This window comes from Kribbella sp. NPDC050124, assembly GCF_044460355.1.
Classification (GTDB): Bacteria; Actinomycetota; Actinomycetes; order Propionibacteriales; family Kribbellaceae; genus Kribbella.
This window is the reverse complement of record NZ_JBITJU010000011.1, coordinates 112729-166482: the sequence shown is the minus strand read 5'-3', so window position 1 is coordinate 166482 and position 53754 is coordinate 112729. Positions and strand designations below refer to the sequence as shown.

The following is a 53754-nucleotide window of genomic DNA, read 5'->3' as shown; positions in this document are numbered from 1 at the left end:
CAGGTCAGCGAGTGTCTCGGCTGCATCCTGAGCGAGGAGTGGGAGCACCGCATGTACGCCGAGCGCGATCTCGCCGTACTGGAGAAATCTGTGAACTGAAAATGTCGAGTCCGGCCCAAGCGGTTCGACGCGTAGGCGAGAACGCACCTACGAGCTTGGGAGAAAGCCATGGAACTCAGCGTCCACACCTTCGTCAGCCTGGACGGCGTCATGCAGGGACCGGGTGGTCCGGACGAGGACCGCAGCAACGGGTTCGAGTACGGCGGGTGGCTGGTGCCGCACGCCGGTGAGGGCCAGCTGGATCCGGTCGACGGGTGGTTCCGGGAGGCGGACGCGATCCTGCTCGGGCGGTCGACTTTCGAGATGATGCGTACTTTCTGGTCGCAGGTCGACGTGGAGGACAACATCGTCGCCGCCGCGCTCAACACCTGGAAGAAGTACGTCGTCAGCAACACGCTGTCGGACGAGGACGCGGCGTGGGGCGACACGACCGTGCTGCGCGGTGACGACATCGCGGAGCAAGTGCGGCGGCTGAAGGAACAGCCGGGGCGTGAGCTGCAGGTCCACGGGAGCTGGCAGCTGGTCCGGACTCTGCACGACGCCGGTCTGGTCGACGTCTACCGGCTGATCCAGTTTCCAGTGGTGGTCGGGACGGGGAAGCGGTTGTTCGAGGATGGCGCCGTACCGTCGACCTACAAGATCACTGCGGCCGAGGTTCGGGAGGGTGGCTCGGGTGCGGTGTCGCTGACGCTGCGGCGGGAGGGCTTCGGCTCGATCGGGACCGGCGACATCGTGGTCGAGGACGGGAAGGAAGTCCTGATCTGAGGTTCGGTCGGTGGGTGTCCTAGCCTTTCCCGTGATTGGGGGAAGGTATGGACATGCTGACGACGCAGGCGATCCTGGACGCCGGGCTGGACGACTGGCGGAAGCTCGCGCAGGCCCTGCATGCACGGTTTCTGATCGATTCCTTCGCCGACGGCCTTCGGTTTGTGGAGGCAGTCGGCGAGGAGTGCGCGGAGGTCAGGATCGGGGACGGGTTCGTCGATCTGCAGCTGATCAGCAAGGACGCCGTCTACACCGACGACTCAGGTGCCTCGCAGGTCTTTCCTGGGGTGACTGAGCGGGATGTGGAGTTGGCTCGGCGGATCAGCTCGGTGGCGCGGTCGATGGGGCTGGGGGCGGATCCGTCGGCGGTGACGCAGTTCGAGCTTGCGTTGGACACGGCCGATGTCGCGGCGATCGGGCCGTTCTGGGCCGCCGTACTCACGGGGAGCACGGAGTCGCTGACGACCGATGTCGTTGATCCGACCGGTCGGGTCCCGAACATGTGGTTCCAGGGCACGGACGCGCACGAGACGCCGCGGCAACGCTTCCACGTGGACGTGTGGGTGGCGCACGACGAGGCCGAGCGCCGGATCGCGGCCGGTCTCGCGGCAGGCGGCCGCATCGTCTACGACAAGGAAGCCCCGTCGTTCACCGTCCTCGCCGACCCGCAAGGCAATAACGCCTGCATCTGCACCTGCCTCGCCCGCTGACCGCGTACCGCTGGACAGGAGGTAGTGGGCGGCCGGCGCCGCGGGGACGCCTAGGCCCGCGGCGCCAGCCGGCCCTGGGGCGAGGACCTCCTGTCGCGCGGTCCCGGGCTCAGAGGTCGTAGCCGCCGGTGGCTTCGATGGTTTGGGCGGTGAGCCAGGCGGCGTCGGGGGAGAGGAGGAAGGCGATCACCTTGCCGATGTCGTCGGGCTCGCCGATGCGGCCGAGGGCGGTGCGGGCGGCGAGCGGCGGGATCAGTTCGGGGTACTTCGCGAACGCGTCGTCGCCCAGGCGGGTGCGGGTGACGCCGGGCGCGACCGCGTTCACCCGGATGCCGCGGGAGCTGAACTCCTTCGCCAGGTACCGGGTCAGCACGAGTTGGGCGCCCTTCATGCTGGCGTAGACGGAGTAGCCCGGTTCGGGCCGGGTGTTGTCGAGTGCGGAGCTGCTGCTCGTGTTGACGATCGCGCCGCCGTCGGCGAGCAGCGGCAGGAGGGTCTGGGTGAGGAAGTACGGGCCCTTGAGGTGGATCCGGAGCATCTGGTCGAACAGCTCCTCGGTGGTCTCCTCGAACGGGACCGGGTGCTGCCCGATCCCGGCGTTGTTGACCAGGAAGTCGAACGACGTCCGGTCCCACCGCTCGGCCAGGGCCTGCTCGACCTTCGCCTTGAACTCGGCGAACGTGTCGCTGCGACCCACGTCCAGTGGCAGCGCGACCGCCGTACCGCCGTCCTTCTCAATGCGGTCGGCCGTCTCCAGGCCGCCGGCCGGGTTGCCGTTGTAGGTGAGGATCACCCCAGTACCGCGCTTTGCCAGCTCGAAGGCCGCGCCTTGCCCGATACCGGAACTTCCGCCGGTGACCACAGCTACCTGCATGATCGTGCAATCTCCCTACTACGTCGTGAATGGCTACACGACTAGTACACGCCGCCAGCCGGGAGATTCCGTAGACCATTGCTGGCGGCGGCTTGCACGATCCTCTCAACCTAGGGTGCGATGGTGAGTCGAGTGATGAGGTTGTCCTCGAGGGTGAAGGTGTACTGGAGGTCGATGGTGCCACCGGGGAAGTTCCCCTCGAGGTGGTTGACCGCGACCCAGGTGTTCGCGTCGATCCGGCGGGTGGCGACGAGTTCGGTGGTGTAGGTGTACTCACTCGCCGCCGTCACCAGCCAGGACGCGATCTCGGAGCGACCGCGGTAGGTCTTGCCGTCGTCGGTGACGACCGCGTCGTCGGCGTAGAGGGACAGTGCGGGCTGGGCGAGGTAGGTGGTGATCGTCGAAGGCAACATGGCTCCGACTCTGCGGTCTCCCGCGGGGAGAGGGTCAAGCAGGTTGACTCTCTCCCGGGGAGAGGGTGCACAGTGGCCTGATGCGGGGCGGGCTGACGATCGGCGAGTTCGCGCAGCTCACCCATCTGAGCGTGCGGACCCTTCGCCGCTACCACGAGAGCGGGCTGCTCGAGCCGGCCACGGTCGATCCGTCGACCGGGTACCGGTACTACAGCACCGGCCAGATCCCGTCGGCCCAGGTGATCCACCGGCTGCGCGAGCTCGACGTACCGCTGGCCGAGGTCGGCAAGATCCTCGCGACCGACGATCCGGGGGTCCGCGCCGAGCTGATCGCCGGCCACCTGGATCGGCTGCAGACGTCGCTGGACCGGACCCGCGTGGCGGTCAACTCACTGCAGCGGCTGCTGCGCCCCGAGCCCGGCGAGCTCCCGGTGTCGGTCCGCTCCGAGCCTTCCCGGGTCGTTGCCGCGATCACCGATGTGGTTGAGCTCGGCAACGTTCTGGAGTGGTACGACGACGCGATGGACGAGCTCGACGCGGTCGGCGGGACGGCGCTGGGGCCACCGGGTGGGCACTACGACAACGAGCTCTTCGCGGCCGGCCAGGGAAGGGTCCTGGTGTACCGGGTGATCGCCGACCCGCCGTCGTACGGGCGGGTCCGGCGGGTCCAGCTGCCGGCGGTGGAGCTCGCCGCGACCGTCCATCGCGGGGCGCATGACGACATCGACGTGACGTACGGGCGGCTCGGTGCGTGGGTGGTCGACCATGCGCTCGCCGTCAACGGTCCGGTCCACGAGACGTACGTTGTCGGTCCGCGAGACGACCCGGATCCGGCGACCTGGCGAACTGAGATCGGCTGGCCCGTCTTCAGGGTCGGCTAGTACGGCGCCACTCCTGCGGCGTCATCCCATGCGCCTTGCGGAACCGACGGGTGAAGTGACCCGGGTCGAGGAAACCCCAGTCGGCCGCGATCGCCGCGATGGACCGGTGCCGGTACGCCGGATCCGCGAGCTGCCGGGCGGCGCCCTTGAGCCGCTCGGTGATCAGCCATTGCTCGAGGCTGAGGTGCTGCTCGGCGAACAGCTTGTAGAGGTAGCGAACCGAGATGTTGTGCTCCGTCGCGATCCGGGCCGGTGTCAGATCCGGGTCCGCCAGGTGCTGCCGCGCGTACCAGGTGATGCGCGTGAACAGTACGTCGGCCATCGCCGGCGGCTGCTGTACGTCGTCCGCCGCCGACGTCAGCAATGCGCGGACCAGCTGGGTCGTCGCAGTACCGACCATCTCGGCCGAGGCCGTGCCTTGGAGTGAGTCGATGATCCCGGGCAGCAACGTCAGGTGGTGCAGCATCAGCTCGTACAGCGGGCTGCTCGGCAACCGGTGCGCGGCCGCGCGGACCGTCTCGACGCTCAGCCCGAGGTCGGCGTAGTCGATCTGGAACGCCTGCGACGCGCCCTGACCACTCCAGGCGAAGTCGTACGGCGCGGTCAGGTCGACCAGCATCAATTCGCCGGTCCGCACCCGCTGGTCGGCGCCGCCCTGGCTGAACACCCCGGATCCGGTCACCTGCACCGCCAGCGCGAGCCGCTCCGGACCGCCGATTCGCACGTGCTTCGGAGTTCGAACCAGCCGGATCCCGGACCCCTCGTTGCGGAACAGGTCCGGCGTCCCGAGCCGCCAGAAGTCCATCCGCGCGTGCACGTCACCGCCCGGGTCCTCGTGCTCGACCCGCGATGGGACGCTCGCCGACATCATCGCCGCGTAGAACGCCTCCAGCCGGTCCTGCCGCGGCAGGACGGCGGTATCGAGCAGCACGGCCATCCCCCAACCCCCTCCACCCCTGGAATCTGGGGGGCGAACTGTGCACACACAGCCCAGATCCGTGCAGGCACATCCTACGAAGGACGGCGTACCGGCAGCTACGTTTCCGGCAAACCTCCCGGACGGAAGGACGCACGACCATGCCTGCAGACACCATCGTGCTGGTGCACGGCTTCTGGGTGACACCGCGGAGCTGGGAGAACTACATCAGCCACTACGAGGCGCGCGGCTTCCGGGTCCTGGCGCCGGGGTACCCCGGGTTCGAGGTCGAGGTGGAGTCGCTGAACGCCGACCCGACCCCGATCCTGAAGCTGACCGTGCCGGCCATCATCGAGCACCTGGAGTCGGTCATCCGCGAGCTCGACCAGCCGCCGATCATCATCGGGCACTCGGCCGGCGGCGCGTTCACCCAGATCCTGCTCGACCACGGCTTCGGCGCGGCCGGGGTGGCGATGTGCTCGGCGCCGACCGAGGGCGTCCGCGTCGTACCGATCTCGCAGGTCAAGTCGACGTTCCCGGTGCTGAAGTCGCCGGCCAACCGGCACAAGGCGATCCCGCTCAACTTCGAGCAGTGGAACTACGCCTTCACCAACACCTTCCCCGAGGAGGAGGCGCGCCAGGCGTACGAGCGGTACGCGATCCCGGCGAACGGCGGGATCCTGTGGGGCAGCGTGCTGGCGAACTTCCAGCCCGGTCACCAGGACACCTGGGTCGACTACCACAACGACTCCCGCGCGCCGCTGCTGTTCGTGTCCGCGTCCGAGGACCACATCATGCCGCCGGAGGTCCAGCGCTCGAACGCCAAGCACTACAAGTCCAAGTCCCTGACCGTGACCCGAGAGTACGACGGCTTCGCGCACCTCGTCCCGGCCCAGCAAGGCTGGGAGCGCATCGCCGACGAGTCCCTCGACTGGGCCCTGGAACACGCCAAAGGCTGACACGACCGGCCGCCTGGATCAGCCGAGCGTCCTACGGGAGCTCGGCTGACCGGTTGTGGGCGACGTACGCGGTCTTGGCGCTCCCGTCGAAGCCGCAGGACTTGTAGAAGGCGTGGGTGGATTCGCGGCGGGATCCGGTCATCAGCATGACCTTGTAGCAGCCGGCGTCCCAGGCGGTCCGCAGGGTGGCGGCCATGATCTGCTTGCCGAGACCGGTGCCCCGGAGGTCGGCGTCGACGACGACGTTCTCGATCACCGCGTACGGCGCGGCCGCGCGGGTGAGGTTCGGGATCAGGTTGAGGTACGTCGTTGCTGCGACCCGACCGTCGACCTCGAGGACGAACAACCGCAGCCCGGGCGTCTTGAGGATCTCGGCGAACACGCCGGCGTCGCGGCCGTCGCGCCGTACCGGATCATCAGGATGCAGCTGGCGGTAGAGCCGCATGACACCGTCGAAGTCGTCGACACCGGCCTCGCGAAACATGGCAGGAGCCTACGGGGTCACCAGGGGACGGTGCCCTCCTCGGCCTGGAACGTGGCGGTCGGGCCGTCGGGGGTGAGGGTGGCGAGATGGACCAGGGCGGTGGCGCCTTCGGCGATCGTCTGGAAGCCGGTGTGGTTGTTGCTGTCGGTGTCGACGAAGCCGGGGGCGGCGGCGTTGACGAGGATGCCGTCCTTGCGGAGCTCGTTGGCGTACTGAACGGTCACCGCGGACAGCGCAGTCTTCGACGGAATGTACGCCGCGGACGGCAGCAGAGCCGCGAATGGGCCGTCCGGGTCGCTGGTCAGAGCCAGCGACGCACCGTGGCTGCTGACGTTGACGATGCGCGGCGCCGATGACCGCCGGAGCAGCGGCAGCATCGCGTTCGTCACCGCGATCACCCCGAACACGTTGGTCTCGAACACCTCCCGCACCATGTCCAGGTCGACGGTGCTCGGCACCTGGTCGAACGCATCCTGCGGCGAGACCTGCCCGGAGCCGGTGATGCCCGCGTTGTTGATCAGTACGTCGAGCCGCCCGAACCGCTCGTCGATCCACCGAGCCGCGTCCCGGATCGTGCCCGCGTCGGTCACATCCAACGTCACCGCATGCACATCTCCACCCGCCGCCCGCAACGCCGCCGCAGCCTCCTCACCTCGCTGCGGATCCCGAGCCCCGATCACCACCGTCATCCCCAACTGAGCCAACTGCTCAGCCGCCCCACGCCCGATCCCTTTGTTGGCCCCAGTAACCAACGCAACAGTCATTTTCAGTCCCTCATCCAGTAGCCATCGAACAGCCACAAGACGCCGCCACCCTCCACGCTGTGACGCCGGAGATCAGGGGTGGCCGACGAGGAGGCAGAAGGGGTGGCCGGCGGGGTCGGCCAGGACGTAGAGGGGTTCGCCCTCGTCGGCGGTGCGGTCGAGGAGGAGCTCGGCGCCTAGGGATTCGGCACGGCGGCGGTGGTGATGGAGGTCGTCGAGGGTCGGTACGGCGTAGTCGATATGGAGTTGCATCGGTACGTCGTGGGACGGCCAGGTGGACCGGGGCAGGGTGTCGACCTGCTGGAAGGCGAGTTGACGCTGGCCGTTGTCGTCGACGAGAACCAGCCAGTCTGCCTCGTCCACGGCGCCCTCGGCAGGCGGCTCGTCACCGGGCCGGTAGCTCCAGCCGAACAGCTCCCGGTAGAACTCCGCCAGCCCACGGACATCCGTCGTGTCCAGCACCGTATGCATCCGTCGCGGATAACCGTGCACAGTTGCCTCCTCGTCCGCAGCTCACCCTATGACCGAGCAGGCCATCGCCGGGCGAGCCAGAAGACACCCACGATGGCGGCGAGTTGCAGGGACAGGCCCACGAAGGCGACCGCTGACGCATCCCCGGCGAGCCGGACGATCGAGACGATCGGGCAGAGCAGCCACAGGCAGCCGAGAAACACGAAGAGCCTGGGCCCGAGCGTGCCGTCGCGCGCGATCCGGAGACTGTCGTGCTGTGGCGCGATCCGATGGAACAGGGCGAGCGCGACGAGCATGGCGACGCCGGCCGTCACGGTTGCCGGTCCGGTTTCCAGGAGCGGTGTTTGCACGGTGAGCGACCGCCCCAGCGTCGCCGGCGCCGCGAACGCCAGCACGATCGCGACAACACCCAGCCCATCGCCCTGCGTCCAACCCCTCGTCACGGGGCAAACCGTAACCGCGTGCAGAGTCTGAGCCGAAATCCGGTCGTGCCCGGCGGGGACAGTCGGGCAGGATCGGGGGGGTGGACGGTCGGGGGTTGGCTCGCGGGTACTACGACGACGTGGTCGGACCATTGCTCGCGGCGAAGTGGCCCGGGCTGCCGCACGCGGCCGGTCGGCTCGGCGGCGGGTCCGACGTACTCGGGCTGGACGACACCACCTCGAAGGACCACGACTGGGGTCTGCGCCTGACCCTCCTGGTCGACGAAAACAGGCGCCAGGAGATCGACGACTACCTGGCCGCGGAGCTCCCCGAGACGTACGCCGGACTGCCGACGAGGTTCCCGTTCAGCGGCCGGACCGACAGTGTGCACCACGTCGAGGTCGAGTCGGTCGAAGGCTTCGTCACGCACCGGCTCGGGTTCGACCCGCGTGATGGATTGTCGACAATCGACTGGCTGTCGTTGACCGGTCAGGCGGTCCTCGAGGTGGTCGGCGGGCCGGTGTTCGCCGACCACGCCGGCGGCCTCACCGCCATCCGCGACCGCCTGCAGTGGTACCCGGACGACGTCTGGCGGTACGTCGTCGCCTGCGACTGGATCCGGCTGTCGGAGGAGATGCCGCTGATGAGCCGGGCCGGCGACCGCGGCGACGACCTGGGCTCACGTGTGATCGCGTCCCGGCTGGCCGACGTGGCGATGCATCTCGCGTTCATGATCGAGCGACGGTGGCCGCCGTACCCGAAATGGTGCGGGACCCTGTTCGCGCAACTGCCCTGCGCCCGCGAGGTCGGCGACGCGCTCCGCAAGGCGCTGAAGGCCGACCACTGGCGCTACCGGCAGCAGCAACTGGGCCACGCCCTCGACCACCTGCTGAACCGGCAGCGAGCGATCGGCCTCCCGGCGCCCGCCCCCGCGACCGTCGACTTCTGGGACCGCCCCTACCTGCACCCGAACGAGCAGATCATCACCGCACTCCTCGCCGACGCGCCCGACCTGCCCACGGGCCTTGGCAGCGTCGAGCAGCACTCGGACAACGTCAAGTTGCTCGCCAATGCCACAGCTCGCCGTCAGTCAGCGCTGGTACTGCGGAACGCCCGCCGGTAACTGTCCGGCGGTACCGCCACAACCCGCTTGAACTGCCGCCGCAACGTGGTCGCCGTACCCATGCCAGTGGCGACCGCGATCGACTCCACACTCTGGTCCGTCTTCTCCAGCATCTCCTGTGCACGCCGCACCCGCTGCATCAGCAACCACTGCAACGGCGTCTGCCCGGTCACCGCCCGGAACTGCCGGCCAAGATGCCGAGGACTCGTGTTCACCCGCCGAGCCATGTCCGTCACGGTCAACGGCTGGTCCAGCCGCTCGAGCACCCACGACTGCAACTGCGCCAGCCTGTTGTCCCCGCTCACCTCCAGCGGCGTCGCCACGAACTGCGCCTGACCACCAGACCGGTGCGGCGGTACGACGAGACGCCGAGCAACACTGTTCGCGATATTCGCGCCGTGGTCGAGGTGGATCAGATGCAGACTGAGGTCCACAGCGGCCGCCTTACCGGCTGACGTGAGCACACTGCCGTTGTCGGTGTAGAGCACATCCGGATCGACCTCAGCCAGCGGATAGCGCGCACTCAGCTCGTCAGTGTGCGCCCAGTGCGTCGTCGCCCGCCGACCGTCGAGCAGCCCCGCCGCGCCGAGTACGAACGCACCTGTGCACAGCGACGCGATCCGCGCCCCCGCCTCATGCGCCGCGCGTACGGCGTCGATCAGCTCAGTCGGCGGCGGTTCGTCGACGTCAGCACAGGCCGGCACGATCACGGTGTCGGCGCTGATGAGGTGGTCCAGGCCGTGGTCGGGCTCGACAGCGAACGGGCCGACCTTCACCGATCCCGGTCCGCAGAGCTGGACGTCGTACCAGTTCTCGAGCGCTTCCCGCGGCGGGTTGCCGAAGATCTCGTAGGCGACGCCGAGCTCGAAGTGCAGGAGGTGACCGGCGGTCGCCAGTGCGACGGTGTGCATGTCCGAAAGTGTACGCATGGTGTCGTTCCGGACTCTCACACCGGTGGTCGCCGGACCGCGAGACTTGCTGTCGAACCCACCACCGGAGGAACGAAATCATGACTGCAGTCGCCGTCTACGGAGCCACCGGCCACACCGGCCGGTTCGTCGTCGCCGAGCTCGCCGCCCGCGGCTACACACCGATCGGATCCGGCCGCCGGGCCGAGGCCGGACGCCAGGCGAGCGTGGACGACCCGGACGCGCTCGACCGCGCCCTCGACGGCGCCGAGGCGGTCATCAACGCCGCCGGACCGTTCGCCACCACGGCCGGCCCGCTGGTCGAAGCGGCGCGGCGGGCCGGGATCCCGTACGTCGACGTCGCGGCCGAGATCGAGGCGAACGTGTCGACCTTCGCCGACCACACCAACGCCGAGACCCCGGTCGTGCCGGCGATGGCGTTCTTCGGCGGGCTCGGCGACCTGCTCGTAACCGCGGCGATGGGGGAGCGGACCGCGGCCGACGAGGTGCACGTGGCCTACGGGCTGTCCAGCTGGCGTCCCACCGAGGGCACGCGGATCGCCGGCCAGGTGTCGCACGACCGGCGCGCCGGTCGCCGGGTCCGCTTCCGCAACTCCGCGCTGGAGTACCACGAGGACCAGCCGGTCCGGCAGGACTGGGACTTCCCCGAGCCGCTCGGCCGCCGTGAGGTGATCGCCGAGTTCAGCATGGCCGACATCGTCACGGTGCCCAGCCACTTCGCCGTACGCGACGTGCGCACCTACATGGCCGTCGAGGCCGCGAACGACCTGTTCGCCGCGGACACCCCGGCGCGCGACGACGCTGATCCCGACCAGAGCTTCGTCGTCGATGTCGTCGTCCGAGCCGATGGGGTCGAGCGGCGCGCCGTCGCGCGTGGCAAGGACATCTACGCCGTGACCGCGCCGCTGGCGGTCGAGGCGGTGCAGCGGCTGCTGAAGGGGCAGACGCGGACGACCGGCGTGGCCTCGGCCGGGGCGATGTTCGACGCGGCCGATTTCCTCCGGGCGCTGACGCCGTACATCGAGGTCGAGCTGCCATAACCCGCTGGCTGCGAGAAGATGTGAGCCTCCCTGCAGCACGTACCGCCCACGTCCAGCTGGAGGCCGCCCCATGCAGCTCACTCGTCGCGACTTTCTCAAGGTGAGCGGCGGTGTCGTCGCCGCGTCTGCCCTCTCCACCGCTCCGGCGTTCGCTGCCGCAGACATCGACTACGCCGCCCGTACGACGTTCGACGACTGGGACCGGCTGTTCCAGCAGGGCGGACCGGGTCAGCCGGACCAGCCGAACGACAACACCAACGCCGACGGCCGGTCCGGCATGCTCGCGTGGAGCCAGTCGTACGTGCTGCTCGGGCTGGTCCGGATGTACGAGACGTACCGCGACACCTATTACCTGGACCGGCTGATCGACAACGTCGACCAGGTCCTCTCGGTGCGCGACAGCCAGCGAGGTGTCACCGACTACCGCGGCCTGTCGCTACCGGCGTGGCGTGCGGACCACCCGTACACCACCGGCTACACGACACTTGCCGATAGCAACGGGCATGCGGTGCTCGAGCTACGGCAGGCACTTCCGTACGCCGAGGACACCAGAGTCACCGTGACCGCGGGATCCCGGCCGGAGACCTTCACCGTCAAGCTGGTCAACAGCCAGGTCAATCGGACGGTGACGCACACCGATCTGTCGATGGACCCTGCGAGCCCGGACTATGCGGTCAGCCGGATCTACGCGGCCGCGCCGGGGCCGTTGCAGCTGACCGCGCGGGCCGTGTCCCAGGGCGTGCCTGTGCCGGGGGAGTTCCCGATGCTGACCAAACCGGTGATCTTCGCCGTACACACGGGGATGATCACGTACCCGATCGCGAGCTTCGTGCGGCTGGTGTGTGGCTCGCCGGTGCTGCAGCGACGGTACCGGACGAAGGCGGCCGAGTACCTGACCGCGTGCCGCGAGGCAGTCGCCGTACACGACTGGGAGTATCGCGAGACCGCGGCGGGCGGCGGGTACCTGATCTGGCCGAAGGAGCAGCCGCTCGCGTACGACGGGTGCGAGCAGCCGATCAACCAGTCGCTCGGACTCGGCCAGACGCTGGTCGAGCTCGCGCTGGCGACCGGCGATCGCGAGTACCGGCGGAAGGTTGCCGCGCTGGCGAAGATGTTCGCCGGGCAGCTGGCGGTGGACGCGGGCGATGCGTACCAGTGGCGCTACTGGCCGATGGGCGGGAAGGTGTACGACGGCTTCGTGAAGACGGGCTCGCCGGACACGGACATCTCGATCTTCACGCCGTCCGGTGGGCCGGCCCGGCAGTTCGAGGACATCAGCCACGGGGCGATCGACGTCGAGTTCGCCGTCCGCGCGTTCCGGGCCCGCCTCGGCTTCACCGGCGCCGACATGGCCCGGCTCGCCCGCACCTACACCCAGAACGTCGCCGCCACTGACCCCGACGGCCACCCCGCCATCCACACCACCGTCGCCGGCACCACGCTCGGCGCCGCCTCCGTAGCCCACCAGGCACCCCGCTGGATGCAGGCCACCCCCTGGGACCCAGCCGTCCACACCCACTGCCTCGCCCTCTACGACCGCTACCAACCCACCCCCGAACGCGACGGCCAGCAAGCCATCGGCTTCGGCTGGCTGCTGGCCAACGTCGCCTACCTCAACTGGGGCGCTAAGTACATCGGCTGACTACAGAGCGTGATCGGCGGCCGCCGTGGCATGATCTTGGGGTGGCTGGGGCGAAGGATGTGCGTGACCTGGCGTTGCTGCGGCGGGTGAAGGACCGGATCGACCGGGAGTTCGCGCAGCCGCTGGACGTCGAGGCGCTGGCGCGTGGGGTGAACATGTCGGCGGGACACCTGAGCCGGCAGTTCAAGCAGGCGTACGGCGAGGCGCCGTACAGCTACCTGATGACGCGGCGGATCGAGCGCGCGATGGCGCTGCTGCGGATGGGCGACCTGAGCGTGACCGAGATCTGCTTCGCGGTCGGGTGCTCGTCGCTGGGGACCTTCAGCACCCGGTTCACCGAGCTGGTCGGCGTACCGCCGAGCGTCTACCGCGAGCAGGAGGCGGACGCGACCGACGGGATCCCGGCGTGTATGGCCAAACAGGTCACCAGACCGATCAGGAATCGAGAAGCGCCCGCCGGTGACCGCCAACTAGCGTGACCGTCATGGACATCACCATCAACCAGACCTACCTACCGCACAACGACCCGGACGCCGCGATCGCGTTCTACCGCGACGTACTCGGCTTCGAGGTCCGCAACGACGTCGGCTACCAGGGCATGCGCTGGATCACCGTCGGGCCGATCGGCCAGCCGGTGTCGATCGTGCTCTACCCGCCGGAGGCCACCCCGGGCCTCACCGATGACGAGCGCCGCGCCGTCACCGAGATGATGGCCAAGGGCACCTACGCCAGCATCAACCTGGGCACCCCCGACCTGGACGCCACTTTCGCCAAGATCGAGGCCACCGACGCCGAGGTCGTGCAGGAGCCGACCGACCAGCCGTACGGCGTCCGCGACTGCGCGTTCCGCGACCCGGCCGGCAACATGGTCCGGATCGCCCAGTCCTGACCGACGGACCTGATTAAATCGACCCAGGGGACGCGCCGACGGGGGCAGCACACGCATGCCCCCGCCCGACGGATGGAGACCACGATGCCGAAGGCGAGCACAAAGCCGGAGCAGCACGCCGCTGACAGCCACGACCTGATCCGGGTCCAGGGCGCCCGCGAGAACAATCTCAAGGACATCAGCGTCGAGCTCCCGAAGCGCCGGCTGACGGTGTTCACCGGGGTGTCGGGCTCGGGCAAGAGCTCGCTGGTGTTCGAGACGATCGCCGCGGAGTCGCAGCGGATGATCAACGAGACCTACAGCGCGTTCCTGCAGGGCTTCATGCCGAACCTGTCGCGTCCCGAGGTCGACATGCTGGACGGCCTGACCACGGCGATCATCGTGGATCAGGAGCGGATGGGCGCGAACCCCCGCTCCACGGTCGGCACCGCCACCGACGCCAACGCGATGCTGCGGATCCTGTTCAGCCGGCTCGGCAAACCGCACGTCGGCCCGCCGACGGCGTACTCCTTCAACGTCCCGAAGCGGACGGCGACCGGCTCGATGGTCGCCGACAAGGGCGCCGGCGAGAAGACCGTCGTCCGCAACGCCGTCTACCACGGCGGGATGTGCCCGAAGTGCGAGGGCATGGGCTCGGTCAACGACATCGACCTGACCGCGCTGTACGACGAGAACAAGTCGCTCAACGAGGGCGCGCTGACCATCCCGGGCTACAGCATGGAGGGCTGGTACGGCCGGATCTTCCGCGGCAGCGGCTACTTCAACCCGGACAAGCCGATCAAGAAGTACACCAAGAAGGAACTGCACGACCTGCTCTACCGGCAGCCGACCAAGATCAAGGTCGAGGGCATCAACCTGACCTACTCCGGCCTGATCCCGCAGATCCAGAAGTCGTTCCTGTCCAAGGACGTCGAGGCGATGCAGCCGCACATCCGCGCCTTCGTCGAGCGCGCGGTGACCTTCACGACCTGCCCCGACTGCCAGGGCACCCGGCTCAGCCAGGAAGCGCTGTCGTCGAAGATCAAGGGCAAGAACATCGCCGACCTGTGCACGATGCAGATCAGCGACCTGGCCGACTGGATCCGCGGCCTCGACGAGCCGTCCGTGGCGCCGCTGCTGGTTGGCCTCCAGCACCTGCTTGACTCGTTCGCCGAGATCGGTCTCGGCTACCTGTCGCTGGACCGGCCCGCGGGCACGCTGTCCGGGGGAGAGGCGCAGCGGACCAAGATGATCCGCCACCTCGGCTCCTCGCTCACCGACGTCACCTACGTCTTCGACGAGCCGACGATCGGCCTGCACCCGCACGACATCGAGCGGATGAACAACCTGCTGCTGCAACTTCGCGACAAGGGCAACACCGTCCTCGTCGTCGAGCACAAGCCCGAGACGATCGCGATCGGCGACCACGTCGTCGACCTCGGCCCGGGCGCCGGCTCCGCCGGCGGCACGGTCTGCTACGAGGGCACCGTCGAGGGCCTGCGCAAGAGCGACACCACCACCGGCCGCCACCTCGACGACCGCGCGAAGCTGAAGGAAACGGTCCGCGACGCCACCGGCAAGCTCGAGGTACGGCGTGCGTCCACCAACAACCTGCGGAACGTCAACGTCGACATCCCGCTCGGCATGCTCTGTGTCGTCACCGGTGTGGCCGGCTCCGGCAAGAGCTCGCTGATCCACGGCTCGGTCGCCGGGCGTGAAGGCATCGTCGTGATCGACCAGGGTGCGATTCGCGGATCACGCCGGTCGAACCCGGCGACGTACACGGGTGTGCTGGACCCGATCCGCAAGGCGTTCGCCAAGACCAACGGCGTGAAGCCCGCGCTGTTCAGCTCGAACTCCGAGGGCGCCTGCCCGACCTGCAACGGCGCCGGCATCATCTACACCGAGCTGGGCGTGATGGCCACCGTCGAGTCGACCTGCGAGGAGTGCGAGGGGCGCCGGTTCCAGGCGTCGGTGCTCGAGTACACGCTGGGTGGACGGAACATCGCGGAGGTGCTCGCGATGCCGGTGTCCGAGGCTGTGGAGTTCTTCGCCGACGGTGAGGCCCGGACGCCGGCCGCCCAGAAGGTCCTGGACCGGATGGCCGACGTCGGGCTCGGCTACCTGACGCTGGGCCAGCCGCTCACCACACTGTCCGGCGGTGAGCGCCAGCGGCTGAAGCTGGCCACGCAGATGGGTGAGAAGGGCGACGTCTACATCCTCGACGAGCCGACGACCGGCCTGCACCTGGCCGACGTCGAGCAACTCCTCGGCCTGCTGGACCGCCTGGTCGACGCCGGCAAGTCGGTCATCGTCATCGAGCACCACCAAGCCGTGATGGCCCACGCCGACTGGATCATCGACCTCGGCCCCGGCGCCGGCCACGACGGCGGCAAGGTCGTCTTCGAAGGCACCCCCACCGACCTGATAGCCAAGAAATCCACCCTCACCGGCGAACACCTGGCCACCTACGTCGCCTGACGGACGTCCCGCCGTACGCCGCCCGACCGGTGTCATGGGGTGCAGAGGGCATCGGCGGCTCGGGTCGCTTGGGCGGCTACGCCGGGGATGCTCGAGGTGATGAAGGAGCCGCCGCCGACCAAGTCTCCTACGACGTGGACTCTCGGGTCGGCGGGAATCAGGCCGCCGGACGGGTGCAGGGTGGCGAGACCGGTTTGCGTGAGGGACTGGACGAGGTCCTGGCTCATGGCCGGGACCGCCTGCGGCGGCGGGTTCACGGCGTTGACGACGACCTGGGCGGTGGTCAGCTCGTTGCTGTGAGCCCGGAACTGCCCGTCGACAACCTCGATCGACCGGAGGCCGGACACGAGCGTGAGCTGGCCGGCGTCCAGGAGCCGCATGAGGATCGCGGCATTCACCGGAACCATCGGCGATGCCACGCTGGCTGCCGTGCGGAGATGACGCCGTACCAGCGCCCGATCGGGTTCCGGCAGCAGCCGCCACGCGAACGGGCCGACGGTGTGCGCAGTCTCCTGCAGAACCCGCCGGCTGATCCGGGAGTCGTCGACCGCGGCGAGCTGCCGCCGGAGCCGCTGCACCGGATCCTCAGTCTCGGTGCGCAGCAGCTCAGCCACGAACTCGTCGAAGTCCTCACCCGCCAGCTCCGCCCGGAACAGCTCGACGAGCTGATCGAGCGTGACCTGCCCCAGGCCGGCCACTCGTTCGACGGTCAGGTACTGCGGCCGCCGCTGGCTCGGGCGCTGCCAGACGTGCGGTAGAACCCCGCTTCGCGACAGCAGCGTGATTCGTCCCGCATGTCCGCGAGCGGCGAGCGAGACCACGACATCCACAGCGGTCAGCCCGCTGCCGATGATCGCCACGTCGCTCTCGACCGGCACACCGTCGAGCGTCCGGGCCAACGGATACGGGTCGGCGACGAAGCCTTCCGTACCCGCGAGGTTGTACAGATCCGGGGGAGTTCCGCCGCCCACGCAGAGCGCCACCCGCGAGGCCTCGTGCTCCTCACCATCCTGCGTGCGCACCGCCAGGCGACCCTCGGTGCGGACGACTTCGGTCACCCGAGCCGGCACGACGCGCACGAGCCACCCCTGCTCACCCAAGGCAGCCATCGCCTTCTCAGCCGTATCCGCCAGATACTCGCCGTACACCGCCCGCGGAACCAACGGCTGACCCAGCAACTCATCCAGGTGCTCAGCGCCTCGATCACCGAGCCAGGCGGCGTAGTGCTCGAAGTCGCCGCTCCGGATCGACATGATGGCGGGCGGCGCGTTCACCAGCACCGACTCCAGGTCCGGGCCGTACGCGCGCCCTCGCCACAGGTACGGCGACGGTTCGAAAACGCTGATCGTGCCGGTCTCACCCGCTGTGGCAGCCAGCGCGTCGAGCAGGCCGACAGCCGCCGCGCCTCCTCCGACGATCGCGATGTCCATGGTGTTCCTCTCCGGTTGGCGTCGGTATCGACCTTCGCCGTCGCCGGCGGCGATCCCCATCCCGCGCGGACGGGCGATCGGCACCGGGTGACCCCCTCAAATGAGGGGTGGTGCCAGCTGGGGGACCAGGCACACTGGTCGCCGGAGGGATGCGCATGACCGATCGCCACGGTGCGGTCCTGTCGGCTGCCGAACGGGCCGTTGACGGGGTCGACCTCTTCACTCGCGTCTCGGCGGGGTTGCGACGCCGGATGCCGTTCCACTCGGCCGTGTGGACAGCTTCGGACCCCGAGACGGGCCTGATCACGGCGCCGATGCTGGTGGAGAACCTCGGCTCCGGAGACGGCTGCGCCACCTACTGGGAGAGCGAGCTGCTCGAGGAGAACGTCGTACCGTTCCGGGATCTTGCCCGGGCGACCGTACCGGCCGCGGGGTTGCGCGCGGCGACCGGCGATCTGCCCGCGCGCAGCGCCCGCTTCCGCCGCCTGCTGGCCGGCCAAGGCGTGTACGACGAGCTGCGCGTCGTACTGCGGATCGGGGATCGGCCGTGGGGACTCGTAAGCCTGTTCCGCACCACGGACGCCTTCGGTCCGGACGACATCGCGCTGCTCGCGGGCCTGTCCCGACCGCTCGCCGAGCGGTTGCGCGAGTTCGCCCGCCCCAGCGAGACCGCGCCCCGCACCGACTCACCCGCGCCCGGCCTGATCCTCTTCGACGAGACCGGCGCGGCCACCTCCATCAACGAAGAGGCCAGGCATCACCTTTCGACCCTGCCGACAGGTCCCAGCTTTCCTTCGCCCCTTGGGTTGAAGCTACCGATCTGGGTTATCGGCACTGCGCTCCAGGCCCGGGCCATCGCGGGCGGCCGCGACCACGGCAACGCCCGAGTCCGCCTACGCACCACCGAAGGCCGCTGGCTGGTTTGTCATGCCTCTTGTCTCAACGGCCCCGGCGGCCGCCCGGGCCCCGTCGCGCTCGTCATCGAGCCCGCCACCCCGGCGGATCTGGCAGTCCTCATCGCCGACGCCTACGGCCTGACCCCCCGAGAACTCCAGATCACCCAACTGGTAGCCCGCGGAATGACCACCACCGAGATCGCCTCGACGCTGTTCATCTCGCCACACACCGTCCGCGACCACTTGAAGCTGATCTTCACCAAGGCGAACGTGTCCACCCGGGGCGAACTGGTGGGCCGCCTCTTCACCGAGCACTACTGGCCGGCGCTGCCAGAGCCCACCTCAGTCGCAGCCCAAGGCCACTCGCCAGCCATCACCCGCCGCCCCCGACCCAACCAGCCAACCTGATCAGCGGTTTCGGTCGTAGATCAGGGCGATCTCGCCGGCTGGGCCGGTGGTTTGGCTGGTGAGGGTCCAGTGAGTTGCCGGGAGGGCTTCGTCGAAGAGGCGGGGGCCTTCGCCTAGGAAGATCGGGAAGATCATCAGGGCCAGGCGGTCGACCTGGTCGGCGGCGAGCAGGGCTTTGATGACGCTCGCGCTGGAGAAGACGACGATGTCGCCGCCCTCGGTCGCCTTGAGGTCGTTCACTACGTCGACAGTTGGATTGTCGACAATCGTCGTACGCTCCCAAGGCGCCTCAGTGAGGGTGGACGACAGCACCACCTTGTCGGTGTCCACGAGCCACTTGGCGAACGCCTCGTCGCGCGGGTCGGCGCCTTCCATGCCGATGACCGTGGGCCAGAAGCCCAGGAAGCCTTCGGCGTTGACCCGGCCGAGCAGTGCAGTCGTGGCCGGCTCGAAGAGGCTGACCATGTGGTCGCGTGCGACGTCGGTGACGGCGTACGGCAGCACCCAGCTCATGTCGAGCGGATCCGTCTTGGCGTACCGGCCGTCGATGGACAGGCTCATGTTGGTCACGACCCGGCGGCCGCTGGTCTGCTCGGTCATTTCTTGCTCCTGATGTCGGTGTTTTGCAGGGTTGCCACGAGCTTGTCGAGGCTCTGACCGAAGCCCAGCTCGATCCCCGCGATGAAGTCCGCGGAGTCGACTGTGCTGTCGGTGATGCGGTACAGAACGTCCAGATCGGTGCCGGCGTCGGTACGCCGGAGGTCGAAGTCGACCTGCGAGGTGAAGGCGATGGTGCCGTCGGGCAGCGTGGGGGAGAGGCGGTAGGAGAGGCGCTCCCCTGGCTGTGCCTCGTCGACGGTTCCCTCGCCGCGGCCGGCGACCTGGTCGGTGCCGGCGGTGTCCTCGATGTCGCGGTACTCCAGGACGATCCGTCCACCTGGATGCGGCTCGAAGACCAGCTCGGAGACGCGCAGGTCGTCCGGCGTCCACCACTGGGTCAGCAGCGTCGTCTCGGTGAGATGCCGCCACACCAGCTCGGGATCGCCGGCCAGCGAACGATGGAACCCGAACGACCGGCCGTCCGCCCAACCCGGCGCCGCAGCGGCCAGCCGCTCCGCTTCGAGGCTGAGCCCGTGCCGGTCGAACGCCGTACGCGCGCCGCCAGGCTGGTCCACAGTGTCGGCAAGCCGGCTGAGTGCGGCCGCAAGATCCCGCAGGGGAGTGGCCTGCAACGCGTAGATGCGCCGCTGCCCCGTCCGCTGCGAGATCACGATCCCGGCCCGCTCGAGCGTCTGCAGGTGCTTCGTCGTCTGCGGCTGCCGCGCCTGCGCAAGCTCCGCCAGTACGCCGACCGACCTCGGCCGCTCCGCCAACAGGCTTACCAGACGCCACCGCGCCGGATCCGCCAAGGCGCTCAATACTCCGTCCATGAGCTCGATTATTCGCTGAGACGAATATTCGTGTCAAGGAATAGCTCCGAGCGATCCGCCAACTTGTCGGTCGGGGATGGGAGGGTGGCTTCTCACGGAGCCGCAACGAACGGAGTGACCAGATGAGCCGCGAGGTCCAGATCACCTTCGACGCCCACGACCCCCGGGCACTGTCGACCTTCTGGCGCGACGTCCTGGGTTACGTTCATCCCGGTCCGCCTGGCGTCGAGCTTCCCGAGGGCGCCGATCCGCTGGCTGCGTGGGACGAGTTCCTCGAGCGCATCGGCGTACCGGAAGACCAATGGAACAGCAGGTCCGCGATCGAGGATCCGGACGGCGAGCGGCCGCGCGTGTTCTTCCAGCAGGTCCCGGAGGGCAAGTCCGCCAAGAACCGCGTCCACCTGGACGTCCGCGCAGCCCCGGGCCTCGCAGGCGACGATCGCATGGCCGCCCTGGAAGCCGAATGCACCCGCCTCGAGGGTCTCGGCGCAACCCGCGGCTACCGCGTCGAGCCTGCGCCCCCGATGGAAGCCGGCTTCATCACCATGCAAGACCCCGAAGGCAACGAGTTCTGCCTGGACTGACGCGCCCGATCGGCGCCTACTGTCCGGCCAGCTTGGCTACGGCCGGCGCGAGGGTGTCGGCGAAGTCGGCGCCGATGACGAAGTAGGAGAAGCCGATCTCCTCGCGACGTCGCTGGATTTCCTCGGCGGCTGCCGCGGGATCACTCGGGAGTATGACGAGCGAGTCGGCCGCGCGAAGCGCCGCGGTGTCGAGGTCGGGCGGCGCCATGAACGGAGCGACACCGTCACCGACAGCGGCGACGTGCTGGCCGAGTTCGAGGTCCCGGTCCCCAGGAAAGTCGCGCACCAGGGTCGTGGTCTCGACCCGATCAGTGTCCGGTCCGAGTACGAACGTGACTCCGTCAGCGACCTCGAGCGCCAACGCCTGCGACTTCGGTCCGCTCACCGCCATGACAACCGGCGTGTGCAGATCGGGCCCATCGAACCTACGCAGCGCGGCCACGGTCTCACGCATCCTGGCACGACGCTCAGCAGGGGAGACGGCAGGCAGCCCCAGCTCGACTTCGATCCCGGGCCGGCCGGCGCCGATGCCCATTTCGAAACGGCCTTCGGTGAGTACTGAGAGCGAATGGGCCTCCCATGCTGTACTCCATGGTTGGCGCAACGCGGCGGCATAGACCCACGAGCCGACCCGCAGGTCAGTGAGCGCGGCCGCGGTCGCCAGCGTAGGGCCAATGGCTGGCTGCCACGTAGGAACGTCGGGCATCAGCAACGTCGAGTAACCGCTGTCAGCGATGCGTCGCACGCGGTCCCGCCACGTCGGCAGGTCGGACCGGATCGGCGCAACGACCCCGAATCGAAATGGTCTGGTCACTCGCCTGGCCTGATCGTTCACCATGATTCTCCCTGAGTCTGGACTCTTGTTCGGTCCGCTTGCCCTATCCACGAACCCACCACCCAAAATCCGACAACCCAACCCAAACCCAACGAAGTTTCTCCGGTGACTCAACTTGTACCGCCGGCTGCTGGCGCAGCGGGAGTTCCTGCTGGGTTCGCCATGACCGCTCCGGCCGGCCGTTGACCGAGCTCGCGGCAGTGTTGCCTCTGCCGCGAGCCCGTGACATGCGCGCAGCGCGTAACTCAGGCTCGCAACGACGCAATCGCCTGGGCAGCTAGTCGTTCGGCGTGCTCGGGGCGCGCGAGCCAGCCGATCCACCCCTCGTCCATCGGCGGGGTGGACCCGTTGCGAGCGGACTGCCGGAAGTCGAGGCAGGCCAGCCACAGCGGTCGCATGGCCAGGACGCCGGGCAGCCGCTCGAGCTCTTCACCGGTGAGCTGGATGTGCTCGCGATACCCGCGCGCGACCGCGTCGATGCCCTCGCCGTCGCCCTCGCCCGCGGTCGTCAGCAGCCAGGCGCGGGCGGGCAGGCGAGGTCCGCGCCCGGACCCTGCCCAACCGACGATGGCGAGGTTGCCCGGACTGCCGACGGCCGCCCATGCGTGGTAGTTCCCGTGGGTGAACGCCTCGGGCAGGCCTTCCGCGTCGTCGGCGTGCTCGACCTTGTCGCGGAGCCACTCGAACATCTCGCGACCTCCGGGAGTGACGGCGTCCTCGACGCTCACCAGAAAGCTCATCGCCGCTGCGAGATCCTGCTTCGGTCGTCCCGCGAAGAAGGCGCCGTCGTGCTCCTCCGAACCTCCGTCCCGCCCGACCGCACCACCGGCCGCGGGCAGTTTGTGCAGGCGGCCGAGCAGGCTCGCCAGCTCGTGGAGCACCGCCGCGACTGGGTCGGGCGACCGCCCTCGACGTACTCGGTCACGATCACGCCGCTTCCCTCGAACACCGACACCGGACTGTCGTGCGCGGGCCGTTCCGCGGGCAAGTCGTGCAAGGCCAGGAACCGCAGGATCTCCGCATCGCCCTCGACACGGCCGACCGTGTCCGCTGCCGACGAGAAGACTCGAGCGATCCAGGGCGGGCCGTCCTCTCGCTTGACGACCAGCGTCCAGGGGTAGTGGCCGACCCAGGACCCGCTCGGCCGCGTCTCGGGGTCGTCGTCGATGGGCGCGATCGAGGTGATGCGAATGCCGTATCGCGTCTCGAGGTGCTTCCTCAGGTCCGCGAACTCGACGGGGCGAGTTCGCGCAAACGGCGACGTTCGGCCCTTCTCCAGCGCGGCGCGGGCCTCTGTGTACCGCAATCCGGTCGCTTGTGCCCGTTGACGAACGGCGCGCTTGAAACTGCCCTCTTTGGTCATGACAAGCCTCCTCGACGTGCCCCGTTCCCCCAGCGAAGTGGCACTCGAAACAGGCCTGGATGGCAGCAGCCTTGAGGGCAGAATCCCCTTCGCCTTCTCGAGGGCCCGGCTGGGGCAGGTCCTCAGGAGGCTGGGCGTCGGCAACGCCGTGCATCGATCGTGCCGGGGCCGAGCCGCCGTGTCAACGACCGACTACTGGGGGAGTACGCCGTGTTCGATGGCTGGGGGATGAGGCCGTGCAGGTGGCAGCTCCGGGGTCGTAGAGTCGCGCTATGCCGAAGTGGAGCAGGCCCGGCCGGTCCAAGGCCGTGACAGCCTAGGAAGGACGCCGTCATGTCGGAGCTTCTCGTCGATTTCATCACCTCCCTCGACGGCTACGCATCGGGAGAGGGGTGGCCCGGGTTCTGGGGCCTCGAGGGACCGGAGTACCTCGCATGGCTCGGCGAACAGCCCAAGGTCACCTACTTGATGGGAGCGAACACGTACCGCCTGATGTCGGGGTTCGCCGCCGGCGAGGTCCCGAGTGGCCAAGACGAGTTCAGGCCCGACGAAGAGGCGTCCGTCGACGAGCTCACGCAAGCATCCAAAGTGGTGTTCTCCTCCTCACTCGAGGAGCCACTGACGTGGGCCAACTCCACGCTCGTCCGGGACGACGCCGTCGAGGCGGTCCGCGCCATGAAGGCCAGTGGCTCGGGGCTCCTCAGCACGATCGGCAGCATCAGCCTGTGCCGGTCCCTGCTACGAGCCGGACTCGTCGACCGCTTCCGGGTTGGGATGTTCCCGGTGATCACTGGGGCCACGGGCGAAGAACGCATCTACGACGGCTATCCGGACGTCGCCCTCGAGATGATCGAGCACCGCACCTTCGACGGCCGCATCCAGCTGGTCGAGTACAAGCCCCGCGTGCTCGACCACCCGCCGCTCGGCGCCCCCACGTGATGTCGCCCCGTCTGCCGGTGTCAAACGCCATCGCCGCCGTACTTCTACTCCCATGATTCAACTGGCAGGAACGGGAGTTGATGAACCGGGAGTTGGTGGTGTCGCTCTGACACACTCGCCGGATGTTTTCGGCACCCGGCGGGCGCCTTCCGGGCTGCCCGATGGTCAGCTGGTGGTGAGCCAGGGGCCGACGGGATGCCGGGGTAGGGCTGATCGCGGGTCATCGAGGATCGCCTTGGTCTGTGCCGCGTACTCACTGCTTGCTCGCCAGCATCCGTCCGGCGGCTGCAGGCCGTCGGCGAGTCGGGACCTCATCGCTTCGAGGGTGCCGCGCAGGGACTCGATCACGGCTGCACCATGCCGGGCACGCCAGGTCCGTTCGACCTGGGCCACCCGCTCGGCGTAGGCGTCACGCTCTCGCAGCCCTGCCGGGGTCAGGGTGACGACCCTGCCGCGGCCCGCTTCGGCCGGACGTACGGTGATCAGTCCCGACCGTTGCAGCGCCCCGAGCGCTGGGATCACCGGCCGGCCGGTCACCCCGGTCCGCCCGGGCAGCTCCCGGACCCGGATCGGGTCGGCACTGAGCGCAGGCAGGAAATTCGCGGCGATCGCCATCGGTAGCGGCGAATCCGTCTCGACCTCCCGCGTAAAGGCCTGCAGCGCGGCCGCGAGCGAATCAGCGATCGAACCTTCCGCGGCTATGCCCGTGACTACCGCAAGCGAACTTCGGAGCTCGCCCATCGCGTCCCGGCCGAAGCGTTCCGTCCACCGATCGTTCGTCGCCGCGATGATCGGCGGCCAGAGTTCCTTGGCGCGGCGACAGACAGCCTTCGGGCTAAGCACCGAGGTGCCGCGCAGCCGGCGACTGCTGCCGTACCCGTCCCTCGGCGGTCGCCGGATCGGCGCATCGGTCTCCAGCCGCACCTCGACGTACCCCCACCGCTCCACGCCGCCGATCATCGGGAACAGATCCTTCTCGGTCCAACCTGTCCGCTCGAGCAGCGCGACGACCGTCGTCCCCGAGTCGTCTACGTGGCGCAGTAGCGGCCAGAACACGACAGGCAGCTTGAACCCGGGGAATCCCGACCGCGCCAGTTGTCCCTCGAACTCGTTGTCCAACTCGATCCGGTACGCCATCAGCGCCTGCGCCAGCAAAGTCGACAAAGCAGGCTCAAGCTCCCGCCGCGAGTCGCAGGCATCGTCGCCGAGGGCCCTGTTGTTGGTCATGCGGTGATGCTAGGAGCAGGCGACCGACAGCCGAATGCACCTTCCATACTTTAACTGGCAGGCACGGGAGTCGATGAGCCGGGAGTGGCGAGGTGGCTGAGCGGCCTCACTGCGGCAGCGCTGCGATCTTCGGCTGTGGAGCGCAGCACGTCTGTCAGTTCGCGTCGAACCTCAGACGCATGACGGTTCTGGCGCCGGCGGCGCGGATCGTAACGAATCCCCGCGCCTCGTAGGAGGCGAGGCGTCCCATCCAGCTGTCGTTCTCCTCAGCCCTGCGACTGGCTGCCGCGTGCGGCGCGAGGCTCGTCTTGGGGAACGCATCAAGAGCTGTGGCGCCCGACTCTCGTGCATAGTCGATCGCTGCGTCCAGCAACGCGCTAGCAACTCCGGTTCCGCGGACCTCGCGGTCGACGTAGAAGCATGTGACGGCGAAGACTGCGTGATCGCCAGGAGCAGGTCCGTATTTCCGAGACCGTTCAAGCCGACTGTGGTCCTCGCGCGGCGCGACAGCGACCCAGCCAACCGGGCGGCCGTCGATGTAGGCGACGAGCCCGGGATGGCGGCCTCGATCGACGGTGGCCTTCAGCGCTGCCTTGCGGCGGTCGACCGGTCCTTGCTCGTCTCGCCAGAGCATGCACCAGCAGTAGCCCGGAATCGGAACGCCGCCGCGTGGGCCTTTGCGCTCGAACAGTTGGACTAGGTCGTTCCAGCGGTCGGGGGTGACCACCTGAACTTCCGCGTGCGGATCGTGTCCCGTGGGGGTGTTCTCACGGTCGACGGGCATCGGAGTCCTCTCGGTGTTACTCGGCGGGCAGCCAGCAGACGCAGAAGGGATGGCCTGCAGGGTCGGCATAGGTCTGAACCCCTCGCGCGGCCGTACGATCGTCGGCAGCTTTCAGCAGTCGACCGCCCAAGCCGATCACCTCATCGTCGGCGGCATCAAGCCCTTCGGTGCCGACAACGTAGAAGTCGAAGTGGACCTGCTGCGGGGTGCCGTCAGGCCATTCGGGCTGGACGTGGTCTGGAGCTAGTTGGACACCTAGTTGCCACTCACCATCGACCCAGATGTTGCGCCAGCGTGTGCCGTCTTCAACCACTGTTCCGCCGAGCAGTCCCGCCCAGAATGCGCTCTCCGCGTCAATGTCCGCGGCGTCGAACACGATCATTCGGTGTTTCACGTCCATGCGAAGGTCCTCGGGTCGAGGCTGACCCGCGTGGCCAGCGCTGTTATGCGTGACCTTAGACGCCACCGGTAGCAGCAAAGGGATCGTCCTGTAGAGCTGCAGGGACACCCGCTCATGGGCAGATGAGTGCGGCCGGCTAACCCGTCCGCGGCAGCCCCGGGGTCGCAGCATTGCGACGTCCTGCCGGTCAGCCGAGCGATGGCGGATCAGGTGACTGGTCCCTCGTGAACGGCAGCGACGTATCGGGCGTAGGCGGTTGCCGAGTCAACGGCATGTCGTTCGATCGTGGCAGGTGAGTAGCCAAGCGCCTCGGCCAGGATCGCGACGGGTGCGAGCTTGGTGAGCTCGTGCAGCGCTCCGAGTCGTGCGGCGCGGGTGCTGAAGATGTTGCGGAGCCGTGCTCGCAGGTGCGCGGAGCCGAGATGACGGCCGGGGAAGTGACCGCGAAAGACCCAGTTGCTGGCCGGGTGGGCCGCGGTCAGGTCGTGGCCAGGACGTTCAGCCAACCGTCGCCAGGGCTCGTCAAGTGGTGAGGGTAGCGCGATCTCGAGGGCACCAACCTGGACAGTGATGAGGTTGTCGGTCACTTTCACGTCGTCCCAGGTCAGTCCGACGACGTCCTCCACCTGTTGGCCGAACACGAGGACCAGGATCGCCGCAGCGCGATCACGCGGGAGAAGCTCGTCGGTGTGGACGACGCGCTGAACGACGACCTCTTGATCGGCGGCATCCATGCGCGGGCTCGTCCCACGCCGGTGACGCTGCATTTTCAGGTCGGGAGTGACGAGTCGGGTCTTGATGGCCCAGCGGAGGAATCGGTCCGCGACCAGGCGGGTCGACGGCCCTGTCGCCTGCCATGCGTCGAGGTGCTCTTGCCGGAGTTCGGCAAGCTCGACGGCGTGCTCGGTGAGCCAGTTCAGGAAGTCGATTGCGACGGTGACCGTCTGTTTGCTGCGCAGGAAGGTGCCTTGTGTGACCTGGTTCATCTGGTTCATCCGGCGTTGATGCTGCCAGCGGATGTAGCGGCGGATTACGTCGCGGTTCACCGGGTCGCTGAGCCGCTCGAGCGCGGTCCGTGCCCACTCGTCGTAGCGCACTCGATAAAGGTCGTGCCGGGGGAGTGCGTCGTGCTCTACGAGAAGACCGCGGACGTACTCGCGAGTGGGTGACGACGGCAGAGAGTCGATCGCCTCATGCGTCACCGTTGGTGCGACAGCGAGCGTCTGGAGGAACTCGGTCACGTGCTTTTGACGGATCCAGGTGAGTCCGCTGTTGGCTCGTCTCATCGATTTCAGTGCGCCGGCCAGCGGGGGAGCTCGGGCGCGATCGATCCGGTCGCTGGGTTCGTGAGCAGGAGGTCGACGGCCGATGCAAGGGTGCAGCTCCAGCAGTTTCCGCCGTCATAGAGCTCGTCCTCAGCGCCACAACGTCTGCAGTCGACATTGAGCTTGAGGCCTGAGCATCGCCTGCACGCGGGTTGGCCGTCGACCAGTCCGGGAAGGACGCCCTCGTGCCCGCACCGGCAGGCGCCGCGGGTCCGTTTGGCCTGTTGGTAGCAGTAGCCGCAGATGCCGCCGTCGGGCCAGTTGGCCACGATCTGGTGGTGCTGGCGGCAACGGCTGCAGGGGACGGGCCAGCGGACTGGGTCCTCGGCCTTGCGGGGCCTACTCATCCTCGTCTGGTGGCACCAGGCGCACCCGATGTGCAATCGGGTCGCTTGGTCGGACCCCCAGGTCCTCGCTGCGCTTAGGAGCGTTTGCTGTGGCGGCGGCCCGCATTTCGACGTAGGGCTCGAACAGGTCGTTGGGTGTGCAGTCCAAGATGTCGCACAACGCGGCGAAGGTCCGTGCCGGAATTCGTTCCGGGGTGCCGGTGACGAGGCGGTAGACCTGGCTTTCGGAGAGGTTGATCCCGCGGGTCTTCAGGAGCGGCATGAGCTCGGTGGTCTTCCACAGGTTCCGCTGGGCCATGATCGTGCGCAGATTCCAGTTGAAGCCGATGCGGCGCTGCTCAGCCATCGGTGGCCTCCTCGGTCTTGGCGATACGACCAGCAATCATCTGCTGGACCGCCTTCTGCTTGAAGTCGGACGAGACCGACGTGTAGAGGCTGGTGGTCGAGGCGTAGGAGTGCCCGACCTGGGCCTGAACGAAGGTGGGGTCGTAGCCGGCCTCGATGAGGTGCGTGACGTAGGAGTGCCTCAGGCAGTGCAGGCCGAGCTCCTTCGGGAGCCCCACAGCGTCACGTGCGGCCGCGAAAGCGTCGCCGAGGGCGCCGAGGGTGACTCGGTCGCCGCGCTCGCTCGGCCATAGTGCAGCGGAGCGATCGGCGGTGGTGAAACGGTCGCGGTGTCCCGGTGCGGTCCAGGTCTGCAGCATCGGCACGACCCAGTCGAACTCGGGGACCGTCAGCACCGTCCGACGCCGAGGTCCAGAGCCTGCCGTCCCCTTCGCCCAGCGAACCATGACGGCGCCGAACATGCCGTAGTTGGGGACATGCGGGTTGGGACCGAAGTCGTGCAGATCCAACATCGTCAGCTCGCGTCGGCGGAGCCCGTAGGCGTAGCAAAGCTTGAAGGCGATCGAGTCTCTATAGACCGGGAGCCAGCGCTTGGAACCGACGGCGTGCTCGCGATCAACGAGATCGTCCAGATAGTCGAAGAGCCGCTGGAGCTCCCTCTTCGTGAACGCACGACGCCCAGCCGGGACCGCGTCGTCGGTGGTGTGCTTGGGGGTGTTCCAGTCGAAGCAGATTTGTGACGGGATATCGCCGAAGGTTCGCTCGCAGAAGTCGGTCCAGCCGTAGGCCGGGTGCGTGAGGTAGGCGCAGAACATCGCGACCGAGTTGCTGTCCGAGCGCAGCGTGGTCAGGCTGATCGGCTTCTCGCCGGAGCGGCGCTCGGCCAGGAAGTCCTCGATGTCCGCGGGACGCCACTGCCAAGGAAACTCGCCAGTGAACTCCTGGAATCGGCGCACTAGGCGGCAGCGGTTCTCGATCGTCGCGGTCGTCAGACCTCGGGCGAGCATCTGCGCCCGCCAGCCGTCCAGCATGGCGTCGAAGACCCGCTCGTCGGCGCGGAACAGCCCGACGGTCGGGTCGCTCAGCAGCCTCGGAACAAACCCCGGAACGATGCCGTCCATTACACCTCGCCGCCGTGGAATCGTGCATTAGATGCACGAAACCTACGGCCACCTGCGCGAACATCGCCAGCAACACGCCGCGCGAGCGGCACGGCATCTACCGGGAACCGGCCTTGACCTGCACAAACGGCTTCAACAGTCCGAGACGGGAGTTCCTGCATCTAATGCAACTCCCGCGAGTTAAGCGCCGATAAGCGACATTATGTCAACTGGTAGTCTGCGTGTTGCATCAGATGAATCATCGAGGTCAGCTTGAACGCCTGCCCGGCCAACGCCTTCTGAATGCGGGCCTGACCTGCGGAAACGTCGCCGCTGACGGCCTCTACCGAGCGCCCAATATTGAGGCCGGACGCCTTGGTGTCGTTCGGCGCAGTTGGCCGCGACACGCCGTTGACCTGGACAAACACACCATGCGTCTCATCGGATGCATCATGGAATCACTGGATGAAACCAGAATCGCGGGAGAATTCGATGCAGATTGACGGCTCTGGAAGGGTCCAGCTGGTGCCGTCGATGCCGGTCCTCCGGCCCGACGAGCAGGTGCTCCAACTGATGCTCGACGGCTGGCGCAACCAGCAGCTGTCACGCAACCTCCAGTTCGCCACGATCGACCAGCGGCTGCGCTGCGTTCAGCGATTCCTGGACCACGTCAACGAGGACCCGTGGCACTGGACGCCTGCGATGGTCGAGGAGTTCTCCGCGGACCTCCGCACCGTCAAGCACGTCGCCCACTCCACGCTCCGCGGCTACCACTGCGCGCTTCGCGCGTTCACCAGCTACATCAGCAACCCCGACTACGGCTGGGACCGCATCTGCGAGCACCACTTCGGTACCCACCCGGCCCAGGTCTTCTTCGACTGGAACACCGCTCCCCACGTCCAGGAGTACGACGGTCGTCCGACCAAGCGGCCCTTTACCCGTGAGGAGATCAGCGCGCTGTTCGACCACGCCGACGACGCGGTCGAACGCATCGGCAACTCGACCCGCAAGGGCTGGCAGGCCGCCTACCGCGACGCGGTGATGATGAAGATCGCCTACGCCTACGGCCTCCGGTTCAACGAGTTGCGGCACCTCCAGACCGTCGACTTCGCCCGCAATCCGCATGCCCGCGAGTTCGGCGCCTTCGGTGTCTGTAAGGTCCGTTACGGCAAGGCGCGACGCGGCTCCCCGCCCAAGCCCCGCAGCGTGCTCACAGTCTGGCGATGGACCCCCGCCATCCTCGAGGACTGGCTCGCCAACGGCCGCGGCGAACCCGGCACTCTCGATCTGTTCCCCAGCGAGCGCGGCGGCCTGGTCGTCGAGTCGACCCTGCTCAGGCGGCTCCGCCGCTACTGCGAGGAACTGGGCTTCTCCGACGGCCTGGACCTCCACTCCTTCCGTCGCTCCTACGCCACCCACCTCCTCGAAGCCGGCTGGGACCCCCGGTTCGTCCAGGACCAGATGGGCCACGAGCACGCCTCAACCACGGGGATCTACCAGTTCGTCTCCGACGAGTTCCGCCGCTCCACACTCAGGAGCGCGCTGGACCGCACGGTGAACGAAGCCATGCAACGAAGGACCGAGGACGGCACATCATGAAGCGCAAGGTTGACTACACCTGGCGGCTGGCCGAGCTGATGGCGGCCCGCGGCCTGCACAACACCACCGACCTCATCCCCCTACTGGCCGAACGCGACATCACCCTGTCCCGACCGCAGGTCTACCGCCTCGTCAACCAGCGTCCCGAGCGAATGTCACTCCAGGTGATCGCGGCGCTGTGCGACATCTTCGACTGCACACCCGCCGACCTCCTCACCACCACCGCCGCCGACGCACGAGCCCGCAAGACCGGTACCGCTTCCCCATCGAACGTCGTCGCGCTCGACCGCACGGTCCGGCCCCGTCGCGCCAACATCCTCGACGAGTAGCGGCCAGGAGGTTCTCGTGGATCCGAAGCCGGCCGGACTCTCCCCTCGGAACACCAAGCAGGGTCGGCCCCGCGCGACCGTTGCCAAGGTTGCCAAGAGCGGCCCGTGCGCCCGATGCGGACGCAACATGCCACGTGTCGCAGCGACGTGGCCGGAAGGACGGCTCTGCTTCGTCTGCTACTACGAGGCGACCAGGACCTACGGCACGTGCCCCGGATGTCTGCAACACCGCCTCTTGCCTGGCCCGGTCAACGATGAGGGCCGGGCCACCTGCTCAACCTGCGCGCAGATCCCCTACGACTTCCACTGCGAACGCTGCGACAACGAAGGTGCGCATCAGCGCGGTCGTGTGTGCGTCCGCTGCGCCCTCCGCGACGACCTCAACGGACTACTCGGCGGTGTGCCAAGCCACCCCACCTTAGGGGGTCTGGTCGACGCCCTGTGCGCCTCGGACCGACCGGAATCGATCCTCGTTTGGAAACGCTCGACCAAGGTCCAAGAGCTGCTTCGTGGCTTCGGCGACGGCACCATCCCGGTATCGCACAAGGGCATCGACACCGTGCCCGGCAGACAAGCCGAACATCTCCGCGCGCTCATGCAGCACCACCGCCTACTCCCCCAGCGCGACCCCTACCTCCCCCGCTTCGAGCGATGGATCGACGCCAAACTCGACGGACTCCCAGACCAAGTGCGCCAACCCGTTCAGCACTTCGCCACCTGGCACCACCTCAGGCGGATCCGGGCCAAGGCAGAAGCCGGCGCGACCACGCGTGGCCCAGTCCACTCCGCCAAACAGGAGATCACCGAAACGGTGAAGTTCCTGATGTGGCTCCACGAGACCTACCAGCGAACCGCCGCGACCTGCACCCAGCAAGACGTCGACGAGTGGCTGGCCACCGGGCCGACGACGCGCACAGCGATCCGGACCTTCTTCGTTGTCGCGAGGAAGTCCCGCGTCAACACCACGGTGGCCATCCAGCACCGATCGGCCAAGACCAGTCCGTCGCTGAGCCAGGACCAGCGGCTGGCCTGGACCCACGAACTCCTCACCGGGACCAGCGAATCACTCCCCTACCGCGTCGCTGGGATGCTCCTGCTGCTCTACGCGCAGCCGCTGGTCAAGGTCGTCGCGTTTCAGACCGGCATCGTCGACGACGGTGACACGGGCATGAGCATCGTCCTCGGCGCGCACCCGACAGACGTTCCCGAACCGTTCGCGTGGCGCATCCGCGAGCACCTTGCCTCGCGGCCCAATCTCCGTACCGGCGCAGGGACCGTGAGCCCCTGGATGTTTCCCAGCACGCTCGCCGGCCGACACCTGCATCCGAACACCGTTATGGACCGGCTCCGTGACCTCGGCGTCAACCTCCTCGGCGCCCGCAACCGCGCCATCGGCGAACTCGTCCTCGAGTGCCCGCCGTCCCTCGTCGCCGAAGCGCTCGGCTACAGCACCCAGGTTGCGTTTCTCCACGCCGACAAAGCCGCCGAGCCGTGGGCCCGATACGCCGGGCGATCCAACACGTAGCGGTGAGCGTCCCGCAAGTGGATGGGCTACCGCAACAAGTCGATCATGCTCGGTCGTGGACCAGCGCCAGGCGTTGAGCTGCGTCTCGCTATCCAAGTGGTGCGTCGTCGTCTCGGCGATGAGTTCCGCGAGCCCGCGGAGTCTGAACTGTCGGCCGGCGTAACCTCGCCACCGGTGTCCGGGGTCCGCGGACTGCCGCTCACCCCCGACAGACGACTTCCTGCGCTGACGGCGGGATCCGGGAGCTCGGCGTTCGGTCACCCGGGGCCAGATGAAACGGGGCCCGGCGACATGGAATCCGGCGGCCCGGGGTCCTGTGGCGCCGGATACCGCACGGCTGCGGGAAAGCAGCGCAGCAGTGCGGCGAGCCGCGCAGTATCGCCCGCCACCTCGGCGTCTGCCCGCTCGACGGCGTCGTGCAGCGCCGCACCGGCGAACACCAGATCGCGCAGTGTCGCCGCCTCCGGCACGGTCAGCCACGCATCGGGTTCGGCGTGCTCACCGCGTGCCAGCTCGAACCGCCCGCCAGCGACGGTGGCGCGGAACCGGTCGTCCGCGACGTCCAACTGGCAGCGCAGCGACAGCTCACCCGCCAGCGCCGTATCGAAGGTCGCGCGCAGGGCGAACAGCAGCGCGTCGACGCTCAGTTCCGCCGCGCCGTCCTCGGGCAGCGGTGCGCGGCTGCCCCAGTGGGCGAGCGCGCGGAGCACGGGCTCCAGTTCCTGTCCGCGCTCGGTGAGCTCGTACACGGCGGCGGCCGCAGGCGGTCCCAGGCGCCTTCGCCGCACCAGGCCGTCGGCTTCGAGCTCGCGCAACCGCTGCGCGAGGACGTTCTGGCTCATCTGCGGCAGCCCGCGGTGCAGGTCGGAGTAGCGCTTCGGGCCGAAGACCAACTCCCGCACGACGAGCAACGCCCATCGCTCGCCGACCGCGTTCAGCGCTCGCGCGATGCCGCAGGGGTCGTCGAACAGCCGCTTCTTGCTCATACACTCGAGTGTACTTGCAAAACAGGTGTGAATGCTCCTAGCTTAGGAGCATAAGCGCTGTGACCTCCGCCACGGTTCGCAACACCGAGAGAAGGGATCGAACCCCCATGGGAACGCTCGCGATCGAGACCAGGGGTTTGAAGAAGAGCTTCGGCACGACCCACGCGGTCGCCGGTGTGGACCTGGCCGTGAGCGCCGGGGGCGTGTACGGCGTGCTCGGTCCGAACGGGGCGGGCAAGACCACCACGATCCGCATGCTGGCCACGCTTCTGCGCCCCGACGCCGGAGAGGCGCAAGTGCTCGGCTACGACGTCGTGCGTGACGCCCAGGCGGTGCGGACCAGGGTGGGCCTCGCCGGGCAGTTCGCGTCGGTCGACGAGGACCTCACCGGGGTGGAGAACCTGTTGCTGCTCGCCAGACTGCTCGGCTACTCACGCCGCCGAGGCAGGGAGCGGGCGACCGACCTGCTCGACGCGTTCGGTCTTGCCGAGGCGGCCGACCGGCAGGTGAAGAAGTACTCCGGCGGGATGCGCCGGCGCATCGACATCGCGGCGAGCCTGGTCGTCACCCCCGAACTGATCTTCCTCGACGAGCCCACGACCGGCCTCGACCCCCGGAGCAGGAACCAGGTCTGGGAGATCGTCCGCGGCATGGTCGCCGAAGGCACCACCGTGCTGCTGACCACGCAGTACCTCGACGAGGCCGACCAGCTCGCCGACCGGATAGCGGTGATCGACCACGGGAAGGTCATCGCCGAGGGCTCGAGCGGCGAGCTCAAGGCGTCGGTCGGCGCCGGCTCGCTGCACGTACGGCTACGTGCGCCCGAGCAGCGGGCCGGGGCCGAACGGGTCCTCGCCGGCGTCCTCGAGGTGCCGGCCGAGCCGTCCGCTGACCCGGTCGCGCTGTCCGCGCGGATCTCCGACCCCGAGCGGGTCGCCCGTTCCCTGGCCGAGCTGTCCCGCAGCGGCATCGACGTCACCGAGTTCGCGCTCGGTCAGCCGAGCCTGGACGAGGTGTTCCTCGCCCTGACCGGACATCCCGCCGAGGAGACACCCGAGGAGGATGCCGCATGACCGCCACGTCCGCCGAGCAGGCGTCGGCGCCGGTCACCGAGGACGCGCTGCGCAGCGTGCTGCTGGCCGGCGAGCGCCCGTCTCGCCCCGGTCCGGTGCTCACCTCGTTGACATTCGGCTGGCGCGCTTTGCTGAAGATCAAACACGTCCCGGAGCAGCTCGTCGACGTGACCATGTTCCCAATCATGTTCACACTGATGTTCACCTACCTGTTCGGCGGCGCGCTCGCCGGGTCGACACAGGAGTACCTGCAGTTCCTGCTGCCCGGCATTCTGGTGCAGGCGAACGTCATGATCACCATGAACACCGGCATTACGCTGAACACCGACATCCAGAAGGGGGTGTTCGACAGGTTCAGGGCGCTCCCGGTGTGGCGACCGTCGCCGCTGGTCGGCGCCCTGCTCGGCGATGTGATGCGCTACTCGATCGGGTCGGCGATCGTGATCACGCTCGGCCTGGTCCTCGGGTTCCGGCCGGAGGGTGGCGCCGTCGGGGTGGTGCTGTCGGTGGCGCTGCTGCTGGTGTTCTCGTTCTGCCTGTCGTGGCTGTGGACGATGCTCAGCCTGATCCTGCGCACGCCGAACTCGGTGGCGGGGGTCAGCATGATGGTGATGTTCCCGCTGACGTTCGGGAGCAACATCTTCGTGGACCCGAAGACGATGCCCGGGTGGATGCAGGCGGTCGTCGAGGTCAACCCGATCACCCACCTGGCGACCGTGGTACGCGGCCTGATGCACGGCTCGGTGCCCGCCGGGGAAATCGGCTGGGTGCTCGTCTCGTCCGTACTTCTCGTCGCGGTCTTCGGTCCCATCACCATGGTCCTCTACCGCAACAAGAAGTAGATGCCGCTGCCGCGAGCACTTGGTCGAAATCAACTCCGACAACCCGGCCCACTCGGCCAACGCCATCACCGGTACCAAGCCCGGAACTCCCGAAACCGGCCCGAAGTGCAAATGACGGAGGGGGCAGCCCACGTAACTCAATCCTGGTCGACATGCTCCGACGGTGACGACCACGCATCGAGAAATGGAGAGAAGCAGTGAACGAGATGACACTTCGTGTGACGTCCGCCGACGGTACGAGGATCGCCTACGACCGGAAAGGCACTGGCCCGGCGGTGATCCTCGTCGGCGGCACCCTAGACGACGGCGCTGAGAACGCGCCGCTGGCCCGGCTCCTTGCCAACCATTTCACGGTCTACAATTACGCACGACGCGGCCGGGGCGCCAGCGGCAATACACCGCCGTACGCCGTGGCGCGGGAGGTGGAAGACCTCGACGCGCTGATTGCGACAGCCGGCGGCTCAGCTCACGTGTACGGCGCCTCATCTGGCGGCGCCCTCGTGCTGGAGGCAGCATCGGCAGGTTCGGCGATCGACAAGATCGCGGTGTGGGATGTGCCGTACGTGATCGGGGATGACCTGTGGCCGAGGTTCAACCAGTACATCGCGGACACCAACGAGGCATACAAAGCCGGCCGGGACGAGGAGCTCCTGGAACTGTTCATGAGGCTTACCGGCGGACCCGACGCGGACATCGCGGCTGGCAAACAGCACCCGCTCTGGGCCTCGTCCGTCGCGCTCGCCCACACGCTCGTCAAAGACACCGTGATCATGAATGGCTACAAGATCCCCACGAACCGACTTGCCCGCATCACTCAGTCGGTCCTGGTGACCACCGAGGGTCCGACCACCGAGCCCCAGTTCGCAGGCCTCCCGACCGACTTCTTCGACCGCTCCGCGAAAGCGATAACCGCTGCCATCCCTAAGACCGAACGACACACGCTCGACGGGCAGGGACACGTCGTCGACCCCGAACTCATGGCCCGTGTACTGAAGACGTTCTTCAACCAGTAACCCGTCGACTGATCAGGTCGCGACCGTGGGTCGCTTCGGAACGCAGGCCCATCGGCCACGTCAGCATCGGTCGGTGAGCGGCGACTCCTGAGTTCCGGAGTCTCGCCGCGTGTTGGCGCGAACGCGATCTGCAAGCCTGCGATCCCTTCCCCATGACGGGTGCGCCGATGACGCGGACCTTGCCGCGAGCTCGTCAACTGGGCAGCCAGCGCACGGACTCACCCCGGGAAGTCGTCAATGGCGCCAGCAGCGAACTAAGCCTGCGTGCAGAAAGGCGCCTCCCGGGAGATCAGCCGCTCTCGCCCCAGGATCACCCTGACATCGCTGCCGCGCTGGAGGTCGTCGACCTCGAAGAAGGACCGGCGTCCGTGAACGCGGGCGACATGACCTCTTAAGGTTCCGGGGTCATGCGGGACAAGATGGGGACACGACAAGGAGAGACGATGAGCGAGCTGACCACCACGCAGCCGGCTGGCACACCGACCTGGATCGACCTGGGCATCCCGGATCTCGACCGCGCGATGACCTTCTACGGCGCGTTGTTCGGTTGGGAGTTCGATGTGGGACCGGCGGAGTTCGGCCACTACACCCAGTGCTTGCTACGGGGCAGACCCGTCGCGGCCATCAGGCCGAACCCCGATCCCGACGCCACGGACTTCTGGTGGAACGTCTACTTCGCGACGGATGACTGTGACGCCGCGGCCGCCCGAGCGCGGGACGCGGGCGGCTCGATCATCACCGGTCCGATGGACGTGCTGGACCAGGGCCGGACGGCGATCATCAAGGACACCACCGGTGCGCAGTGTGGACTGTGGCAGGCCGGTGCCCACATCGGCTGCGAGATCGTCAACGAGCCGAACGCCCTGCTCCGCAACGACCTGGTCACCGCGGAATCCGGGCCCGCGCGCGACTTCTACGTCGCGGTCTTCGGCTACACGTTGGATGCCAACCCGGACATGCCCGAGCTCGACTTCACGTTCCTGCGCAGACCGGATGGCCACGAGATCGGCGGCATCGCCGGTGACCCAAAGGCCACGAAGTCCCGTTGGGGGACCTTGTTCCAGGTGGACGACGCCGATGCGGCGGCGCGGCGAGCGGTCGACGCGGGTGGGACCTCGGCCGAGCCCTACGACATGATCTACGGGCGGGTCGCGAACATCACGGACCCGTTCGGCACGGAGTTCGATGTCGGTGCGGCGATGACGAGCTGAACCGGCGGTCAGCTGGCCGAGTGGTCGAGCTCGGCAAGACGCGCGTGGATGTCGTCGGTGTGGACCTCCTCGACAAGGTGAGACCGAGGTCGGCCAGGCACCATAGTCAGGGTGGACGTGCCTGCACCGCCCATCGGCATCGCCTGCTTCAATCACACGGGCGATCACCGCCGCGGTCCCGGACTTGGTCGCGTCGTGGACGCTGGTGGGCAACAAGACCGGTGCGACGCGGCTTGGCTTCGCGGTGTTGTTGAAATTCTTCGAGATCGCGGCGCGGTTCCCGAGCGTGGCGGGTGAGGTGCCGCCGTCCGCGGTGGCGTACTTGGCCGAGCACCTGCACGTCACCGCGGACGCATTTCTCGTCGACCGCTTCTACGTCGCCCTCTCGGACGGCGCCCCGCGGCCGTCGCCACGCTCACCGAGCAAGAACAGGAGTGCTTCCCGCCGAAGTGGCGGGAGATCCGGCACCATCTGGGACTCATCCACGGCACGATCAGCTACCTGGTGATCCGTAGCCAGTTTCTCGGTGGCCTTCCCAACGCACAGGAGGGCCTCGCCGAGATCGGGTTCGTAACTACTCACCCCACCTACCAGGGACGCGGGGTGGCGACGGCTCTCATGCAGCACCTGCTGGCTCTGCCCGGCTACGAGGAGTACGTCCTACGGGACATCAAGGACACAAACACGCCTGCCCTCAATCTGTACGCCAAGCTCGGATTCACAGAGTACGAGCGTCGATCCGTCCGCTTCGCACGACGCGCAGGCTTCTCGACCTACGTCTCACTGAGACTCATGCAGACCACCTGACCGAGACATCCGGCTGCCAGCGAGGTTCGGAGAACGACACTGGTAGCAGCAACATGAACTGCGTCCGCTGAGGAACCCCGTGCGGGACGCGCGCAGGTCAGGCCCAGGAGTTGTCGCGGCGGTCCCGTACGACCCGTCCGGATGCGCGTCCCGGTGAGCGGTCCTTGTGCGGCACTCCGGTCCGTCGCGGGGTCAATACGCCGGGTCTTGATACGCAGGCTGTCCACTACTAGTCTGCGTATCTATACCTTGCTCGCGACCACCATGTAGTTCTCGGCCTCAAGATCGAACGTGCTCACGTCCGTCCGGAGTCCGACCCGGTGCAGCTCGACTTCGAGTTCCTCGTACCGGTAGGGCCAGCAGGACAGCAGTTCCGAGCGGACAAGAACCAACCCAGTCGCATCAACTTGCGCGATCGCAATCTCGATGTGGTGCTCCTCCTCCCAATGCCGCGCAATCTCCCAGCGGTAGACCACGACGGCATCGCGACCGTTCCGGCGGACGAGTCGGTCACTGATGTCGAGCCGGGAACCTCTGGCCCTCACGAGTTCCCAAGTGCGGGATGTGAGTACCAAGCGCCCGCCAGGGCGCAGAAGCCGTGACATCGACTCCAGAGCAGCTCCCCTGCCTGTCGCGCCCGCGGCATGGTGAAGCGAGTTGCCAACGCAGAACACCATGTCGAACTTTTCGTCCTCGAAATGGTCGGGCAACTCTTCCCAGTTCGCCCGCAGGGCCCGGACGGATGCCCCGAACTCCTCAGACAACTCTGCAGTCCGACGAACCATCGCTTCGCTGGCGTCGGTTGCGACAACCTGCATGCCACGACCGGCGAGGCCAACCGCCAACTGTCCGGTTCCGCACGAACAGTCGAGGACGTGAGCGTTCGACGGCAGGAGACCGAGGACGTCATCGAACGACGCAGCGAACTCGGCTGGAGGCAACTTTGCATCCGAGATGAGCCATTCGTACACCTCGGCAAGCACGTCATAATCCGTCACAACCAGTCCTCCGTCACGCGGCAGACTCACGGTGGGACGTCAGTCCATCAGCGGAGCAAGCCGGGCACCACTGGTTTTCGCAACGACAACCCGTCCGCGCGTACCGCGGATGGCGCGAGGGGATCGGAAAACTCGTGTCGTCGCAGGCAGCTGACGAATAGGCTCGCGCTCCGTGGAGACTCTCGCCTGGGCTACCGATCCGGCGCTACTGAGGACGCTGGCGGCCGCTGGTCTGCCGGCAACCGGGCGCTTTCTTCCAAAGGCCGGCTGGGTCAGTCGCGTGTGGGTCGGCGACGAATACGTCGTACGACTGAACAACGGACTGTTCCGCGACGCGTATCGCCACGAGGCTTCAGTCGTCAGCCTGCTCGAGGGCAGCGAGGTCCCACACGCCCGACACCTCGCCCACGGCGACGGCCCGGACGGGCCGTGGTACGTCTCCGAACGCCTGCCCGGCCGAACCCTGTACGACGCATGGCCGGCGGCGGACTCGCACACGCGCCAAGCAATGATCGAAAGCCTCGGCTTTGCGTTGCGCGCACTCCACCGCGTACCTGTCCCGGCCGACCTGCTGCCGCCGTGGCTGGCCGATGCGCTCGCCGGCAAGCCGTGGCCTGCGTTCCACCCACCCGTTGTGAGTGCGGCGCTCCAGCAGGTCGAGGCTGCCCGGCGACTGCCCGGTCATGACTCGCGCCTGCTCGCGGACGTCGCCGATTGGATCCAGGAGCGGCTGGCGTTGTTCGCCGCCGACGAACCCGTCCTCGTCCATGGTGATCTCCATGGATCCAACGTGATCGTCGACCGGGGACGCGTCACCGGTGTTATCGACTTCGCGGAGGCGTTGGCTCAGCCGGCGGATGTCGAGCTCGATACCATCCTGCGCTGGTGCGCGAAGGCACGAGAGTACCCACCCACACCAGACGAACAAGGGCTCGACGAGGCCACGCTCAAAGAGGTCCCCGAATGGCTGCACGGCGCGTATCCGGAGCTGTTCGAGCGCGAGCACCTGCGCGAGCGGTTGAACTTCTATGACATGTGCGTGGAGCTCGCGCTCTTCGCACACCACCCCCAGCCTGACATCCGCGAAGCGGCGCAGGACCACATCGTTCGCCTGCTTTCCGGCCATAACCATCTAGATGGACTCGTCTGGTTGTAGCCGACGGTCAAGCCAGTCGAGTGCGATCAGGGCGACCTCGGCTGCCGTCAGATTTCGGGTGTCGAGGCGAAGGTGCCGATTCCGGGTGAGGAATCCGTCGGCCGGGGTCGGCGTGGATCCGGTCGGATCCGTATTCATTTGATGGGCTTCCATGCCACGGACGTTGCCATCGGACCATTCCACATTCCGCTTGCTCGGTTTGGCAGCCAGCCGAGCTTCGCCCGATTGCGCGACAGGCGCGTTCCAAGGTCCGCAGTCAGCTCGAGCACGCATACCTCACCACTGGCCTCCTCGAAAGGCGCGACGAGCTGTTCGACGTAGGCGGTATCAGCCGGGTCCTGCAGATCCCAGACGAATGAGAAGATCAAATTCACCGTGTTGCGTGCAGCTTCTTCGATCACTCGCCGACGGAACTCGAGGTTCAAGACCTTGAATGGCGCGGTGCCGTAGCCGAAGACCTCGATCAGCGGCTCAATGGTGTGATGATTGTGGAACAACCTGAAGTCACTCTGCGCGGCGATCTCTCGGCCCACCGTCATCTTGCCGACGGCCGGTGGTCCAATGATCAGAAGCAGCCTCATGGTCGGCAACAGTCCCAGACCCCCACTCCCACATGCAACTGAGTTCACACCAGAGCCGGCTGGCAGGCATCCAGTCTCGCCTGGATCCATGAACTCCTCGGCGGCACCACTGAGCCACTCCCCTACGACGTAGCCCGGATGATTTCCTTTAGTTCGGTCAGGGTTTTGATTTGGTGGGTGGCTTGTGAGAAGTCGTGTGTTTTTGTGAATTCGTTGTGGACAACGGCGCAGTCGATGTCGGCGGCCACGGCTGAGTTCAGCCCTCTGAGTGAATCCTCAACGACCAGGGTCTCTTCCTTGGCGGCCCCGAAGCGGTGCAAGGCCGTCAGGTATGGTTCTGGGTGCGGCTTGCTGCGTTTGTAGTCTTCGCGGACCAGGACGAACTCCATGAATTGCTGGATTTGGCGCTTTTCATGGATTAGGTCGAAATCTGCACGCTTTGCGGTCGTCACGATGGCCATGCGGACGTGTTTTGACAGGTCGGCGAGGGTGTCGACGACGCCTTCGATCTCGATGGCTTCGGTCCGGAGATACTCCTGGTAGTAGTCGTCACGGACCGCGCGCTGTCGGCTGATAGTGTGTTCGTCGATATCTGCTGCTCTGGCTTGGGCCCAGGTGCCTTGTCCCTGGCTCATGGACCGGAGGTACTGAGTCTTGTCCAAGGTGAAACCAATGTCTGCCAGGGCGCGTTCTCCGGCTTTGTAATACCAGAATTCGGTGTCCACCAGGACGCCGTCATGGTCGAAGAGTACGTACTTCTTCACTCTCTTAATCCTAGAAGCGGTCGAGGCGGAAAGCTGTGAGGGCCGGTTCGGCGGTGGCGTTGACCAGTTCCTGTGCGATCAGGCGGCCGATGGTTGGGGCGAGCGTTATTGCTGCGTGCATCACCGCCACGTACAGGCCGGGGACCTCGGCGACTGGGCCGACGATGGGCTCGCCGTCGGCCGGCATGGGGCGTGCGCCGACCCGGGCGCTGAGCAGTTCGACGTTCTCGGCGCCGCGGAAGGTGGATCGGATGGCGGCCAGCGTCCGTTCCGGGGAATCTGCGGCGGCGATGATCCGGTCCGGGGCGATCTGCCGAAGATCGAAGTCCTGATTGTTGACGACCGTGCGGACCAGACCGGCCGGGGCGCGGAACCGGAAGAGCGTCGCCGGCGACGGGTCGACCGGGACACGGACGCCCAGCGGCGCGGCCAGCGCGGCCGTTGCCACTCCGGCCGCGAGCACCACAGTCGTGCCGGACAGTGACCCTGCGGCGGTGTCGACGCCGGCGACCCGGCCCCCGGCGTCTCGGCGGACAGCGGTGACCGCGACGTTCGGATGTACTTGTGCACCGTGGTCACGGGCGCCGGCGATCAGCCGCTCGGTCACGCCGACCGGGTCGACGGCGCCTTCGCCGGGTGCCCAGAGGGCCCAGTCCGGGGGCTGCAGCAGCTTGGGCTCAAGCGTCGCTGCGGTGGCCGCGTCGACGATCTTTTGCCCAGGCCCGGCTTCCAGCGCGCTCTCCCCCGCGTGCCACGACAGCGAGCCAGACCAGGTCACCGGAAGGCCCGGCAGCTCGACCTCGAGCCGGCGGTACTCGTCCGTCGCCGTCACCCGCACCGCGGCAGAGGGACCGGTGAGCAATCTGGACGCTGCGATCCAGGCGAAGGAGTCCACGGTCACTCCGCAGCCCGGTCGGCCGGCGTCGAGAAGGGTCACGGCAGCGCCCGCCCTTGCGGCGTGATAGGCCACCGAAGCGCCGACGACACCGGCGCCGACCACCACGAGATCATTGCTTGGTGCATGGCTCGACATTGTGACGACGCTACCGTCCACCGAGGTGCAGCCCGAATGTTCTTGAAAGAAGTCCTGCGTCGGTGTCGGATCAGGGCTGACGGGTTCGTTGCAGGGGTGTACGGCGGCTCATGAGAGACCGCCCCAGAGCACAGGAGATGACCGAGATGCAGTATCTGGTTTCCGTGATCGACGATCGGACCGGTTCGGCGACCGATGACGAGATGGCCGATATTCACGCGTTCAACGCCCGGGTGCAGGCCGACGGGCATTGGGTGTTCGCGGGCGGCCTCAGTTCCCCCGGTACGGCGACCGTCATCGACAACCGGGGTGCGGAGGCGATCATCACCGACGGGCCGTTCCTGGAGTCGAAGGAGTACCTGGCCGGGTTCTGGATCTTCGAGGCCCCCGATCTCGACGTCGCGCTGAAGATCGCGAGCGAGGGGTCGAAGGCCTGCAACCGCAGGGTCGAGGTGCGACCGTTCCTGTGAGCGTGACCGACGTCCAAGAGACGATCACCCGGGTCCACCACGAGGAGTGGGCACGGGTCGTTGCCTCCCTCACCAAACGGTTCGGTGATCTCGACATCGCCGAGGAGGCGGCCGCCGAGGCGTTCGCGACCGCCGTCGAGCGGTGGCCGGCCGACGGCGTACCGCCCAACCCCGGCGCCTGGCTGACCACCACCGCCAACCGCAAGGCCATCGACCGGATCCGGCGCGAGAGCAAGCGCGACGACAAGCACAAGGAGGCTCAGATGGTGTACGACGACCCGCCCGAGCCTCTCGGGGTCATCGACGACGAGCGGCTCCGGCTGATCTTCACCTGCTGTCACCCGGCGCTCGCGATGGAGACCCGGGTTGCGCTGACACTGCGCATGGTCGGCGGTCTCACCGTGCCCGAGATCGCCCGCGCCTTCTTCGTGCAGGAAACCGCGATGGGCCAGCGGATCACCCGCGCCAAGGCCAAGATCAAGGCGGCTCGAATCCCCTACCGGGTGCCGTCCGCCGAGGATCTCCCGGCGCGTGTCTCCGGCGTACTCGCCGTCCTCTTCCTGGTCTTCAACGAGGGCTACCTGGCGACCGGGCCCGACACCGATCCGGTTCGCCATGAGTTGACCGCCGAGGCGATCCGGCTGACTCGGCTGATCCGGGCCCTGCTCCCGGACGACGGTGAGGTGGCCGGGCTGCTGGCGTTGATGCTCCTGACCGAGGCGCGCCGTACCGCCCGGGTCTCGGCGAGCGGCGAGTTGGTCTCCCTCGACGAGCAGGACCGTGGAGCCTGGGACGTGGAGCTGATCGCGGAGGGCCATGGGTTGGTGCGCGAGCGCCTGGCCACCGGCGTGGCGCCTGGTCGCTACCAGATTCTCGCAGCGATCAACGCCGTACACACCTCCGCCCGCGACGTCCGCGACACCGACTGGTCGCAGATCGTTGCCCTGTACGACCAACTCGTCCGCATCGACCCCTCGCCGATCGTTGCCCTGAACCGGGCGATCGCGGTCGCCGAGCTGGACGGCCCGGAGTTGGCGTTGACGACAATCGACCGGCTCGGCGATCACCTGGCCGGCTATCACGCCTTCCACGCGACCCGAGCCGAGCTGCTCCGCCGGATGCACCGCAGCCCGGAGTCCCGCGCGGCGTACGACCAGGCGATCGAGCTGGCGGGCAACACCGCCGAGGTCGCTCACCTGACCCGCCGCCGCGACCAGCTGGGGTAGTGCCACTCCCCTGGCTTCGACCTGCGTGGAGAGGCTGTTGATCGGCCTGGCGACCGTCTAGCGTGCCGCTGTGATAGTCGGACGGTACGGCGAGCAGTCGCGGATCAACCGCCTCATGGCCGATGCGAAGGACGGCCGCAGCCGCTCACTGGTGCTGCGCGGTGAGGCCGGGATCGGCAAGACGGCGTTGCTCGACTACGCGGAGAGCGTCGCCGGCGGCATGCGGGTGCTGCGCGTGGTGGGTATCGAGTCCGAGGCCGAGGTGGCCTACGCCGCCCTCCAGCTGATGTTCGTGCGCGATCTCGACCGCTTGGAGGCGCTGCCGGGCGCGCAGGCGGAGGCTCTCCGGGCCGCGTTCGGAGCGAGCAGTGTGCCGGTCGACCGGATGCTCCCGGGCGCGGCGACGCTGTCGTTGCTCTCCGAGATCGCCGGCGACCGGCCGTTGCTGTGCCTGCTCGACGACGCGCAATGGTTCGACCAGTCGTCGATCGACGCTCTGTTGTTCGCCGTACGGCGCCTGCACGCCGACCCGATCGCGACCATCTTCGCCGCCCGCGATGGGGAACGGCCGTTTCCCGCGCCTGGGCTGGAGAGCGTGGCACTCCCCGGGCTGGGCGCGGCCGACGCCGCTCGCCTGGCTGCAGCCGCAGCGACGCTGCCGGGCGACGTCGCCGACCGCATACTCGCGGAGTCCGGTGGCAATCCACTCGCCATCGTCGAGCTGGCAGCCCATGCGACTGAGACATCCGCGGTCCCGGCGCCCGTGGCGCCGTTGCCGGCCGCGGGACGGCTCGAGGAGCACTTCCGTCGGCAGATCCGCGGCCTCGCTGAGCCGACTAGGACGGCCCTGCTGCTGGCCGCGGCCGACCACGGCTCCGCCCTGCCAACCGTCATCGCGGCCGCAGCGGGGCTCGGTGGCGATGCGCGCGACTTCGAGCCGGCCGAGCGGAGCCGACTCGTCCAGGTGAGCGCCGACGGTGTGGTGTTCCGCCATCCGCTGATCCGGTCGGCGGCCTATCAGGAGGCGCCCTTCGCCCGTCGGGTTGCGGCACACCGGGCCCTCGCCGAGGTGCTGACCGATCCACGCGACGCCGACCGGCGCGCCTGGCACGTGGCAGCTGCTGCAGGCGGTCCCGACGACGCGGCCGCAGACGGCTTGGAGCAGGTCGCCCGGAGAGCGACAGGGCGTGGCGCGGCAGCTGCTGCGGTGCGAGCCCTCGACCGCGCGGCCCAGCTGACCAGCGCACCGACCCTTCGCGGCAAGCGGCTGGTTGCTGCCGCGCGGGCGGCGTACGACGCCGGGCAGCTTGACCGGGCCGTCGAGCTGGCGGCCGCAGGCGCTGAGCTGACCGACGCGCCCGGTGAGGTGGCGGAGGCCGGCTGGATCCGCGCGCAGGTGAGCTATGAGCGTACGTCGCCGGCCGAAGCGACTCGCATCGCAGTGGAGGCCGCCGCCCCGGTGCTCGCAACCGAGCCAGACCTTGCTGTCTCGATCTTGACCGAGGCCACCTGGTGCGCACGCGACGCAGCGGACCCCATGCTGCTGCGTCAGTGCGCGGAGCGCCTGCGCTCGGTCCCAGGAGGTCGCACCCCTGTCATCAACGGGATGGTGGGCTTCGCTGACCTGTTGTGTGGCGACGTGGCGGAGGCGGTCGACCGGATGCGCACCGCGGTGCTTGCTGCCCGGGACAGCGAGGGCGGTGAAACGCTGGAGCGATTGAGCGCCGCGTTCCTCGGGTTGCTGATCGGTGAGGACGAAGCTGCTGTGGCGATGCTGGACGCCCAGGTCGCGGTGTTGCGCAGCCGCGGCGAGCTCGGCTGGCTGCCCTACGCCCAGGAGCCCCTGGTACTGGCGCAACTGGTGACGGGCCGGATCCGCGATGCTGACAGCAACGTCGCGGAGGCCATGGCACTGGCTGAGGAGTTGGGCCAGCAGCTCGAGGTCATCGTCCTGTCCGCCATGGCTGCCTGGCTTGCCGCCGCCCGCGGCGACAGCGCCGGCGCCGAGCGACTCGCCGTACAGGTCCTGGATGACTCGCGGCAGCACGGCATGGCGGTTGCGCAGGCGAGCTGGGCACTCGGGTTGGTCGACCTGATGAACGGCGATCCGCGCGGCGCACTCGGGCGACTCGAGGATGCCTGCGAAGGTCCGCCCGGTCGCGACGTCACGGTGCGGGCGATCCCGGACCAGGTCGAGGCCGCGGTGCGGGTCGGCGACACTGACCGCGCCCGTCGGTTCCTGCCCGGGCTCACCGACTGGTCGACGTACACGAAGAGCCCGGTGGCCTCGGCTCTCCTGCTGCGTTGTCAGGCGCTGCTCGACGACGGCGGGTTGGCGGATCGACTGTTCGAGGAATCCGTGGCAACCGAGTGCGGTCCGTACGACGAGGCGCGGACCCGGCTGGTGTACGGCGAGTGGCTCCGTCGGCACCGGCGCCCCAACGCGGCCAAGGAGCAACTGGTCGCGGCGTACGGGACGTTCGACCGGATCGGTGCCCATGGCTGGCTTCCGCGCGTACGTTCTGAGCTGACCGCGCTTGGCGAGGCCGCTCCCGGGGACGCCGAAAGCGCCGGCGGGCTCACCCCGCAGGAGCTGCAGGTGGTGCGTCGCGCCGCCCTGGGGATGAGCAACCGGGAGATCGCCGCCGAACTGTTCCTCAGCCCGCGCACCGTCGGCCACCACCTCTACAAGGCCTACCCGAAACTCGGGGTCAAACGACGGGCCGAGCTCGGGCAGCTCGACCTATGACGACGCCCGAATGCCTTGAAACCCGCGGCCCGGCGCCAGTCGTTCGACAGATGCGGATAGACCGGCCGGATTCCTAGCCTCGAAGGCATGGGAAAGGTCATCGTTCACAACCAGATCACCGTCAACGGCGCCTTCGAGGCGCCCTCGCCCGAGGAGTGGCTGGAGCTCGACGCCGACAGCGGCGACGCCGGTCTCGAGCAGCTGATCCTCGCGGACGCGCTCCTCCTCGGCCGCACGACGTACGAAGGGCTGGCGGCCGTCTGGCCGCACCTCGGTGAGGACCCGTCGATGGGCTACTACGCCGAGCGGGTCAATGGCATGCCGAAGTACGTCGCCTCGCGGACGCTCACCGGGCCGCTGGACTGGAACGCCACGCTCATCGAGGGAGACGTCGTCCAGGCGATCCCCGCGCTCAAGGAGAAGCACAAAGGCAACCTGATCGTCTCCGGCTGCGGGGAGCTGGCGCACACCCTCGCCCAGGAAGGACTCGTCGACGAGTTCTGGTTCTGGATGAACCCGCACCTGTGGCCGTCCGGGCCGCGGATCCTCGACGGGGTCGGCCCGATCCGCCTTCAGCTGGTCTCGCTGACGCCGTACCGGTCCGGAGTCGTCTGGCTGCGCTATCGGCCGGCCGGAGCCTGAAAGGAGACAGTGATGGCAAAGACGATCATGTACGCCGTCGTGTCGGCCGACGGGTACGTCGCGACGCCCGACGGTCAGGTCGGCCCGCTCTTCGACTGGTACGCGCACGGCGACGTGGCCTGGAGGTGGAACGGGACCGAGCTACGCACCAATCAAGCCTCCAGGGACTTCCTTCAGACGGTCTACCCGCAGGAGATCGGCGCCATGGTGGTCGGGCGGTTCGTGTTCGACCAGACCAACGGCTGGGCCGGTCAGGCCGTGGCCGGTGACCGCGTGTTCGTGGTCACCCACGAGGAGCCCAAGAGCTGGGAGTTCATCGACACCGCGCCGTTCACCTTCGTCACCGACGGGGTCGAGTCGGCGATCGCCCAGGCCCGCGAGGTCGCGGGCGACCGGATCGTCGATGTCGCGGCCGGGAACGTCGGTGGCCAGGCCCTGCGGCTCGGCCTGATCGACCAGGTGGTGATGAACGTCGTACCTGTGGTGTTCGGCGCGGGCCGGCCGTTCTTCGGCGGCGCCGACGGCGAGGTCACGCTCGCCGACCCGTCGCTCGTCGCGCAGGGCGAGCGGGTGACCCACCTCCTGTACGACGTACCGCCGATCAGGTAGCGCTACTGGCCGACGCGGCCGTCGACGCATTCTCTGAGGAGGTCGGCGTGACCGCAGTGCCGGGCGTACTCCTCGATGCGGTGGACCATGAGCTCCCGGACTGCGGTGTCGTCCTTGGGCAGGCGCTCACTGAGGTCCGGGTGTTCGGCCAGCGCCGCGTCGGTGGCGGCTTGTTCGCGGGCGAGGTCGGCGTAGGCGGCGTCGACCATCGCCTGGTCGGCGACCGCTTCGTCGAAGTCGGCGTCACGCTTGCCGTACAGCTTGGGCAGCGGCTCGGCCGGGTTGATCCAGGTCCGCCAGTCCCGCTCGACCTCGGCGAGGTGGCGCAGCAGGCCGAGCAGCGACATCGTCGACGGCGGAACCGAGCGACGGGCGAGCTGCTCGGGGTTCAGACCCTCGCATTTCATCAGCAGCGTCAGGCGGTAGCCGTCGAGAAAGTCCAGCAACGTGGCCAGTTCGCCGTCCGGACTCGAGTCGTTGTTGCGCGGGTCCTTGTCGGGGTCCGCCCACATGTCGGGGTAGACGGTTGCCTGGCTCCAGCGTTCGGGTTGCTCGCTCATTCTCCAAATGCTGCTAGGTGAACAACTCCGCTGCCAACTGGATATTTCCCTCTGCTCGGTATCAAAAGCGTGACGCGACCTGGTCGGCGAAGAGCTCCAGTTGCCTGGGTGACTCGCCCAGGGGCCAGAGGTGGACGCGGTGGCAGTTGGCCTGGGCGTAGCGGGACAGGAGGTCGGCGCAGTGACCGGCCGGGCCGACGCAGACGCGGTCGCGGAGCTCGTCGGAGTCGCGCTTCAGCAAGGGTCCGAGCACGTCGTGGAGGACGCGTTCGCGCTCGGACCGGTCCTCGGTGATCCAGGTCCACATCGTCACGAGCGCGTTCGGGAAGCCGGCCAGCTGCTGTTGTGCGGTCGCGAACTGCTCAGGACTGGTGTTGTACGCCGACGCGAGCCAACCATCCGCGAGCCGGGCAACCCGGCGCAGCCCCGCCGGCGAGCCCCAGCTGCCAATCCACACCGGGATTCCACCGTCCCGGACCGGAATTGGCTGCAATTCGCCGTCTGGCAACGCGTAGAAGTTTGTCTCCACAGGCATCGGGCCGCGCCCGACAAGCGCGCGCAGAATTGTCACCGCCTCCTCGAACCGGCTCCATCGGTCCTCGAAAGACACACCAACTGCGTCATAGTCCCGCCGGGACGAACCAGGCCCGACGCCGGCAACGACCCGCCCACCTGACAGCACATCCAGCGCGACCAGCGTCTTTGCCAACGGCACGGGTCCACGCAGGGAGAGCAGTGAGACCGTCGTCGCCAGCGTGAGGTCTCCGGAGCGCTCCAGTACGGCGGCGAGCGCGGTCGGCCCGTCGAGCCACGGTGTCGAGAACAGGAAGTGGTCGTTGGCCGACACGGTCGTGAAGCCAGCCGCGCGGGCCACGTCGACGGTCGCCTGCAGGCCGGCGAGCGACACCCGCTCGGCGCCGAACTCCAGCAACGGAAGATGCGCCCCGAACTCCACACCGCCCTCCCCCAAGGCTCGGCCCACCACCGGTCATCGGTCAGAAAAAGATGCCGCAAAAAGCTGGACGGAATTCACAGCTGGGCTTATCCTGGCGAAATGCAGAATGCGCAAAAGAATACACTCTCATCAATTAACTTATCACCAGAAAATGCGCAGCGCAAGTCGGTGATCGGAGACCGGGAGGTCGGCCGGGTCGGGTTCGGGACGAAGCGGCTGGCCGGGAGCAACGGGCAGGACGCGCAGGAGCAGGCGATCGCGCTGCTGCGGTACGCCGTCGAGCTCGGCGTCAACCACATCGACACCGCCGACTTCTATCCGTCGTACGGCGTTTCCCGCCCACGCGGCCCATCGTCGGCCGGTTCCGGCCCGCACAACGACTTCGTCAGCCTGGGCTGGGCGAACGACGTGGTCCGCCGGGCGCTGGCGCCGTACTCGGACGACCTGGTCGTCGCCACCAAGGTCGGCCCGACGAAGGCCGGCCTGGCGCGACCGGATCAGTTGGCGGAGTTGGTCGAGCGCGACCTGCGCTCGCTGGGGCGGGACGTGCTGGACATCGTCTACCTGCGGCAGCAGGGCCTGGACTCGATCGCCGAGCATTTCGGGGTCCTGGCCGAGCTACGGGACAAGGGCCTGATCCGCCAGTTGGCGCTGTCGAACGTCCGGATGCAGCACATCGAGGAGGCCCGGGCGATCGCTCCGGTGGTCGCTGTGCAGAACAGGTACGGCGTCGGGTTCGGCCGGGTGAACGACGAGGTGCTCGACTTCTGTGGGAAGGAGGGGATGGCGTTCGTCCCGTTCTTCGCGGTCACGGCGGCCGGTCGCGAGGCGGGCGGTGTCTCCGCGGACGACACCGTGCTCGCCATCGCTCGGGACCACGACGCGACACCGGCCCAGATCCGGATCGCGTGGACGCTGACCCGTGGCGACCACGTGCTCGCGATCCCGGGCACCGGCAACCGCGATCACCTGGCCGAGAACGTGGCAGCCGGCGACATCCACCTCTCCCCCGAGCAGGTCGCCGTACTGGATGCGCTCACGGATCAGTCGTAGTAGCGGCGGACGCTCGACCCGATGCGGGTCACGTCGGTGCCGTAGATGTGCAGGGAGATCGCTGTGGTGTCGGTGGTGTTGTGGACGCGGTGGATGTCGCCGGGTGGCGCGAAGCCGCTGACGTCGCCGACGTTGTTGTCGCTCTCACCCAGCAGCCGGAGGTCGGCGTCGAACAGCTCCTCGTGCTCGACTCCTTGGAGTACGCCGAACACGCACCACGTCACGTGGTCGTGGATGCGGGTGATCTGGCCCGGTCGCCAGACCAGGCCGATGATCGAGAACGAGCCGTCGGGTTCGACGTGCAGGGTATGGGTGCGGTAGCTCTCGGGTGAGCCGTCGCGCTGCCCGGCGGTCAGGATGTCGTCGGGGCGCGGCAGGTGCAGGCGGAGCTGGTCGGACACGAGCTCGGCGGTGTCCGACCAGTTCGCGTGCTTGCTGACGGCGGTACGGACGCCGTCGATCAATGCGGTCAGGGGGTGAATCAGTGTGGTTGTCATAGAACGAGCGTGCGCGCGGCCGACCTATAACGTCCAATGCCAATCTTCATGCTCATCGATAGATAGAGTTGATGCATGCTGGACGTCACTCGTTTGCGCGTGATCGAGGCGGTCGCGCGGCACGGTTCCGTCACGGCGGCGGCGAGAGAGCTGCACTACTCACAGCCGTCGGTGACACATCACCTCGCTCGGCTCGAGGCTGAGACCGGTGCGCAACTCCTGCAAAGGGTCGGTCGCGGCATCCGGCTCACGCAGGCTGGTCAGCTGCTGGCCGACCGCGCCGCCGAGATCCTCGGGCGGATCGATGCGGTCGACGCGGAGCTTGCCGCGCACGTGGGGTTGAGCGCCGGGCGGGTCCGGCTCGCCGGGTTCTCGTCCGCGATCGGGTCGCTCATCCCGCGAGCGGTGTCCGCGTTGGCCGGCTCGCATCCAGGTCTGGAGATCGGCTTGACCGACCTGCATCCAGCCGAGGCGCTCGAGCTGCTTCGCACGGGCAAGGTCGACGTGGCGGTGATCTTCCGGTACGACGAGACCGAGCCCGAACCAAGCGGCGTACGACTGCACCACCTGCTCGACGACCCGGTGTACCTGCTGTCACCGGGCCGAGAGCAACAACTTGCCGAGCTGCGCGACGCGACGTGGATCGCAGGCTGCGCTCGGTGTCGCAGCCATCTGCTGTCGCTGTGCGCGGAGCTGGGCTACGAGCCGAACATCGGCTACACCTCCGACGACATGGTCGTCATGCAGACCCTGGTCGCCGCCGGTCTCGGCGTGACCACGATGCCCGGTCTGGCCCTGCGTGCGCATCGGGCCGACGGGATCTTCGCGACCGAGCTCCCGGGATCACGACGCCACGTCTACGCTGCGACGTACGGCGAACCGCCCGACCCACCCGCCACCGCAGCCCTCGTCGCTGCCCTCACCGAAGCGGCCCAAGCGTGAGAACTGTTGCCTTCTTCGACGTCGACGGAACCCTCGTCCCCGGCATCTCGTCAGCGGTCCATCTGGCCGGCTACCTCGGCCACGCGGAGGCGGTGTTCGAAGCCGAGGCGGCCTGGGACGCGGGGCTGGTCGAGGCGCGGTATGTCGAGGAGCTCGACGCCCGCGGCTGGGCCGGGACCAGCGAGACGCAGATCCGGAAATGGCTCGGCGAACTCCCCTTGGTCGACGGGATCGCCGAGGTCGTGGCGTGGTGCGTCGAGCACGACGTTGTCCCCGCGCTCGCGACCCTCGCCTGGCACCCGGTCGGCGTCTACCTGTGCGAAACGTTCGGCTTCGTCGAGGCGTGCGGACCCGCGCTGGAAGTCCGCGACGGCGTCTACACCGGCATCGCCCTCACCAGCTACGACCAGTACGCGAAGCGCGACTTCGCCCTGCGATTCGCCAAGGAACGCGGCTTCTCCCTCGACCAGTGCGCCGCCGTCGGCGACAGCCTCTCCGACCTCCCCCTCTTCGAGGACGTCGGCCTGGCCATCGCCTTCAACGCAACAGCCCGAGCCCGAGCCCTCGCCGACGTCGACCTCACCGGCCGCGACCTACGCGCCGTACTCCCATCCCTGGAGTCATGGCTCGGCGCCGACTCTCTCAGAGACCTTCGCCGGTGAGCGGGTTGTAGGTGTAGACCTCGGTGTTGGCACGCGGGTCCCGCGCGTGCAGCGTGTAGAACAGCGGCGACCCACTCAGGTCGACGACGGACGCACCGGCGCCGAGGACGCCGCGGGCGAGGGTGCTCGGTGCGGTCAGGTCGATTCGGGTGACGATTCCTGGCGTCACCCACACCGGCTTGTCTCGGAGCATCCCGGACAGCTGGTGATGCAGATGACCGCAGAGGACGGCCCGCACATCGGTCCGCGCGAGTAC

62 protein-coding genes and 1 pseudogene (2 of these 63 cut by a window edge) are annotated in these 53754 nt (G+C 67.9%); 32 read left to right on the top strand and 31 right to left on the bottom strand.

Translation table 11 applies throughout. From position 1 onward, the window contains the following. From ACIBL3_RS25265 to ACIBL3_RS25255, 3 genes are all read left to right on the top strand, one after another. Positions 1 to 99: the end of a DinB family protein gene (locus tag ACIBL3_RS25265; protein ID WP_396356012.1), read on the top strand. 675 nt of this gene lie to the left of the window's left edge; 99 of the gene's 774 nt are visible here — the last part of the coding sequence; its start codon lies off the left edge, out of view; its stop codon occupies positions 97 to 99. 69 nt (positions 100 to 168) lie between these two features. Continuing rightward, positions 169 to 825 (top strand): dihydrofolate reductase family protein, encoded by a 657-nt coding sequence (locus ACIBL3_RS25260; RefSeq protein ID WP_396356011.1) that lies wholly within the window; start codon positions 169 to 171, stop codon positions 823 to 825. Between the two features lie 53 nt (positions 826 to 878). Then, the gene (locus ACIBL3_RS25255) at positions 879 to 1535 is read left to right on the top strand and encodes a VOC family protein (RefSeq protein ID WP_396356009.1); all 657 of its coding nucleotides are present in this window, start codon (positions 879 to 881) and stop codon (positions 1533 to 1535) included. Positions 1536 to 1644: 109 nt separating this feature from the next. Here ACIBL3_RS25255 and ACIBL3_RS25250 read toward each other — a convergent pair whose 3' ends face one another. Together ACIBL3_RS25250 and ACIBL3_RS25245 are read right to left on the bottom strand one after the other, a co-directional pair. Continuing rightward, a complete protein-coding gene (locus ACIBL3_RS25250; protein WP_396356008.1) occupies positions 1645 to 2409 on the bottom strand; it encodes an SDR family NAD(P)-dependent oxidoreductase in 765 nt (254 codons plus the stop codon). A gap of 110 nt (positions 2410 to 2519) precedes the next feature. Further along, complete coding sequence (locus ACIBL3_RS25245) at positions 2520 to 2822, bottom strand: nuclear transport factor 2 family protein (protein ID WP_396356007.1); 303 nt, start codon at positions 2820 to 2822, stop codon at positions 2520 to 2522. Between the two features lie 80 nt (positions 2823 to 2902). On the opposite strand from ACIBL3_RS25245, the gene ACIBL3_RS25240 reads away from it, so the two are divergent. Beyond that, positions 2903 to 3703: a MerR family transcriptional regulator gene (locus ACIBL3_RS25240; RefSeq protein ID WP_396356006.1), complete on the top strand. Its 801-nt coding sequence runs from the start codon at positions 2903 to 2905 to the stop codon at positions 3701 to 3703. On the opposite strand, the gene ACIBL3_RS25235 is transcribed toward ACIBL3_RS25240, so the two are convergent. Beyond that, entirely contained in the window at positions 3690 to 4640 is a 951-nt protein-coding gene (locus ACIBL3_RS25235) for a helix-turn-helix domain-containing protein (RefSeq protein WP_396356004.1), read from the bottom strand. The genes ACIBL3_RS25240 and ACIBL3_RS25235 overlap by 14 nt on opposite strands. Positions 4641 to 4780: 140 nt before the next feature. Between ACIBL3_RS25235 and ACIBL3_RS25230 the strand changes: the two genes are divergently transcribed. After that, positions 4781 to 5578 carry an alpha/beta hydrolase gene (locus ACIBL3_RS25230; RefSeq protein WP_396356003.1) on the top strand — a complete coding sequence of 266 codons (798 nt, stop codon included), beginning with the start codon at positions 4781 to 4783 and terminating at the stop codon, positions 5576 to 5578. Between the two features lie 31 nt (positions 5579 to 5609). Here ACIBL3_RS25230 and ACIBL3_RS25225 read toward each other — a convergent pair whose 3' ends face one another. The 4 genes from ACIBL3_RS25225 to ACIBL3_RS25210 all read right to left on the bottom strand — a co-directional run bounded on the left by ACIBL3_RS25225 (position 5610) and on the right by ACIBL3_RS25210 (position 7740). Next, a complete protein-coding gene (locus ACIBL3_RS25225; RefSeq protein ID WP_396356002.1) occupies positions 5610 to 6062 on the bottom strand; it encodes a GNAT family N-acetyltransferase in 453 nt (150 codons plus the stop codon). Positions 6063 to 6079: 17 nt separating this feature from the next. Beyond that, on the bottom strand, positions 6080 to 6826 hold the full coding sequence (locus tag ACIBL3_RS25220) for an SDR family NAD(P)-dependent oxidoreductase (protein ID WP_396356001.1): 747 nt from the start codon (positions 6824 to 6826) through the stop codon (positions 6080 to 6082). 72 nt (positions 6827 to 6898) lie between these two features. Beyond that, positions 6899 to 7297, bottom strand: coding sequence for a VOC family protein (locus ACIBL3_RS25215; protein WP_396356000.1), 399 nt, complete (start codon positions 7295 to 7297; stop codon positions 6899 to 6901). A gap of 47 nt (positions 7298 to 7344) precedes the next feature. Beyond that, positions 7345 to 7740 (bottom strand): hypothetical protein, encoded by a 396-nt coding sequence (locus ACIBL3_RS25210; protein ID WP_396355999.1) that lies wholly within the window; start codon positions 7738 to 7740, stop codon positions 7345 to 7347. Positions 7741 to 7820: 80 nt separating this feature from the next. Between ACIBL3_RS25210 and ACIBL3_RS25205 the strand changes: the two genes are divergently transcribed. Then, the gene (locus ACIBL3_RS25205; protein ID WP_396355998.1) at positions 7821 to 8843 is read left to right on the top strand and encodes a DUF4037 domain-containing protein; all 1023 of its coding nucleotides are present in this window, start codon (positions 7821 to 7823) and stop codon (positions 8841 to 8843) included. Here the strand turns inward: ACIBL3_RS25205 and ACIBL3_RS25200 are convergent. After that, positions 8807 to 9754 (bottom strand): helix-turn-helix domain-containing protein, encoded by a 948-nt coding sequence (locus ACIBL3_RS25200; RefSeq protein WP_396355997.1) that lies wholly within the window; start codon positions 9752 to 9754, stop codon positions 8807 to 8809. The two genes, ACIBL3_RS25205 and ACIBL3_RS25200, sit on opposite strands and share 37 nt — an antisense overlap. A 98-nt stretch (positions 9755 to 9852) precedes the next feature. Between ACIBL3_RS25200 and ACIBL3_RS25195 the strand changes: the two genes are divergently transcribed. From ACIBL3_RS25195 to ACIBL3_RS25175, 5 genes are all read left to right on the top strand, one after another. After that, positions 9853 to 10812 carry a saccharopine dehydrogenase NADP-binding domain-containing protein gene (locus tag ACIBL3_RS25195; protein ID WP_396355995.1) on the top strand — a complete coding sequence of 320 codons (960 nt, stop codon included), beginning with the start codon at positions 9853 to 9855 and terminating at the stop codon, positions 10810 to 10812. A 70-nt stretch (positions 10813 to 10882) separates the two neighbouring features. Beyond that, a complete protein-coding gene (locus ACIBL3_RS25190) occupies positions 10883 to 12454 on the top strand; it encodes a twin-arginine translocation signal domain-containing protein (protein ID WP_396355994.1) in 1572 nt (523 codons plus the stop codon). A gap of 41 nt (positions 12455 to 12495) precedes the next feature. Next, positions 12496 to 12933, top strand: a complete 438-nt coding sequence (locus ACIBL3_RS25185; protein ID WP_396355993.1) for a helix-turn-helix transcriptional regulator — start codon at positions 12496 to 12498, stop codon at positions 12931 to 12933. A 5-nt stretch (positions 12934 to 12938) separates the two neighbouring features. After that, on the top strand, positions 12939 to 13343 hold the full coding sequence (locus ACIBL3_RS25180; RefSeq protein WP_396355992.1) for a VOC family protein: 405 nt from the start codon (positions 12939 to 12941) through the stop codon (positions 13341 to 13343). A gap of 84 nt (positions 13344 to 13427) precedes the next feature. Then, on the top strand, positions 13428 to 15803 hold the full coding sequence (locus tag ACIBL3_RS25175; RefSeq protein ID WP_396355991.1) for an ATP-binding cassette domain-containing protein: 2376 nt from the start codon (positions 13428 to 13430) through the stop codon (positions 15801 to 15803). A 32-nt stretch (positions 15804 to 15835) separates the two neighbouring features. Here ACIBL3_RS25175 and ACIBL3_RS25170 read toward each other — a convergent pair whose 3' ends face one another. Then, complete coding sequence (locus tag ACIBL3_RS25170) at positions 15836 to 17233, bottom strand: FAD/NAD(P)-binding protein (protein ID WP_396355990.1); 1398 nt, start codon at positions 17231 to 17233, stop codon at positions 15836 to 15838. Positions 17234 to 17388: 155 nt separating this feature from the next. Here ACIBL3_RS25170 and ACIBL3_RS25165 point away from each other — a divergent pair, with 155 nt between their 5' ends. Next, the gene (locus ACIBL3_RS25165) at positions 17389 to 18537 is read left to right on the top strand and encodes a LuxR C-terminal-related transcriptional regulator (protein ID WP_396355989.1); all 1149 of its coding nucleotides are present in this window, start codon (positions 17389 to 17391) and stop codon (positions 18535 to 18537) included. Here ACIBL3_RS25165 and ACIBL3_RS25160 read toward each other — a convergent pair whose 3' ends face one another. Continuing rightward, positions 18538 to 19137: a dihydrofolate reductase family protein gene (locus ACIBL3_RS25160; RefSeq protein ID WP_396355988.1), complete on the bottom strand. Its 600-nt coding sequence runs from the start codon at positions 19135 to 19137 to the stop codon at positions 18538 to 18540. Then, entirely contained in the window at positions 19134 to 19967 is an 834-nt protein-coding gene (locus tag ACIBL3_RS25155) for a metalloregulator ArsR/SmtB family transcription factor (protein WP_396355987.1), read from the bottom strand. The genes ACIBL3_RS25160 and ACIBL3_RS25155 overlap by 4 nt, the downstream gene beginning before the upstream one ends. A 122-nt stretch (positions 19968 to 20089) precedes the next feature. Here ACIBL3_RS25155 and ACIBL3_RS25150 point away from each other — a divergent pair, with 122 nt between their 5' ends. Further along, the gene (locus tag ACIBL3_RS25150; RefSeq protein WP_396355986.1) at positions 20090 to 20551 is read left to right on the top strand and encodes a VOC family protein; all 462 of its coding nucleotides are present in this window, start codon (positions 20090 to 20092) and stop codon (positions 20549 to 20551) included. A gap of 16 nt (positions 20552 to 20567) precedes the next feature. Here the strand turns inward: ACIBL3_RS25150 and ACIBL3_RS25145 are convergent, their stop codons facing one another. The 4 genes and pseudogenes from ACIBL3_RS25145 to ACIBL3_RS25130 form a co-directional block, all read right to left on the bottom strand. Continuing rightward, positions 20568 to 21005, bottom strand: a complete 438-nt coding sequence (locus ACIBL3_RS25145) for a hypothetical protein (RefSeq protein WP_396356110.1) — start codon at positions 21003 to 21005, stop codon at positions 20568 to 20570. Between the two features lie 30 nt (positions 21006 to 21035). Then, positions 21036 to 21389, bottom strand: a pseudogene (locus tag ACIBL3_RS25140) (LLM class flavin-dependent oxidoreductase); the annotation flags it as partial. A gap of 242 nt (positions 21390 to 21631) precedes the next feature. Beyond that, positions 21632 to 22126 (bottom strand): hypothetical protein, encoded by a 495-nt coding sequence (locus ACIBL3_RS25135; RefSeq protein WP_396355985.1) that lies wholly within the window; start codon positions 22124 to 22126, stop codon positions 21632 to 21634. After that, entirely contained in the window at positions 22123 to 22749 is a 627-nt protein-coding gene (locus ACIBL3_RS25130) for a hypothetical protein (protein WP_396355984.1), read from the bottom strand. The genes ACIBL3_RS25135 and ACIBL3_RS25130 overlap by 4 nt, the downstream gene beginning before the upstream one ends. 333 nt (positions 22750 to 23082) lie before the next feature. Here ACIBL3_RS25130 and ACIBL3_RS25125 point away from each other — a divergent pair, with 333 nt between their 5' ends. Continuing rightward, positions 23083 to 23688, top strand: coding sequence for a dihydrofolate reductase family protein (locus ACIBL3_RS25125; protein ID WP_396355983.1), 606 nt, complete (start codon positions 23083 to 23085; stop codon positions 23686 to 23688). A gap of 165 nt (positions 23689 to 23853) precedes the next feature. Here the strand turns inward: ACIBL3_RS25125 and ACIBL3_RS25120 are convergent, their stop codons facing one another. The 7 genes from ACIBL3_RS25120 to ACIBL3_RS25090 all read right to left on the bottom strand — a co-directional run bounded on the left by ACIBL3_RS25120 (position 23854) and on the right by ACIBL3_RS25090 (position 29644). Further along, positions 23854 to 24915 carry a MarR family winged helix-turn-helix transcriptional regulator gene (locus ACIBL3_RS25120; RefSeq protein WP_396355982.1) on the bottom strand — a complete coding sequence of 354 codons (1062 nt, stop codon included), beginning with the start codon at positions 24913 to 24915 and terminating at the stop codon, positions 23854 to 23856. A 154-nt stretch (positions 24916 to 25069) separates the two neighbouring features. Next, positions 25070 to 25699, bottom strand: a complete 630-nt coding sequence (locus tag ACIBL3_RS25115; protein ID WP_396355981.1) for a GNAT family N-acetyltransferase — start codon at positions 25697 to 25699, stop codon at positions 25070 to 25072. Between the two features lie 16 nt (positions 25700 to 25715). After that, positions 25716 to 26099: a VOC family protein gene (locus ACIBL3_RS25110; RefSeq protein WP_396355980.1), complete on the bottom strand. Its 384-nt coding sequence runs from the start codon at positions 26097 to 26099 to the stop codon at positions 25716 to 25718. A 206-nt stretch (positions 26100 to 26305) separates the two neighbouring features. Beyond that, positions 26306 to 27385 carry a hypothetical protein gene (locus tag ACIBL3_RS25105; protein WP_396355979.1) on the bottom strand — a complete coding sequence of 360 codons (1080 nt, stop codon included), beginning with the start codon at positions 27383 to 27385 and terminating at the stop codon, positions 26306 to 26308. 378 nt (positions 27386 to 27763) lie between these two features. Beyond that, on the bottom strand, positions 27764 to 28117 hold the full coding sequence (locus ACIBL3_RS25100; protein WP_396355977.1) for a helix-turn-helix domain-containing protein: 354 nt from the start codon (positions 28115 to 28117) through the stop codon (positions 27764 to 27766). Continuing rightward, positions 28110 to 29237, bottom strand: coding sequence for a tyrosine-type recombinase/integrase (locus tag ACIBL3_RS25095; protein WP_396355975.1), 1128 nt, complete (start codon positions 29235 to 29237; stop codon positions 28110 to 28112). Before ACIBL3_RS25095 ends, ACIBL3_RS25100 begins: the two co-directional genes overlap by 8 nt. Positions 29238 to 29437: 200 nt before the next feature. After that, a complete protein-coding gene (locus tag ACIBL3_RS25090) occupies positions 29438 to 29644 on the bottom strand; it encodes a hypothetical protein (RefSeq protein ID WP_396355974.1) in 207 nt (68 codons plus the stop codon). Between the two features lie 64 nt (positions 29645 to 29708). Between ACIBL3_RS25090 and ACIBL3_RS25085 the strand changes: the two genes are divergently transcribed. From ACIBL3_RS25085 to ACIBL3_RS25075, 3 genes are all read left to right on the top strand, one after another. Next, complete coding sequence (locus ACIBL3_RS25085; protein WP_396355973.1) at positions 29709 to 30815, top strand: tyrosine-type recombinase/integrase; 1107 nt, start codon at positions 29709 to 29711, stop codon at positions 30813 to 30815. Further along, a complete protein-coding gene (locus tag ACIBL3_RS25080) occupies positions 30812 to 31144 on the top strand; it encodes a helix-turn-helix domain-containing protein (RefSeq protein WP_396355972.1) in 333 nt (110 codons plus the stop codon). The genes ACIBL3_RS25085 and ACIBL3_RS25080 overlap by 4 nt, the downstream gene beginning before the upstream one ends. A gap of 127 nt (positions 31145 to 31271) precedes the next feature. After that, positions 31272 to 32669 (top strand): hypothetical protein, encoded by a 1398-nt coding sequence (locus tag ACIBL3_RS25075; RefSeq protein WP_396355970.1) that lies wholly within the window; start codon positions 31272 to 31274, stop codon positions 32667 to 32669. Positions 32670 to 32926: 257 nt separating this feature from the next. Here the strand turns inward: ACIBL3_RS25075 and ACIBL3_RS25070 are convergent, their stop codons facing one another. Beyond that, complete coding sequence (locus ACIBL3_RS25070; RefSeq protein ID WP_396355968.1) at positions 32927 to 33655, bottom strand: winged helix-turn-helix transcriptional regulator; 729 nt, start codon at positions 33653 to 33655, stop codon at positions 32927 to 32929. 107 nt (positions 33656 to 33762) lie between these two features. Between ACIBL3_RS25070 and ACIBL3_RS25065 the strand changes: the two genes are divergently transcribed. From ACIBL3_RS25065 to ACIBL3_RS25040, 6 genes are all read left to right on the top strand, one after another. Next, positions 33763 to 34728: an ATP-binding cassette domain-containing protein gene (locus ACIBL3_RS25065; protein WP_396355967.1), complete on the top strand. Its 966-nt coding sequence runs from the start codon at positions 33763 to 33765 to the stop codon at positions 34726 to 34728. After that, positions 34725 to 35570 (top strand): ABC transporter permease, encoded by an 846-nt coding sequence (locus tag ACIBL3_RS25060; protein WP_396355966.1) that lies wholly within the window; start codon positions 34725 to 34727, stop codon positions 35568 to 35570. The genes ACIBL3_RS25065 and ACIBL3_RS25060 overlap by 4 nt, the downstream gene beginning before the upstream one ends. Before the next feature lie 206 nt (positions 35571 to 35776). After that, complete coding sequence (locus ACIBL3_RS25055; protein WP_396356106.1) at positions 35777 to 36583, top strand: alpha/beta fold hydrolase; 807 nt, start codon at positions 35777 to 35779, stop codon at positions 36581 to 36583. Positions 36584 to 37026: 443 nt separating this feature from the next. Next, positions 37027 to 37794 (top strand): VOC family protein, encoded by a 768-nt coding sequence (locus tag ACIBL3_RS25050; RefSeq protein WP_132158603.1) that lies wholly within the window; start codon positions 37027 to 37029, stop codon positions 37792 to 37794. A 205-nt stretch (positions 37795 to 37999) separates the two neighbouring features. After that, positions 38000 to 38302 carry a DUF4158 domain-containing protein gene (locus ACIBL3_RS25045; protein WP_396355965.1) on the top strand — a complete coding sequence of 101 codons (303 nt, stop codon included), beginning with the start codon at positions 38000 to 38002 and terminating at the stop codon, positions 38300 to 38302. Beyond that, positions 38299 to 38601: a GNAT family N-acetyltransferase gene (locus ACIBL3_RS25040; RefSeq protein WP_396355964.1), complete on the top strand. Its 303-nt coding sequence runs from the start codon at positions 38299 to 38301 to the stop codon at positions 38599 to 38601. The genes ACIBL3_RS25045 and ACIBL3_RS25040 overlap by 4 nt, the downstream gene beginning before the upstream one ends. A 242-nt stretch (positions 38602 to 38843) precedes the next feature. On the opposite strand, the gene ACIBL3_RS25035 is transcribed toward ACIBL3_RS25040, so the two are convergent. Then, positions 38844 to 39599, bottom strand: a complete 756-nt coding sequence (locus ACIBL3_RS25035) for a class I SAM-dependent methyltransferase (protein ID WP_396355962.1) — start codon at positions 39597 to 39599, stop codon at positions 38844 to 38846. 172 nt (positions 39600 to 39771) lie between these two features. On the opposite strand from ACIBL3_RS25035, the gene ACIBL3_RS25030 reads away from it, so the two are divergent. Next, on the top strand, positions 39772 to 40755 hold the full coding sequence (locus ACIBL3_RS25030) for a phosphotransferase family protein (protein ID WP_396355960.1): 984 nt from the start codon (positions 39772 to 39774) through the stop codon (positions 40753 to 40755). A gap of 134 nt (positions 40756 to 40889) precedes the next feature. On the opposite strand, the gene ACIBL3_RS25025 is transcribed toward ACIBL3_RS25030, so the two are convergent. The 3 genes from ACIBL3_RS25025 to ACIBL3_RS25015 all read right to left on the bottom strand — a co-directional run bounded on the left by ACIBL3_RS25025 (position 40890) and on the right by ACIBL3_RS25015 (position 43133). Continuing rightward, the gene (locus tag ACIBL3_RS25025) at positions 40890 to 41336 is read right to left on the bottom strand and encodes an AAA family ATPase (RefSeq protein WP_396355959.1); all 447 of its coding nucleotides are present in this window, start codon (positions 41334 to 41336) and stop codon (positions 40890 to 40892) included. A 122-nt stretch (positions 41337 to 41458) separates the two neighbouring features. Beyond that, on the bottom strand, positions 41459 to 42100 hold the full coding sequence (locus ACIBL3_RS25020; RefSeq protein ID WP_396355958.1) for an HAD family hydrolase: 642 nt from the start codon (positions 42098 to 42100) through the stop codon (positions 41459 to 41461). A 10-nt stretch (positions 42101 to 42110) separates the two neighbouring features. Beyond that, positions 42111 to 43133 carry an NAD(P)/FAD-dependent oxidoreductase gene (locus ACIBL3_RS25015; RefSeq protein WP_396355957.1) on the bottom strand — a complete coding sequence of 341 codons (1023 nt, stop codon included), beginning with the start codon at positions 43131 to 43133 and terminating at the stop codon, positions 42111 to 42113. A 146-nt stretch (positions 43134 to 43279) separates the two neighbouring features. On the opposite strand from ACIBL3_RS25015, the gene ACIBL3_RS25010 reads away from it, so the two are divergent. From ACIBL3_RS25010 to ACIBL3_RS24990, 5 genes are all read left to right on the top strand, one after another. Continuing rightward, entirely contained in the window at positions 43280 to 43603 is a 324-nt protein-coding gene (locus ACIBL3_RS25010; RefSeq protein ID WP_396356105.1) for a YciI family protein, read from the top strand. After that, entirely contained in the window at positions 43600 to 44829 is a 1230-nt protein-coding gene (locus ACIBL3_RS25005; protein WP_396355956.1) for an RNA polymerase sigma factor, read from the top strand. Before ACIBL3_RS25010 ends, ACIBL3_RS25005 begins: the two co-directional genes overlap by 4 nt. Before the next feature lie 70 nt (positions 44830 to 44899). Further along, a complete protein-coding gene (locus ACIBL3_RS25000) occupies positions 44900 to 47578 on the top strand; it encodes an AAA family ATPase (protein WP_396355955.1) in 2679 nt (892 codons plus the stop codon). Positions 47579 to 47665: 87 nt separating this feature from the next. After that, a complete protein-coding gene (locus tag ACIBL3_RS24995; RefSeq protein ID WP_396355954.1) occupies positions 47666 to 48220 on the top strand; it encodes a dihydrofolate reductase family protein in 555 nt (184 codons plus the stop codon). 12 nt (positions 48221 to 48232) lie between these two features. Next, positions 48233 to 48829, top strand: a complete 597-nt coding sequence (locus tag ACIBL3_RS24990) for a dihydrofolate reductase family protein (RefSeq protein WP_396355953.1) — start codon at positions 48233 to 48235, stop codon at positions 48827 to 48829. Positions 48830 to 48831: 2 nt separating this feature from the next. Here the strand turns inward: ACIBL3_RS24990 and ACIBL3_RS24985 are convergent, their stop codons facing one another. Beyond that, on the bottom strand, positions 48832 to 49389 hold the full coding sequence (locus ACIBL3_RS24985) for a DinB family protein (RefSeq protein ID WP_396355952.1): 558 nt from the start codon (positions 49387 to 49389) through the stop codon (positions 48832 to 48834). A gap of 61 nt (positions 49390 to 49450) precedes the next feature. Continuing rightward, positions 49451 to 50344 (bottom strand): LLM class flavin-dependent oxidoreductase, encoded by an 894-nt coding sequence (locus ACIBL3_RS24980; RefSeq protein ID WP_396355951.1) that lies wholly within the window; start codon positions 50342 to 50344, stop codon positions 49451 to 49453. Positions 50345 to 50512: 168 nt separating this feature from the next. Here ACIBL3_RS24980 and ACIBL3_RS24975 point away from each other — a divergent pair, with 168 nt between their 5' ends. Next, on the top strand, positions 50513 to 51397 hold the full coding sequence (locus tag ACIBL3_RS24975; protein ID WP_396355950.1) for an aldo/keto reductase: 885 nt from the start codon (positions 50513 to 50515) through the stop codon (positions 51395 to 51397). On the opposite strand, the gene ACIBL3_RS24970 is transcribed toward ACIBL3_RS24975, so the two are convergent. Next, positions 51388 to 51894, bottom strand: coding sequence for a hypothetical protein (locus ACIBL3_RS24970; RefSeq protein WP_396355949.1), 507 nt, complete (start codon positions 51892 to 51894; stop codon positions 51388 to 51390). The genes ACIBL3_RS24975 and ACIBL3_RS24970 overlap by 10 nt on opposite strands. A 75-nt stretch (positions 51895 to 51969) precedes the next feature. Between ACIBL3_RS24970 and ACIBL3_RS24965 the strand changes: the two genes are divergently transcribed. Beyond that, a complete protein-coding gene (locus ACIBL3_RS24965; protein ID WP_396355948.1) occupies positions 51970 to 52836 on the top strand; it encodes a LysR family transcriptional regulator in 867 nt (288 codons plus the stop codon). Further along, a complete protein-coding gene (locus ACIBL3_RS24960; protein ID WP_396355947.1) occupies positions 52833 to 53498 on the top strand; it encodes an HAD family hydrolase in 666 nt (221 codons plus the stop codon). Before ACIBL3_RS24965 ends, ACIBL3_RS24960 begins: the two co-directional genes overlap by 4 nt. On the opposite strand, the gene ACIBL3_RS24955 is transcribed toward ACIBL3_RS24960, so the two are convergent. Next, positions 53479 to 53754, bottom strand: the 3' portion of a protein-coding gene (locus ACIBL3_RS24955) for a metallophosphoesterase (protein ID WP_396355946.1). 576 nt of this gene lie beyond the right edge of the window; 276 of the gene's 852 nt are visible here — the last part of the coding sequence; its start codon lies off the right edge, out of view; it ends in the stop codon at positions 53479 to 53481. The two genes, ACIBL3_RS24960 and ACIBL3_RS24955, sit on opposite strands and share 20 nt — an antisense overlap.

What these genes read in the sequence shown, in the direction of transcription:
- ACIBL3_RS25190 (WP_396355994.1), top strand. Translation starts at nt 10,883, where the DNA reads ATGCAGCTCACTCGTCGCGACTTTCTCAAGGTGAGCGGCGGTGTCGTC.
- ACIBL3_RS25150 (WP_396355986.1), top strand. Translation starts at nt 20,090, where the DNA reads ATGAGCCGCGAGGTCCAGATCACCTTCGACGCCCACGACCCCCGGGCA.
- ACIBL3_RS25245 (WP_396356007.1), bottom strand. Translation starts at nt 2,822, where the DNA reads ATGTTGCCTTCGACGATCACCACCTACCTCGCCCAGCCCGCACTGTCC.
- ACIBL3_RS25250 (WP_396356008.1), bottom strand. Translation starts at nt 2,409, where the DNA reads ATGCAGGTAGCTGTGGTCACCGGCGGAAGTTCCGGTATCGGGCAAGGC.
- ACIBL3_RS25155 (WP_396355987.1), bottom strand. Translation starts at nt 19,967, where the DNA reads ATGGACGGAGTATTGAGCGCCTTGGCGGATCCGGCGCGGTGGCGTCTG.
- ACIBL3_RS24985 (WP_396355952.1), bottom strand. Translation starts at nt 49,389, where the DNA reads ATGAGCGAGCAACCCGAACGCTGGAGCCAGGCAACCGTCTACCCCGAC.
- ACIBL3_RS25070 (WP_396355968.1), bottom strand. Translation starts at nt 33,655, where the DNA reads ATGAGCAAGAAGCGGCTGTTCGACGACCCCTGCGGCATCGCGCGAGCG.
- ACIBL3_RS25135 (WP_396355985.1), bottom strand. Translation starts at nt 22,126, where the DNA reads ATGAGCTTTCTGGTGAGCGTCGAGGACGCCGTCACTCCCGGAGGTCGC.
- ACIBL3_RS25065 (WP_396355967.1), top strand. Translation starts at nt 33,763, where the DNA reads ATGGGAACGCTCGCGATCGAGACCAGGGGTTTGAAGAAGAGCTTCGGC.
- ACIBL3_RS25130 (WP_396355984.1), bottom strand. Translation starts at nt 22,749, where the DNA reads ATGACCAAAGAGGGCAGTTTCAAGCGCGCCGTTCGTCAACGGGCACAA.
- ACIBL3_RS25240 (WP_396356006.1), top strand. Translation starts at nt 2,903, where the DNA reads ATGCGGGGCGGGCTGACGATCGGCGAGTTCGCGCAGCTCACCCATCTG.
- ACIBL3_RS25095 (WP_396355975.1), bottom strand. Translation starts at nt 29,237, where the DNA reads ATGGACGGCATCGTTCCGGGGTTTGTTCCGAGGCTGCTGAGCGACCCG.
- ACIBL3_RS25025 (WP_396355959.1), bottom strand. Translation starts at nt 41,336, where the DNA reads ATGAGGCTGCTTCTGATCATTGGACCACCGGCCGTCGGCAAGATGACG.
- ACIBL3_RS25125 (WP_396355983.1), top strand. Translation starts at nt 23,083, where the DNA reads ATGTCGGAGCTTCTCGTCGATTTCATCACCTCCCTCGACGGCTACGCA.
- ACIBL3_RS24995 (WP_396355954.1), top strand. Translation starts at nt 47,666, where the DNA reads ATGGGAAAGGTCATCGTTCACAACCAGATCACCGTCAACGGCGCCTTC.
- ACIBL3_RS25195 (WP_396355995.1), top strand. Translation starts at nt 9,853, where the DNA reads ATGACTGCAGTCGCCGTCTACGGAGCCACCGGCCACACCGGCCGGTTC.
- ACIBL3_RS25105 (WP_396355979.1), bottom strand. Translation starts at nt 27,385, where the DNA reads ATGAGACGAGCCAACAGCGGACTCACCTGGATCCGTCAAAAGCACGTG.
- ACIBL3_RS25120 (WP_396355982.1), bottom strand. Translation starts at nt 24,915, where the DNA reads ATGACCAACAACAGGGCCCTCGGCGACGATGCCTGCGACTCGCGGCGG.
- ACIBL3_RS25200 (WP_396355997.1), bottom strand. Translation starts at nt 9,754, where the DNA reads ATGCACACCGTCGCACTGGCGACCGCCGGTCACCTCCTGCACTTCGAG.
- ACIBL3_RS25215 (WP_396356000.1), bottom strand. Translation starts at nt 7,297, where the DNA reads ATGCATACGGTGCTGGACACGACGGATGTCCGTGGGCTGGCGGAGTTC.
- ACIBL3_RS25100 (WP_396355977.1), bottom strand. Translation starts at nt 28,117, where the DNA reads ATGGCTGAGCAGCGCCGCATCGGCTTCAACTGGAATCTGCGCACGATC.
- ACIBL3_RS25015 (WP_396355957.1), bottom strand. Translation starts at nt 43,133, where the DNA reads ATGTCGAGCCATGCACCAAGCAATGATCTCGTGGTGGTCGGCGCCGGT.
- ACIBL3_RS25110 (WP_396355980.1), bottom strand. Translation starts at nt 26,099, where the DNA reads ATGGACGTGAAACACCGAATGATCGTGTTCGACGCCGCGGACATTGAC.
- ACIBL3_RS25010 (WP_396356105.1), top strand. Translation starts at nt 43,280, where the DNA reads ATGCAGTATCTGGTTTCCGTGATCGACGATCGGACCGGTTCGGCGACC.
- ACIBL3_RS25175 (WP_396355991.1), top strand. Translation starts at nt 13,428, where the DNA reads ATGCCGAAGGCGAGCACAAAGCCGGAGCAGCACGCCGCTGACAGCCAC.
- ACIBL3_RS25060 (WP_396355966.1), top strand. Translation starts at nt 34,725, where the DNA reads ATGACCGCCACGTCCGCCGAGCAGGCGTCGGCGCCGGTCACCGAGGAC.
- ACIBL3_RS25160 (WP_396355988.1), bottom strand. Translation starts at nt 19,137, where the DNA reads ATGACCGAGCAGACCAGCGGCCGCCGGGTCGTGACCAACATGAGCCTG.
- ACIBL3_RS25230 (WP_396356003.1), top strand. Translation starts at nt 4,781, where the DNA reads ATGCCTGCAGACACCATCGTGCTGGTGCACGGCTTCTGGGTGACACCG.
- ACIBL3_RS25255 (WP_396356009.1), top strand. Translation starts at nt 879, where the DNA reads ATGCTGACGACGCAGGCGATCCTGGACGCCGGGCTGGACGACTGGCGG.
- ACIBL3_RS25115 (WP_396355981.1), bottom strand. Translation starts at nt 25,699, where the DNA reads ATGCCCGTCGACCGTGAGAACACCCCCACGGGACACGATCCGCACGCG.
- ACIBL3_RS25225 (WP_396356002.1), bottom strand. Translation starts at nt 6,062, where the DNA reads ATGTTTCGCGAGGCCGGTGTCGACGACTTCGACGGTGTCATGCGGCTC.
- ACIBL3_RS24965 (WP_396355948.1), top strand. Translation starts at nt 51,970, where the DNA reads ATGCTGGACGTCACTCGTTTGCGCGTGATCGAGGCGGTCGCGCGGCAC.
- ACIBL3_RS25080 (WP_396355972.1), top strand. Translation starts at nt 30,812, where the DNA reads ATGAAGCGCAAGGTTGACTACACCTGGCGGCTGGCCGAGCTGATGGCG.
- ACIBL3_RS24990 (WP_396355953.1), top strand. Translation starts at nt 48,233, where the DNA reads ATGGCAAAGACGATCATGTACGCCGTCGTGTCGGCCGACGGGTACGTC.
- ACIBL3_RS25055 (WP_396356106.1), top strand. Translation starts at nt 35,777, where the DNA reads ATGACACTTCGTGTGACGTCCGCCGACGGTACGAGGATCGCCTACGAC.
- ACIBL3_RS25235 (WP_396356004.1), bottom strand. Translation starts at nt 4,640, where the DNA reads ATGGCCGTGCTGCTCGATACCGCCGTCCTGCCGCGGCAGGACCGGCTG.
- ACIBL3_RS25260 (WP_396356011.1), top strand. Translation starts at nt 169, where the DNA reads ATGGAACTCAGCGTCCACACCTTCGTCAGCCTGGACGGCGTCATGCAG.
- ACIBL3_RS25220 (WP_396356001.1), bottom strand. Translation starts at nt 6,826, where the DNA reads ATGACTGTTGCGTTGGTTACTGGGGCCAACAAAGGGATCGGGCGTGGG.
- ACIBL3_RS25180 (WP_396355992.1), top strand. Translation starts at nt 12,939, where the DNA reads ATGGACATCACCATCAACCAGACCTACCTACCGCACAACGACCCGGAC.
- ACIBL3_RS25050 (WP_132158603.1), top strand. Translation starts at nt 37,027, where the DNA reads ATGAGCGAGCTGACCACCACGCAGCCGGCTGGCACACCGACCTGGATC.
- ACIBL3_RS25170 (WP_396355990.1), bottom strand. Translation starts at nt 17,233, where the DNA reads ATGGACATCGCGATCGTCGGAGGAGGCGCGGCGGCTGTCGGCCTGCTC.
- ACIBL3_RS25075 (WP_396355970.1), top strand. Translation starts at nt 31,272, where the DNA reads ATGCCACGTGTCGCAGCGACGTGGCCGGAAGGACGGCTCTGCTTCGTC.
- ACIBL3_RS25145 (WP_396356110.1), bottom strand. Translation starts at nt 21,005, where the DNA reads ATGCGTGAGACCGTGGCCGCGCTGCGTAGGTTCGATGGGCCCGATCTG.
- ACIBL3_RS25085 (WP_396355973.1), top strand. Translation starts at nt 29,709, where the DNA reads ATGCAGATTGACGGCTCTGGAAGGGTCCAGCTGGTGCCGTCGATGCCG.
- ACIBL3_RS25165 (WP_396355989.1), top strand. Translation starts at nt 17,389, where the DNA reads ATGACCGATCGCCACGGTGCGGTCCTGTCGGCTGCCGAACGGGCCGTT.
- ACIBL3_RS24970 (WP_396355949.1), bottom strand. Translation starts at nt 51,894, where the DNA reads ATGACAACCACACTGATTCACCCCCTGACCGCATTGATCGACGGCGTC.